Source organism: Micromonospora sp. HK10, assembly GCF_000982955.1.
In the GTDB taxonomy this organism is placed as follows: Bacteria; Actinomycetota; Actinomycetes; order Mycobacteriales; family Micromonosporaceae; genus Micromonospora.
The window spans coordinates 1-43,390 of sequence record NZ_KQ058696.1 but is presented as its reverse complement, the minus strand read 5'-3'; the positions used below and the strand labels follow the sequence as shown (position 1 = coordinate 43,390).

Here is a 43,390-nt window from a genome sequence, read left to right as displayed (position 1 = left end):
GGGCGGCCCGCGCTCAGTCGGCGGGTGGCGGAGCCGGCGGCATCGCGAGGGCCAGGGTGAGGGCGAGCACCGTCGCCGGTTCGTGCAGCCGGTCGCCGTACAGCTCGCGGAGCTTGCCCATCCGGTAGCGGACGGTCTGCGGGTGCACGAACAGCTCCGCGGCCACGTCCTCTCGGCGGCCCTGGTGCAGCAGCCAGGACCGCAGCGTCTCGGCCAGCCGGTGCGCGGTGGCCGGGGGGAGCGCGGCCAGCGGGCGCAGCGCCTGGGCCCGCAGGTCGGCCAGCGCCTCCGGGTCCATGCTGAGCAGCAGCTCGGCGAGGTGTTCCTCGGTGTCGACCGGCGCGTCGTCGGGCTCGCCCAGGCCGAGGGCCAGCGCCCGGATGGCCCGCTGGTAGGAGGCGGTGACCCGGTGCCAGGGCCGGGCCGGTCCGAGCACCGCCCGGTGCCCGTGCAGCAGCCGGGCGAGCTGCCGGCGCCGGCCGCCGTGCATGTCCGGCACCAGCAGTACGGCCAGTTCCTCGGCCGGGTCCATGCCGGGCAGGTCCTCGCCGCTCTCCAGGGTGTGCGGGCTGAGCAGGGCGAGCACGGCGCGCAGGTTCCGCCGGGGCAGCAGCACGACGGTGAGCGTCTGCGGCGGCGGCCAGTCGGCCCGCTCGGCGCCCCGGCGCAGGAGTTCCTCCGGCTCGCCGGCCAGCAGTTGCTGGGTGAGCCGCTCCAGGTAGCGGCGCCGCACCCGCCCGGCGCTGGCCAGCTCGTCGGCGTGCCCGGCCACGCTGGCCGCGGAGAGCTCGTCGATGTAGGCGAACATCAGCTCGGCGAACTCGGCCACCGTCGCGGCGGACAGGCCACTGCGTACCGTGGTGGTGGAGACCTCCCGCCAGGCCACCCGCGCCCCGACCCGGTACGCGGCCAGCAGCGCGTCCATGCTCCGGCCGGAGCGCGCCTCCCCGCTGCCCAGCGCGTACGCGGCCTCCAGCGCGGGGGTGAGCGGGGTGCTCGGGTCGGTGGGCTGGGCGCCCTCGATGAGCTGGAGGAACGTGCCGAGGGCGATGCGGACGGCGTTCTCGATCTTCTCCCGCATGGTGCCGGTGAGCGCGCCGGAGTAGTCGGGCACCTCGGCGGTGATCGCGCTGACCGTGCGCTCGGCCACCAGCGGCAGCCGGTCCCGCAGCAGGCCGGCCACCTGCTCGTCCAGGTCGAGGCGGGCGGCGCGGTGGGGCATCCCGGGCTCGTCCGACATCTTGTTCTCCCCGAACAAAAACCTACGACTGTTTCACCTTTGCCGGTCAAGATGTTATGCGATCACGCGGTCACCCTGGTCATATGACCACAACTGTCCCGCGCCGCCCCCAGAAGGCCTCCTTCCGGACCCGGCTGCTGCGGCTGGCCGAGACGGTCACCACCCCGTTGCTGCCGGAGGACTACCTCGACCTCGTCGCGCCGCTGCGTTCCGGCGCGGCGCTGCGCGGCCGGATCGTGGCCGTCCGCCCGGAGACCCGGGACGCGGCCACCGTGGTGATCCAGCCCGGCCGGGGCTGGCGGGGCCACCGGCCCGGACAGTACGTCCGGCTGGGGGTGGACGTCGACGGGGTGCGGCAGTGGCGGGCGTACTCGCTGACCTCGGTGCCGGCCAGCCGCGACGGCCGGATCGCCATCACCGTCAAGGCCATCCCGGACGGCAAGGTCAGCAACCACCTGGTCCGCCGGGTACGCCCCGGCACGATCGTCCAGCTCGACCAGGCGCAGGGCGATTTCACGCTGCCCGCCGCGGCTCCCGAGCGGGTGCTCTTCCTGACCGCGGGCAGCGGGATCACCCCGGTCATGGCGATGCTCCGGGCCGGCCTGCCGGACCGCGCCGACGTGGTGCTGGTGCACTCCGCGCCGACCCGCGCCGACGTCATCTTCGGCGCCGAGTTGCGGGCCATGGCCGAGGCGGGCGCGCTGCGGCTGGTCGAGCGGCACACCGAGGCCGACGGCCTGCTCGGGGTATCCGAGCTGGACACCTTGGTGCCGGACCACCTCGACCGGGAGGCCTGGGCCTGCGGGCCGGTCGGCATGCTCGACGCGGTTGAGGGGTACTGGACGGTGAACGGGCTCGTCGACCGGCTGCACACCGAGCGGTTCCGACCCACCGTGATCTCGCCGGGGGAGGGCGGCACCGTGACGTTCACCGGCAGCGGCGTGACCGTCGAGGCGGACGGCGCCACCCCGATCCTGGACGCCGGCGAGAACGCCGGGGTGCTGATGCCGTCCGGTTGCCGGATGGGGATCTGCTTCGGCTGCGTGGTCCCGCTGCGCCAGGGCGCGGTGCGCGACCTGCGCAACGGCGACCTGACCACCGCCGTCCCCGGCGACGGCGTACGCATCCAGACCTGCGTGTCGGCGGCCGCCGGTACCTGCGACATCGAACTCTGACAGGAGGCCACCCCACGTGACCGTGATCCAGAAGAAGGCCGACAACCCGATCGCCCACCTGAGCGCCGAGGACATCGAGATCATCGGCAAGGAGCTGGACGCGATCCGGGACCGGGTGATCGCCGACCGGGGTGAGCGGGACGCCCGCTACATCCGCAAGGTGATCAAGACGCAGCGGACCCTGGAGATCAGCAGCCGGGCGGTGCTGCTCTTCTCGCTCTTCCCGCCGGCCTGGGTCGTCGGCACGGCCGGGCTCACCGTGGCCAAGATCCTGGACAACATGGAGATCGGGCACAACGTCCTGCACGGGCAGTGGGACTGGATGCGCGACCCGAAGATCCACTCCACCAGCTGGGAGTGGGACCACGTCTCCCCGGCCGACCAGTGGAAGCGCTCGCACAACGAGCTGCACCACCGGTTCACCAACGTGGTCGGCAAGGACAACGACCTCGGCTACGGCATCATGCGGGTCGACGAGGACCAGCCGTGGAAGCCGGCGTACCTGGGCCAGCCGCTGTACAACCTGATCAACGCCTGCTTCTTCGAGTACGGCATCGCCGCGTACGACCTGGAGCTGGGAGAGAGCCTGCGCGACGGCCGGCACAAGAGCCCCGAGTTCCGGGCCCGGCTCCGGGCGGTCGGCCGCAAGATCCGCCGCCAGGTGCTCAAGGACTACGTGGTGCACCCGCTGCTGTCCGGCCCGTCGTTCCTCTCCACGCTGGCCGCCACCTTCACCGCCAACCTGCTCCGCAACCTGTGGAGCCACTCGGTGATCATGTGCGGTCACTTCCCGAACGGGGTGGAGACCTTCGAGAAGACCTCCATCGAGGGCGAGACCAAGGGCGAGTGGTACCTGCGCCAGATGCTCGGCTCGGCCAACATCAGCGGCAGCCGGCTGCTGCACATCATGACCGGCAACCTGTCGTACCAGATCGAGCACCACCTCTTCCCCGACCTGCCGAGCAACCGCTACCAGGAGATCGCCCCGCAGGTCCGGGCGCTGTTCGACCGGTACGGGCTGAAGTACACCACCGGCCCGCTGCCCAAGCAGGTCGCGTCCGCCTGGTGGAAGGTGCTCCGGCTGTCGCTGCCGAACCGGCGCGGCAAGCAGGCCCAGTCGCTGGCTCCGGCGCCGCTGGTCTCCGCCGGCGCCTGACCCCGCCGCCACGACGTTCCTGGGCAGTCCCGCTCACCGCGGCTGCCCAGGAACGCGCGGGGAAAGCGGTGGGCGTTGCCGCCCCGCCGCGCTAGCCTCGACCCATGCACATCAGGCGTCCCAGCACCGCCGCGGCCGCGCGAGCTTCCCGCTCGCCGGTTGCCGCCGCCTGACCTGCTCTTTTCCCGCCGGCGACCGGAAACGGTCCGCCGGCGTCGTGCTGTCCAGGCCACCGCCGGCCCGGCGGACCCTTCCGGCCGCACCGAACCCGGAAGGCCCACGCCATGACACCCGACGAGATCATCCGCACCTTCCTCGACCACTACCGCCGCCTCGACCATCGGGACGCGCCGGAGAGTTCACTGATCCCGCCGCCCGGTGATCCGGTGCTCTTCACCACCTCCGGCATGCACCCGCTCACCCCGTACCTGCTGGGCCGCCCCCACCCCGGTGGCCGGCGCCTGGTCAACGTGCAGCGCTGCCTGCGCACCACCGACCTGGACGAGGTGGGCGACCGTACCCATCTGACCGTCTTCGACATGCTCGGCTCCTGGTCGCTGGGGGACTACGACATCGCGACCAGCCTCCGCTGGGGTCACCAGCTGCTCACCGAGGGCTTCGGCATCGACCCGGGCCGGCTGCACGCCACCGTCTTCGGCGGCGACGAGCAGCTCGGCCCGGACGAGACCGCGTGGCGGACCTGGACCGCACTGGGCGTACCGGTCGAGGCGAACGACGCGGAAAACTGGTGGTCGAACGGGCCGACCGGCCCGTGCGGCCCCGACTCGGAAATCTTCGTGTGGACCGGCGACGGGCCGCCGGCCGGCACCCCCGGCACCGACGGACGGTGGATGGAGGTCTGGAACCACGTCCAGCTGCGCCACCACCGGCACGCGGACGGCCGGCTCACCCCGCTGCCGCTGTGCAGCATCGACACCGGCATGGGCCTGGAACGCCTCGAGCTGGTGCTCACCGGCGGCCGGGACGTCTACCAGGGCGAACGGCTGCGCCCGTGGGTGGCGGCGGTCCGCGACCGCTGGTCGCTGGGCGAGCCGGAGCTGCGCGTCGTCGCCGACCACCTGCGCTCCGCGGTGGTCGTCCTCGCCGACGGGGTACGCCCCGGCAACACCGGCCGCGGCTACGTGCTGCGCCGGCTGCTCCGCCGGGCGCTCACCACGCTGTGGCGCGACGACCCGTCGCGCAGCCTCGCCGAGCTGCCCGACGACCCGTTCCGGGACACCGGGCGGTGGTTCCGGCAGCAGCCCGACGTCGGGCGGCTGCGCGCAGTCGTCGCGGACGAGGAGCGCCGGTTCCGCGGGCTGCTGGAGCGGGGCCGGCCGCTGGTCGACCGGGTCCGGGCGCGCGGACCGCTCACGGAGCGGGACTACCACTGGCTGCACGACACCCACGGCCTGCCCCGGGACCTGGTCGACGGCCTGCTGAGCGTGGCCGTCATCGAGCCGTAGCGGCCAGCCGCCCCGGCCCGCGCCACCCCCACCGGTCGGCGGGCGCTGTCCCGATCGCGGGTCGTCGTGCTGTCCCCTGGACGGGTGGCCCCGGTTTGCCGCTGGTCGTGCTGTCGGCGGTGCCCGTGGCCCTGACTTGCGGCAGGTCGTGGTGTCCTCCGGTGGCTGGCCTCGACATGCGGCAGGTGGTGGTGTGGGCGGTGCCCGTGGCCCTGACTTGCGGCAGGTCGTGGTGTCCTCCGGTGGCTGGCCTCGACATGCGGCAGGTGGTGGTGTGGGCGGTGCCCGTGGCCCCGACTTGCGGCAGGTCGTGCTGTCCGCTGGGTGGGTGGCCCCGATTTGGGGCAGGTGGTGGTGTCGGCGGTGTCGGTGGCCCCGACATGCGGCAGGTCGTGGCGTCGGCGGTGCCGGTGGCCCCGAGTTGCGGCAGGTCGTGGTGTCCGAAGGCGGCGGCACGGCCGGCCCCCGTCCAGGGCGTCAGGGGCGCGGCGACGGGCGCGGCGCGCGCTACGGACGGCGGGTCAGGCGCCACCACAGGGACGGTCCCTCGGTGGTGGCGTCGGCGCGCAGGTCGACGCTCCGGCCCGCCGCCTCGACCGCGCCGACGCCCTGGCCGGCGGTGACCTCGGCACCCGGAGCGGCGGTCGAGACCCGTACCGGCACCGCCAGTCCCGGCCAGCCGATCACCTTCAGCGCCTCCGCCGGGCCCACCGGCGCGGTGGCGCCCCACGCGGTCCGCACCTCACCGGCCGGACCCGCGGCGAGCAGGGTGTACTCCTTGACCGTGCGGCGCACCGCCACGAGCAGCCGGCGCACCACCGTGTTGACCGCGGCGAGTTGCTCGGGGGTGTCGGTGCCGGGCTGGTTGAACACCGCGCCGACCACGATCAGCGTACGGGCGCCGACCTTCAGCCGGGCGGCGAAGACGAGGTTGCCGCCCGCCTCGTCCGTCGAGCCGGTCTTGATGCCGAAGACGCCTTCGACGCCGAGCAGGTCGTTGTAGTTGCGGATCCGTCCGGCGACCGGGATGGTGGCCTCGGGCAGCTCGACGATGGCGGCGAAGACCGGCATCGCGAGCGCGGCCCGGGCGAGGACGACCTGGTCGGCCGCCGTGCTGACGGTGCTCGGCAGGAAGCCGCTCGGGTCCGTGTAACGGGTGTCGGTGAGGCCCAGTTCCTCGGCGGCGGCGTTCATCTTGTCGACGAAGGCCGCCTCGCTGCCGGCGTCCCAGACCGCCAACTGGTGGGCGATGTTGTTCGCTGACGGGAGCATCAGGGCTTCCAGCGCGTCCCGCTCGGTGAGCCGTTCGCCGGCGACGACCGGCACCAGCGACTGCCCGCTGGGAATCCGCGCCTGGTAGTCGGCCACGTCCGCGGCCGTCACCGTCAGGGTCGGACCCTGCTCATCCCCGCTGAGCGGATGCTCCTTGAGGATGACGTAGGCGGTCATCACCTTGGCCACGCTGCCGATCGGCTGGGCCGGGCCGCCCCCCGAGCCGCCGAGCCGGCCCAGGCCCTCGATCATCAACTCCGCGGAGCCGCTCTTCGGCCAGGGCAGGGCCGGCGCTCGCCCCGGCACGCGCAGGGTGGCGGCGATCGACGTGGTGACGGTGGCGGTGGGAAGGTCCCGGGTCAGTTGTACGGCGACACCCGAGCCGAGCAGCGCGGCCAGCACGAGGATCAGGACGAGGGGAAGTACCCGGCGACGCCGCTCGCCGGGGTGGGCAGCCGGGTCGGACGCACCGGCGGCGGGCGGTGGCCCGCCGGAGGCGGTGCCGTCGAGGGGCGGAACACCGGCCCGGCCGGTGCCGGGGCGACCTGGCCCGGCAGCTACGACCGGCGCTGCCCGACCTGCCCCGGCACCCACCAGCGGGGTTGCCCGACCTGCCGGGCGCGGCTGCGGGTGCGGTGTCGCGGGTGGTGGCGGCCCGACCGGACGGCCGTACACCTGGCCGCCGGGGCTGGCCGGGCCGCCCGGGTTCGGCTCCGGCGGGCCGTCCACCCGTCGGCCGTAGACGGCGCCGGACGGTCGCGGGGCCGCGGCGGCTTCCCGCCGGTCGATGCCGTCGGTCGTCGGCCGGTCCGGCTCCTCGCCGTCGGCCGGCCATCTCGCCTGCGGCATACCCGCGCCCTTCTCCCCGTCCCTACCGAAAATGCCAGGTAGAACCTAGCAACCGGGCGCCGGCCGTGGCCGCCGGCCGCATCCCCGTCCAGCCGGGGGAGTGAGCGGCGGGCCCGGCCGGGGGCGCGCTGCGGTGGCAGCCGGGGTGGGCCGGTGTCAGACTCGGCAGCGGGGACCGCCGCACCGAGGGACGTGGACGCATGGGCTACGAGGTCAGGCCGGACCAGGAGACGATCACGTTGGTCGGCGCCCGGGTCACCGTCGTGGATGCCGCCGTGCTGCTCAGCGCCGCCGAGGCCGGCCCGGTCGAGCTGCTCGGCGGCACCGACTTTCCCGCCCCGGTCCGTGAGGTGCGCAGCACCGTGCGGGCCGCCGACGGGCTGCACCGCTTCGAGGCGTACCTGCGGGTCGACGGGCCGGGCTCGACGGTCGGGCTGCTCGCGCTGGGACTGGCCGGGCCGGTGGGTCTGCTGCTCGCCCAGCGGCTGGCCGCGCGTACCGGGGACGGGCTGGCCGCCGGCGTCGGCCGGGTGGCCGCGGAGGCTGGCCGGCGGTTGGGGCTGCGCCCGGCCGACACCGCGCTCGCCGAGCCGCCCCGCGACCGGGCCGGGCAGGACGTGCTGCGCACCGCCGAGAAGCTGGGCCTGCGTCCGAAGGTCAGCCAGGACGGTGGCGCGCTGACCGTGCGCGCCGCCGTGCCCAGCGCCGAGGTGACCCCCGCCCACCTGCACGCCATGCTCGGGGTGGTGCTGCAGACCGTACGCGAGTTGGCTGGTGACGGTCCGGAGCCGGCGGTGCTGCGCGGCCGGTCGTACACGGTGGGCGGGAGCGTGGCCACCGCGGCGCCGGCCGGCAGCGCGGCGGTCACCCTCGACCAGGTCGGCGGCCTGGCCGACGTGGTGGCCCGGTTCCGCGAGGTCGCGGTGTCGTTCCGGCACCCGCAGGTGATGGCCCGCTGGGGCGCCCGCCGCCCGCAGGGCATCCTGCTGTACGGGCCGCCGGGCACCGGCAAGACCATGCTGGCCCGGGCCCTCGCGAACGAGGTCGGCGCGGACTTCGTGGAGATCCGCACCCCGGAGATCCTGGACAAGTACCTCGGCGGCTCGGAGCGCAACATCAAGCGGATCTTCCGGGAGGCGCGCCGCTACCGGCGGCCCACCGTGATGCTCTTCGACGAGTTCGACAGCATCATCAGCTACGCGGGGGCCGGTGGGGACGCCGCCAGCCAGGCGGTCAATGCGGTCGCCGGCATCTTCAAACAGGAGATGAACACCCTGTTCGAGGAGAACCCGAACGTGATCGTGGTGGCCACCACCAACTTCCCGCAGCGGGTGGACGCCTCGCTGATCCGTTCCGGGCGCTTCGACCTCAAGATCGCCATCCCGGCGCCGGACGAGGCCGGCCGCGCAGAGATCATCACCAAGATGATCCGCGAACTGATCGACCGGCACGAGCGCCCCGGGTTCCGGATGTTCGCCGCCGACGTCGACCCCGTGGCGCTGGCCGCGGAGACCGCCGGGCTCACCGGCGCCGATCTGCGCGAGGTGCTGCGCCGGGTGCAACTCGCCAAGGCGATGCGGGAGGCGACGGTGGGTGCGCCGGCCGCGCCGATCAGCCAGGATGAGCTGCGGGAGGCCGTCGCGGGGCTGCGCCGCGGCTGACGACGGCCCACGGAAGGAGCACCGTGTCGTCGTCCACCCTGCTGTCCCGTCGTGATCTGGCGTTCCTGCTCTACGACTGGCTCGACGTGACCCGGCTGACCGAGCGGCCCCGCTACGCCGAGCACTCGCGGGAGACCTTCGACGCGGTGCTGGACCTCTCCGCCCAGATCGCCGCCGAGCACTTCGCCACCCACAACAAGGCCGCCGATGCCACCGAACCCACCGTCGACGGTGGCCGGGTACGGATCATCCCGCAGGTCAAGGCGGCCCTGGACGTGTTCGCCGAGGCCGGGCTGCTGTCGGCCACCATGGACGAGACGGTCGGCGGGATGCAGTTGCCGCACGCCGTGGCGGAAGGCTGCTTCGCCTGGTTCCACGCCGCCAACGTCGGCACCGCCGCGTACCCGTTCCTCACCCGGGGCAACGCCAACCTGCTGCTCACCCACGGCAGCGCCGAGCAGATCGACACCTGGGTCCGGCCGATGATCGAGGGCCGGTTCTTCGGCACCATGTGCCTGTCCGAGCCGCAGGCCGGCAGCTCGCTGGCGGACATCACCACCCGGGCCACCCCGCAGGACGACGGCACCTACCGGCTCGTCGGCACCAAGATGTGGATCTCCGGCGGGGACCACGAGCTGGCCCAGAACATCGTGCACCTGGTGCTGGCCCGGATCCCCGGCGGGCCGCCCGGGGTGAAAGGCATCTCGCTGTTCATCGTGCCGAAGGTGCTGCTCGACGAGGACGGCGCGCTCGGACCGCGCAACGACGTGGTGCTGGTCGGCCTCAACCACAAGCTGGGCTACCGGGGCACCACCAACACCCTGCTCAACTTCGGCGAGGGCGTGCACCGGCCGTACGGGCGGGCCGGGGCGGTCGGCTACCTGGTCGGCGAGCCGCACCAGGGGCTCGCGCAGATGTTCCACATGATGAACGAGGCGCGCATCGGAGTGGGGGCCGGCGCCACCGCCCTCGGCTACACCGGCTATCTGAAGTCCCTCGACTACGCCCGGCAGCGCCCGCAGGGCCGGCCCGTCGCCGACAAGGACCCCACGGCGCCGCAGGTGCCGATCATCGCCCACCCCGACGTACGCCGGATGTTGCTGGCCCAGAAGAGCTACGTGGAGGGCGCGCTCGCGTTGATCCTCTACTGCGGGCGGCTGCTCGACGAGGAGAAGACCGCCCCCGCCGAGGCCGACCGGGCCCGCGCCCGCCTGCTGCTGGACCTGCTCACCCCGATCGCCAAGAGCTGGCCGTCGCAGTGGTGCCTGGCCGCCAACGACCTGGCCATCCAGGTGCACGGCGGCGCCGGCTACACCCGCGACTACGACGTCGAGCAGCACTGGCGGGACAACCGGCTCAACCCCATCCACGAGGGGACGCACGGCATCCAGGCCCTCGACCTGCTCGGCCGCAAGGTCACCATGCGCGGCGGGGCCGGGCTGGAGCTGCTGCTGGAGACGATCCGCGCCACGGTGACCCGGGCCTGGAAGGCCGAGGGTTTGGCCGCCGAACTGGCCGCGCCGCTCGGTACGGCCGTGGACCGGATCGCCCTGGTGACCCGCCGGCTGCACGGCACCGGCGACCCCGAGCTGGCCCTGGCCAACGCCAGCCTCTACCTGGAGGCCGTCGGGCATGTGGTGATCGCCTGGATGTGGCTGGAGCAGGTGCTCGCGGTCGAGGCGCTGGGCCCGCGCGACGGCGCGGAGGGTGACTTCCTCGCCGGCAAGCGGCAGGCCGCCCGGTACTTCTTCCGCTACGAACTGCCCCGGACCGGGCCGCAGTTCGACCTGCTCGAGAGCCTGGACCGGACCACGCTGGACGCCCGGGAGAACTGGTTCTGACCTTGCCCTACCGGCGCTCGTCCGGCACGACGGCGTCGACCTCGAACTCCACCAACCACTCCGGATCGATGAACCGCGACACCTCCACAAAGGTGCACGCGGGTCGCACCTCGGCGAAGCGTTCGCCGTGCGCCCGCGCCGCCTCCCGCCAGCGGTCGATGTCCACGAGCATGACCCGGGTCCTGATCACGTCGGCCAGCGTCGCGCCGGCCTCGCGCAGCGCGTGTTCGGCGATGTCCAGGCAGCGTACGGACTGGGCGTAGACGTCGCCGGGAGCGGTGGTGGTGCCGTCGTCGGCGATCGGCGCGGTGCCGGCCACGGAGACGTACGGTCCGACCCGCACGGCGCGGGAGAAGCCGATCTCCGGTTCCAGGGGTGATCCCGATGTCACCCGGCGGCGGAAACTCGTCACGGGAGAGAGCATCCCAGAAATGCGACCGCGGCACGGTACCCGGCGTCGCGCTCCCCGGTCAGGTGGTGATGACCAGCCAGGTCCGGCCGTCGATGAGTTCCCGGACCGCGTCCAGGTGACCGGCGTGGCACGCGGTCTCGGTGATCACGTGCAGGATGACCTCCCGCGCGCTGGCCAGCCGCCAGTCGCCGAGCTGGTCCGGCGGCCACCAGGCGGGCGGGGCGTCCAGCGGTGTGCCGGCGAGGACCGCGTTGGCCCGGTCGATCTCCTGCCGGTAGCGGTCCAGCACCACGGCGGCCGGGACGTCCGGGTCGACCTGCCAGGCTTCCGTGCCCTGGCTCAGCGCGACGATGGCCGTCGGCTCGCCGCCCATGACGCAGCGGAACCAGAAGCGCTCGACGTCCTCGGTGAGGTGGCGTACCAGGCCGAGGCAGCTCCAGCCCGACGGCAGCACCGGCCGGCGCAGCGCGTCCTCGTCAAGCCCGTCCAGGATGCCCAGCACGTGCTGGCGCTGGCCGTTCAGGTGCGCGAGGAGCAGGTCGGTCTCGATCGGCATGGCTGGTAGTGGCACGGCGTCCTCCGTAGGTCAGATGACGCGGCGGCAACTGGCGTCGCGTCGACTCGACATACCTGACGAACGGCACCGCCGATTCCGGACAGCCGGCCCGACATCGGCGGCAGGACACCCGCCGGCCCGACCGGCCGGTTCAGGCGAAGTCGACCCCGGCGAGGGAGACGCCACGGTACGCGGCGAGCCGCTCGGCTTCGTCGGTCACCGCCTCGCGGGTGGCCCCGGGCAGCTTCTGCCAGGGCTGGACGGTGACCGTCAGAGCCTTGCCGGACTTGCGGGGACGCCAGGTGCCGACCAGGTCGCCGTCGACCAGGACCGCGCCCGGGCGGCCCAGCACCGGCCACAGCTCCTTGGCCCGCGCCCGGTCCGGCACCAGGGTGTCCCGGTCCTTGCCCTGGAGGAAGAGGTCGTACGGGCCGAGCAGGCGGGTCACCGGGGCGCCGGCCGAGGTGAGCGCCGGCTCGTCGGCGGCGAGCAGCCACCGGGCCTCGCCGTCGACCGGCACCTCGACCACGTCCCGCGGCCAGTGCGCCTTCACCTCCTTGACCGGGGCGTCGAGGTAGCCGGCGACGTGCTGCGGGGTGGCCGGACCGAGCAGCCGCAGGTAGGCGCGGATCAGGTCGAACCGGTCACCCGGGGTGGCCGCCTTCCGGAACCCGCCGATCCGTTGCAGGACCGGCGGCGACGTGTCGAGCCGCAGCTCCAGCCCGGCCCGCAGCGCGGCCAGCCGGAACGGCATCTCGTACACGTGGGTGGCGTTACAGGGCCGGCAGGACCGCAGGTAGGGCTCGGGCAGCAGCTCGCCCAGCCGGCCGGAGACGTCGCCTTTGACGGTCGGTTCGGTGACGATGGCGCGCATCCGGTCGGCTACCTCGTCGAGGGCGGCCAGGATGCCGATGCCGGCCGCCTTCAACGGCTTGGCGGCGTCGTAGATGCGCTTGCCGGCGTCGGCGTCGGAGAACGGCGCGACCGCGGCGGCCACCGCCGGCAGCTCGGCGCGGCGGTAGAGGTGGGGCGCGCCGCGCACGGTCCAGAGCAGGACCAGCTCCTCGTCGTCGAGCGCGGTCACGTCGACACCGCGAACGGCGAGCGCCCACCGGGCGCCGTCCGGGCCGGTGTCCTGCACCCCGATGTCGAGCACGGCGGTGTCCGCGAGCGAGCCCCCGGCCCGGTCGAGCTGCTGGGCCCGGACCCGGAAGGTCAGCACCTGACGACGATCGACCACCCGCACACCATAGGCAGCACCGCCGACAGCCCGCACGCGGCGGCTCAGTCGTCGGCGAGCAACCGGTCGCGGACCTCGCGGCGGAGGATCTTGCCGATCTGGGAGCGCGGCAGCTCGTCGGCCACCACGACCCGGCGGGGCACCTTGTAGCCGGCGAGGTGCTGCCGGCAGGCCGACCGGACCGACTCCGGGTCCGTCCCGGCCCCCGGGTCGAGGATCACCACGGCGACCACGTCCTCGCCGCCGGCGGCGACGGGCACGCCGACGGCGCAGGCCTCCCGGACCCCGGCCACCCGGCGCAGCGCCTCCTCTACCTCGGACGGGTAGACGTTGAACCCGCCCGTGATGATCAGCTCCTTGATCCGGTCGACCACCGTCACGAAGCCGTCGGCGTCCATGGTGACGATGTCCCCGGTGCGCAGCCAGCCGCCGGGGAGCAGCACCTTCGCCGTCTCCTCCGGGCGGTTCCAGTAGCCGGCGAATACCTGTGGACCACGGATCAGCAGCTCACCGGGCTGGCCGGGCGGCCGGTCCCGGGTCGGGTCCGCCGGATCGACGATGCGGACGTCGGTGGAGGGGAAGGGCACGCCGACGGTACCGGGACGGCGGGTGGGTGCGACCGGGTTGCCGAGGGTGATCGGGGAGGTCTCGGTCATCCCGTACCCCTCGACGAGCAGGCCGCCGGTCACCGACTCCCACAGATCCACCGTCGCCGGCGGGAGCGTCATCGCGCCGGAGATGGCGTACCGGATCGAGGTGAGATCCACGCCGCGTTCCCGGGCCGCCAGGGCGAGCCGCGCGTAGATCGGCGGGACGGCCGGCAGGAACGTCGGCGGGCGACGACGGACCGCGTCGAGCACCTGGTCGAGGTCGAACCGGGGAAAGAGCACCAGGGTGGCGCCGATGCTCACCGCGAAGGTCAGGCACAGCGTCAGCCCGTACGCGTGGAACAGCGGCAGCACGGCGTAGACGGTCTCGGCGCCGTCCCGCAGGCCGGGCACCCACGCCCGGCCCTGCGCGGCGTTGGCCCGCAGGTTGCGGTGGGTCAGGACGGCGCCCTTCGGGACGCCCGTGGTGCCGCCGGTGTACTGCAGCAGCGCGACGTCGCCCACGGCGGGCGCGGGATGGTCGGTGGCCAGCGGCGGCGCGCCCGCGACCAGCGCCGACCAGGCGTGCGTGCCGGGCGCCGGGGCGGTCATCGCGGCGCGGGCGGCGCGCACCTTGGGCAGCGGCAACCGCAGCGCCCAGCGCTTGAGCCGCGGCAGCGCCGCGGTCAGGTCGACGGCGACCACGGTGCGGACCGCGCCGCGGCCGGCGACCAGCGGGGCGACCTTGTCCCAGACCACCGCCACCTCGGCGCCGTGGTCGGTGAGCTGTTGCGCCAGCTCCTGCGCCGTGTAGAGCGGGTTGTGCTCGACCACCACGGCGCCGAGGCGCAGCACCGCGTAGAAGGCGACCACGTGCTGTGGGCAGTTGGGCAGCACCAGGGCGACCCGGTCACCGCGGGCCACGCCCAGCCGGCGCAGTGCCTCCGCCGCGCGGGCCACCTGGTCGGCCAGGTCGGTGTACGTGGTGGTGGCGCCGAAGAAGTCCAGCGCGACACGGTCGCCGTACCGGCGGGCGGCGCCGGCCAGCAGGTCGACCAGCGAGCCGTCGGGTGCGGCCACGGTGGCCGGCACGCCCGGGGCGTAGCTGCGGATCCAGGGGCGCTCGGCGGTCGCGTCCATCGCCGTCTCTCCTCGTGGCCGGGGGTGGCCGAGCGGACACGATCGGCCACCACCCCGCCAACTTACCAGCTGGTAACCTACGCCGACGTCGCTGCCTCCGGGGTGAACGGCGGCACGCCGGACCCGGCCGGCCCACGGGTCAGCGGCGCTACCGCTGCATCGTCCGCCGGCCCCGGACGAAGGCGAGAATGATCAGCACGATCGCCGCGATGACGCCGATGATGATCAGCCAGCGGAGCGCCTCCAGGAACAGCCCGAGCAGGATGAGGATCGCGGCGACGACGCCGATCACCCAGAGCAGTGCGCGCATGTTCGACCTCCCGTGCGGACGGCAGGCCACCCGCCTTCCCGTTCCGGGCCGGACCATGCCCGGCGACCGGTCAGAAGCGGGCCACGTAGACGGTGTTCGCGGCCTCGCGGCCCTGCAACGGGTTGGGGAAGCGGACCACGTGCGCCACCGAGGTCGGGAAGACCGCGGTCAGCACCCGCTGGAACGCCTGGTCGGGCGGATCGTTCGACCAGAGCGCGAACACCCCGTCCGGGTGCAGCAGCGCGGCCAGCCGGCGCAGCCCGTCGACCGTGTAGAAGTCGGCGTGGCTGGGATGCAGCACCTGCCGGGGGGAGTGGTCCACGTCGAGCAGCACGGCGTGGAACCGCCGGCCGGGCGAGTCCGGATCGAAGCCCGTTCCGGCGGCGACCGCCGCGAAGAAGTCCGCCCGGACGAACCGGGTCCGCGGGTCGGCGGCCAGCCCGGCGGTGAACGGCAGCAGGTCGCGGCGGTGCCAGTCGATCACGTCCTCGATCGCCTCGACCACCAGCAGGTCGCGTACCCGGGGGTCCTCGAGCGCGGTGCGCGCCGTGTAGCCGAGGCCGAGCCCACCCACCACCACGTCCAGCGGCTGGTCGCCGAGCGGGGCCAGCCCGAGCCGGGCCAGTTCGATCTCCGCGACCGGGAAGAGGCTGGACATCAGGAACTCGTCGTCGAGCTTGACCTCGTACACGTCGACGTCCAGCGACGGGTCGCGGCGCCGGCGCAGGCTGATCTCGCCGATCGGGGTCTCCCGCCAGGCCAGTTCCTCGAATCGTGCGCCCACCCGGTGGTCCTCTCCGCCGTGCCGTCACCGGATGGTATCGACCCGCCCGGTCGGCGCGCGGTTTTCCGCAGCGTCCGGCCGGTTTCCGGCGTCCGTGAGCCGGGTCGCCGGGGGATGCGTCAGTCGGCCGACCGGGTGGCGACGACGACCGTGTCGAGGGCGTCGACGCTGCCGCCGTCGCCGGTGGGCACCGGCCGGCGCGCCGTCTCGGCGCGCTGGATGCGCAGACCGGCGAGCCCGTCGACGACCGTCTCCGGGGTGAGCAGCACCGCCGGATCCTGCGGCCCGCCGATGCCGCCGCGCAGGTTGGCCAGGTCGTGGCCGACGAGGACGAGGGTGCCGCCGGGCCGCAGCGCCTGCCGGGCCGAGTCGAGCACGCCGGCCAGGGCCGGGGCGGGCAGGTGCAGGTAGCTGATCAGCACCAGGTCGTAGCTGCCCGGCACCGGCCGGTACGCGGTGACGTCCGCGACCCGCCACTCGACCGGCACGTCCCGCGCGGCGGCCAGCTCACGGCCCCGCTCGACGGCCACCGGCGAGAAGTCCACGGCGGTGACCCGCCAGCCCTGCTCGGCCAGCCAGACCGCGTTGCGTCCCTCGCCGGCGGCCAGGTCGAGCGCGGCGCCGGGGGTCAACCCGGTGACCGACTCCACCACGAAGCGGTTCGGTTCAGCGCTCCACACCAGCCCCGACGTGTTCGCGTACCGGGCGTCCCAGGCGCTGCTGTCCACTGTGCTCCCTCCTTCGGCGGCGCACCCCCGCCACCGTGACCGTACCGGCTACGGCAAGCGCTCCCACGACAACGAGGCCGAGTGCCGGACGTGGCGGCAGTTGCTGGGCGAGGACGAAGACGCCCATCACCACGACGAACCAGCCGAACGCCTGGCGCAGCAGCGCCGCGGGGATCTTCCCGGCGAGCCGCCCGCCGAGGAAGCTACCGGCGACGGCGGCCGCGGTCACCGCGAGCGCGAGACCCCAGTTGATGCTCACGCTGGACAGGTGGCCGGCGAGTCCGGCGAAGGACTTCATGGCGATGACCACCAGGGAGGTGCCGACGGCGACCGGCATCGGCAGGCCGCCGAGCAGGGCCAGGGCGGGCACCACCAGGAAGCCGCCGCCCGCGCCGACCAGGCCGGTGACCAGCCCGACCACGATCCCGTCCAGGATCACCCGGGCCGCCGGCAACTCGTGCGGCGCTGGGCGGCCCTCGGTGGCGCGCCGGCCGCGGATCATCGCGACCGCGGTGGCCAGCATCATCAGGGCGAAGCCGGTGAGCAGGAGCCCGGCCGGGACGAACGCCGCCAGCCGGCCGCCGGCGTAGGCGCCGGTCATGCCCGCCAGGCCGAAGATCAGACCGGTACGCCAGCGGACCCGCCCGGCCCGGGCGTGTGGCAGCACGCCGACCGCGCTGGTGGCGCCGACGACGAGCAGGGAGGTGGCGATCGCCTCCTTGGCCGGCAGGCCGGCCACGTAGACCAGCAGCGGTACGGCGAGGATCGACCCGCCGCCGCCGAGCAGGCCGAGGCTGACCCCGATCAGGACGGCCAGCCCGACGGTCAGCAGCAGTGTGCCGGTCACGGTCGCCCCGCGGTTCGGTCGCGCAACTGGCCGACCACGCTGTCCAGGTCGCAGCTGGCCCCCCGGTTGTACGGCAGCTTGCTCAGCAGCATGCCCATCGCGCAGGTGTTGGTGAGCGCGGCGAAGGTGAGGCCGGCGCCGATGAAGCCGGCGACCCACTTGAGGCCGGGTACGGCGATCGAACCGAGGACGCTGAGCAGGACGATCGAGCCGGCGACCAGGCGGACCTGCCGCTCCAGGTCCCACCGCGGCGCGCCCTGGGTGACCGGCGCGTTCGTCGCCTGCCAGGCCAGCATCCCGCCGTCGAGGATCTTCACGTTCGGCAGGCCGACCCCGGCGAGCGTCTGGCCGGCCTGGGTGGCCCGGGCACCCGAGCGGCAGATCAGCACCACGTCCTCGTCGAGGTGGGCGCGCAGTTCCGCGCGGTGCTCCTTGAGCAGGTCCAGCGGGACGTTGTAGGCGCCGGGGATGTGCACGGTCTCGAACTCGGCGGGAGTGCGTACGTCGAGCAGGCGGGGGGCGCGCCCGGCGTCGATCAGCTCCCGCAGGCCGGCGGCGTCCAGGGTGGCCGGGCGGGTGGTCTCGGAGGTGCTCATATCGCCTCTTTCTGGGATGAATGACTCGGATTACCGGCAGGGCGGGGTGCCGGCCGGCGCGCGGTGCGCCGGCCGGAGCCCCGGGCTCGGGTCAGGCGTTGTCGGTGATGGCGACGCCGGCCGCGGCGGCCGTGCCGAACGCGTCGTCGATCACGACCACGTCGCGGCCGGCGTTGCTCAGCAGCGACGCGGCGGCGGTGGCGCGGTAGCCGGAGCCGCAGTGCACCCAGACCGCGCCGGCCGGCACGTCGGCGAGCCGCCGGGGCAGGTCGGGCAGCGGGATGTGCACCGCGCCCTCGACGTGGCCGGCCCGCCACTCGTTGGTCATCCGGACGTCGAGCACGACGTCGGGCGCGGGCAGCCCGGCCGGGACGGCGCCGGTGCGCGCCGCCGCCAGGGCCGGGAAGTCGGCCATCCGCAGCTCGCGGAGCTGGTCGGCCCCGTCGGCCCACCGCTCGGCCGGGCCGGTGGCCTGCGCGGCCGGCCGGTCGATGCCGATCCGGACCAGCTCCCGCTGGGCGTCGGCGACCTGCTCCGGGGTCTCCGCCAGCAGGGTGATCGGGGTGCCCCAGTCGATCAGCCAGCCCAGCCAGGTCGACATCGGGCCGTCGAGGCCCAGGCTGACCGTGCCGGCCAGGTGCGCGGCCGCGTACGCCTTGCGGTGTCGCAGGTCCACCACCCACTCGCCGGCGGCCATCCGGTCCCGGAGTTCGGCGGCGTCGGCGCGGGTGACCGGGGTGAGGTCGACCGGCGCGGGCCCGGCGCCGTTCGCCACGCCCATGTGGGCGTAGTAGGCCGGGTACGCGTCCAGGCCGGCGAGGGTCTCGGTGACGAACTCGTCCGCGGCCAGCCGCAACACCGGGTTGGCCTGCTTCTCCCGCCCGATCGTGGAGTCGGGGGCGTCGGCCTGGCTGGCCGAGCAGAAGCTGCCGAAGCCGTGGGTGGGCCACACCTGGGCCCCGTCGGGCAGCAGGTGGGCCAGCCGCCGGGCCGAGGCGTGCTGGTGCTGGGCCAGTTCGTGGGCGTGCTGCTGGCCGAGCAGGTCGGTGCGTCCGGTGGTGCCGAACAGCAGGGAGCCGCCGGTGAAGACGCCGGTGGGTTGCCAGCCACCGCCGGCGGCCTCGTCGAGGACGTACGACAGGTGGTGGAAGGTGTGGCCCGGCGTGCCGATCACCCGCAGGCGCAGCGCGTCGGAGACGGCCACGACGTCACCGTCGGTGACCGGTGTCCGGTCGAAGCCGACCTGGTCGGCGGCGGCGACCAGATAGCGGGCCCCGGTGATCCGGGCGAGTTCCAGGCCGCCGGAGACGTAGTCGTTGTGGATGTGCGTCTCCACCACGTGGGTGACCCGGACCCCCTTGGCCCCGGCCAGGTACAGGATCCGGTCGATGTCGCGCTGGGGGTCGACCACGATCGCCACCCGGCCGTCGGTGGCCAGGTAGCTGCGGTCGCCCAGCGAGGACGTCGCGATCACGGACACGTCGACTGCCATGTGCGGTGTTCCTTCCTATATACCCCGGGGGGTATGTGGTGGACAGAATTCGACCCAGGTTCATGGGTACGGATTACCCGCCCCCGCCGCGATCACGCGGTAGGGCGCGGGGGTTCCTCGGTCAGGCCAGGGCGAGGAAGAGCTTCTCCAGCTCCTCCTCGGTCATCTCGGGCTCCTCGCCCCGGTCGCGGGCCGCGCCGCAGTGCCGCATCCCGGACGCGATGATCTTGAAGCCGGCCCGGTCGATCGCCTTCGACACCGCAGCGAGCTGGGTCAACGCGGCCCGGCAGTCCTCGCCGTTCTCCATCATCTCGATCACGGCATTGAGCTGGCCCCGGGCCCGCTTGAGCCGGGTCAGCGCCTCGCTGGTCATCTCGGGCTGAAGCTTCACGGCACTACCTCCTGCGCCCAGCATACCCCTGGGGGTACCTGGTCCGCCACCGGACCCGTCCCGGGCCGGACACGGAGGGTCCGCCACGGATCGACGGAGCGCTATCCTGTCCGCCGACGAACCAGCCGGAAGGGGCCCGATGCCGTCGCGGCAGGACCAGCTCCACTCGTACCAGTTCACCGTGCAGCGGGCGGTCGCGGCGCTGGTGCTGCGGGAGACCGATCCCGCGCAGTCGCCGTTCCGGCGGCTGGCCGGGGCGGGCCTGGCCAGCGTGCTGGTCGCGGTGATCGCCCTCGGCGGGGTCGCCCTGTACGGCCTCTTCGCCGGCGGCGGCAGCGGCTGGCGCGACCCCGGCGCGGTGATCGTCGAGAAGGAGTCCGGCGCGCGGTTCGTCTATCGGCAGGACAAGCTGCACCCGGTGCTCAACTACGCCTCCGCGCTGCTGATCATCGGGACGGAACGGCCGAGGACCGTGCTGGTCTCCCGGCGCTCGATCGAGGGCGTGCCGCGTGGCCTGCCGCTCGGCATCGCCGACGCGCCGGACTCGCTGCCCGCCGCCGGCCGACTCGCCACCGGCGCCTGGACGGTGTGCTCCCTCGCCCTGGCCGAGCCGGGACGTGCCGAGGCCCGCTCCGCGCTGCTGATCGGGCGGGAGGCCGCCGGCGGCCGGCCGCTCGACGACCAGGGGCTGCTGCTGCGGCACCCGGACGGCGGCCTGCACCTGCTCTGGCACGACCACCGCTACCGGCTGCGCGACCCCGACCGGGTGCTCGCCGCGCTCGCCGCGACCCGCGCCCGGGCCGTGCCGGTGGCCGCCGCGCTGCTCAACACCGTGCCGGCCGGCGCCGACCTGGCCCCGCCGGCGCTGCCCGGAATGGGCAAGCCGTCCGACCGGGTCGGCGGCGCCACCATCGGCGACGTCTACCTGGTGCGCAACTCCGGAGGCGGCCGCCAGTACGCGGTCGCCGAGCGGGACGGCCTGGCCGGCATCACCGAGTTCCAGGCCGCCCTGCTGCTCGCCCGCACCGGGCAGGACGACCCGGAGCCGATCACGCTGGGCCGCTTCGCCGCCCTGCCGAAGGTCCCCGATCGGGCACCGGGCGGCCCGTCCGCGCCACCGGCCGCACCGCCCCGGCTGGCCACCGGCGACGGCGGCGCGCTCTGCGCCCGGACCGCCGACGACACCGGGGTACGCGAGGTCCGCGTCGGCGTCACCCCGCCGGACCTCTCCGCCGCCGTCCCGACCGCGGCCGACCAGGGTGGCCGCGTCGACCGGGTGCTGGTCGCGCCCGGCCGGGGCGCCGTGGTCGAGTCGGTCGCCGCGCCGGGCGCCGGCGGCGGCGCGGTCAGCGTGGTCACCGACCTGGGCCGGCGGTACGTGCTCACCGGCGGCGACGTGCTCGGCATGCTCGGCTACGCCGGCGTCCGGCCGCTGCGGCTGCCGGCGAGCCTGGTCAGCCTCGTCCCCGCCGGCAGCCCGCTGGACCCGGCCGCCGCCCGCGCCGTCGCCGCCCCGGCCTGACCGGCCCGCCGTCGCGGCCCCGCCCTGACGGGCCCGCCGTCGCGGCCCCGGCCTGACCGGCGCGTCGGGGGCGGGCGTCCGGGGTACGGGCCGCTCCGGTGTCGCCGGCTCAGGCCGGCTTGCGCAGGACCGTCACCGCCCAGTCGGCGTCGTCGTGCCAGGGGCGCAGATCCCAGGTGGCGAAGCGGTGCTCCAGCCGGAGACCGGCGGCCGCCGCGTGGGCGTCGAGGTCGGCGAGCGGATAACCGCGCCCGGTGTCGAAGCCGACCACCACCAGGCCGTCCGGGCGGACGTGCGCGGCGACCCGGGCCAGCACGTCCGGCTCGGTGCCGGGTGCGACGAAGACCATCACGTTGCCGGCGATCAGCGCGGCGTCGAACGGCTCGGGTTCGCCCTGGGCGGGCAGGTCCAGCTCAGCCAGGTCGGCGACGAGGAAACGCGGGCCGGGGTGGTCGACCCGGGCGGCCTCGATCAGCGCCGGGTCGGCGTCCACCCCGACCACGGTGTGCCCCCGGGCGGCCAGGGCGGCGGCGACGCGGCCGGTGCCGGTGCCGGCGTCCAGGATCCGCGCGCCCGGCGCCACCAGGGCGTCCAGCAGCCGGGCCTCACCGGCCAGGTCCGCCCCCTCGGCCGCCAGCTGGCGGAACCGGTCGATGTACCACTGCGAGTGTCCTGGCTTGGTCTCCGTCACCCAACGCGTCGGCTTGCCCATCCGGCCACCGTAGCTGATCTTGCTGGTTGGCCGCGCGTCGACGGCAAGGTCGATCACCCCTTCTCGGCGCCGCTGGTCAACCCCTCGGTGAGCAGCCGTTCGCTGGCGAAGAAGAGGATCACGATGGGCAGGGTGAGGATCACCGACCCGGCCATCAGCACCGTCTTGGGCACCTCCACCCCGTCGGAGAGCAGCGACAGCCCCAGCGACACGGTCCACCGGTTCGGCCGGTCCACGAGGAAGAGCAGCGCGAAGAGGAACTCGTTCCAGGCGATCATGAAGTCGTAGAGCGCGACCGCCATCACCGACGGGGCGGCGAGCGGGAGGCTGACCCGGCGGATGATGCCGAGCCGGCCGGCCCCGTCGATCGCGGCCGACTCCTCCAGGCTGACCGGGATGGTCTCGAAGTAGTTCTTCAGCATGTAGACCGAGACCGGCAACGTCTGCGAGATGTAGACCAGCACCAGCCCGACCAGCGACCCGCGCAGCCCGGCCCGGGTGAAGACCACGAAGAGCGGGATCGCGATGACGATCGAGGGGAACAGGTAGACCGCCAGAAACAACGCGCTGACCTGACGCCGGCCGAAGAACCGCAGGCGGGACACCGCGTACGCGCCGGGGATGGCGACCAGCAGCGTGAGCACGGTGGCGGAGAGCGCCACGATGCCGCTGTTGCGGATGAAGGTGAGGAAACCCTGCCCGCCGTCCTCGACCGACCGGAGCACCTCGGTGTACGTGTCGACGGTCAGCTCGCCGAACGGCACCAGCAGCGACCCGGGGTCGAGCAGCAGCCGCTCGATCGGGCGTACCGAGAGCACCAGCATGTACCAGAACGGCAGCAGGGTGACGAGCAGGAAGACGGCGATCACCATTCGGCGCAGCCAGCGCAGGCTCACCGTCTCGATCCGGTCCCGGTCCATCACGCGTCCTCCCGTCGCCCGGTGAAGAAGCGCAGGTAGATCACCACGAACACGATCAGCACCAGGGCCAGTACGACCGCCTGCGCCGCCGCCGCGCCGATGTCGGTGCGCGCGGTGAGGAACTGGTAGACCCGGACGCTGACCACCTCGGTGCCGGCCGCCCCGCCGGTGAGCAGGTAGACGTCGTCGAACTTGTTGAAGGTCATGATGAACCGGAGCACCCCGAGCAGCGCGATCACCGGCATGAGCTGGGGCAGCAGGATGTGCCGGAAACGCTGGGTCGGGGTGGCCCCGTCCACCCGGGCCGCCTCCTCCAGCTCGGCCGGCACCGCCTGGAGCCGGGCCAGCAGGAACAGGAACGCGAACGGGAAGTACCGCCACGCCTCGAACGCGATGACCGTCCAGAGCGCGGTGGACTCCTGCGACAGGAAGGGGATCGGTTCGTCCCAGCCGAGGAACCGCTGCCCCCAGTCGTTGACGATGCCGAGCTGCGGGTCGAGCATCACCTGCCAGACGAACGCCATCGCCACCACCGGGGCCACGTACGGCAGCAGCATCGACGCGCGTACGACGGTGCGGCCCCGGAACGGCCGGCGGACGACCAGCGCGGCGACCAGGCCGACGAGGATCGAGCCGAAGGTGCCGCCGAGGCTGTAGAGGACGGTCGTCCAGAGCGTGTCGGCGAAACCGGGGGTGTGCAGCACCCGGTCGATGTTGTCCAGGGTGAACTCGCCGAACAGGCCGGTCCGGCGCAGGGTGGCCAGGCGTACCCGCTGGAAGGCCAGCACCACGGTCCAGACGATGGGTATGCCGATCACCGCCAGCACGACGAGCAGGGTGGGGGTGACCAGCGCGAGCCCGGCGCGGGACTCGCGGCGGCGCAGGGTGAGCGGGCGTCTGCCGGGGCGGGGCCGCTCCCGGGTGGGGGAGCGGCCGGCCTCTGGCGCGGTGGTGGTCAATTGACGCCCTTGGCGATCGCCTCGACGTCCTTCTTGGCCCGGCCCGCGGCCGCGGCGGCGTCGGACTTCCCGGCGATGACGTCCGCGAGCGCCTTCGGCACGGGCAGCTCGCCGAGGATCGCGCCGACCAGCTTGCCCTGCCCCTGCGGCAGCCCCCACCGCTGGAAGGTGTCCGGACTCTTGCGCAGGGTGTCGAGGACGTCCTCGCCGTAGACCGCGGCGAGCGGTTGCTTGCGGTCCACCCCGGCCTGGCTCGTGTTCCAGGCGGTGAGGAACTTCTGCTTGTCCTCGGCGGTGCCGGTACGCGCCGGGAAGCGGCCCTCCGGCGACATGCCGAACCAGCGCGGGTAGCCGTCGGAGAGCATGTACTCCACGAAGGACCTCGCCGGGTCGGCCGCGCCGTCGAGCACCGCCCAGGAGCTGATCTCACCGTACTGCGCCGGCTCGGTGCCGTTGGGACCCTTGATCGCGGTGACGAAGCCGCTGTTCCTGGCCAGCCACGCCGGGTCGGACTGGCACTGCGGGCAGGTCGGCTTGGCGTCGTTGCGCAGCCCGGCCAGCTCGTCGAGGATGAACGGCGACCAGATCAGCATGGCCGCCTTGCCGGCGAAGTAGGTGGCCCGGGTGGTGTCCACGTCCTGCGCGCCCTTGATTGAGTGGTCGCGCATCAGGTCGCCGTAGAAGCGGAACGCCTCGACGCACTCGGGCGAGTCCAGCTTCACCGCGCCGGAGTCGTCGGTGAGCTGGCAGTTGTTGGCCAGCGCCAGATGCTCGAAGGTCTGCTGGGTGAAGACGTCGCCGGGGGCGGTCGCCGCGGTGATGCCGGCGATGCCGCCGGTGTTCAGCTTCGCCGCCGCGGCGGCGATCTTCTCGTACGTGTCGGGGGCGGGCAGGCCGGCGGCGGCGAACAGGTCCTTGCGGTAGACCAGCAGCTGGCCCCACCCGTCGCTGGGCACCGCGAGCTGCTTGCCGTCCTCACTGGTCAGCTCGAGTGCCCGGGGTGAGAAGGTGGCCCGGCCGAGCTTGTCGACGATCTGCTTGTTGGCGTCCGGCTCCAGCAGTTCGTTGCCGGCGAGGGTGCGGACCCCGGCGAGCGGGACCGAGCCGACCACGTCGGGCAGGTCCCCGGCGGCGGCGCTGGAGGCGATGAGCGCGGGGAACTGGTCCTCGTTCACGGTGACCAGATTGACCTTGACGCCGGTCTTGGCGGTGTAGTCGGCGATGATGGCCTTGGTGGCGTTGACCCGATCCGCGACGTCTTCCAGGCTCCAGACGGTTATCTGGGAATTGTCGGATTTCGGATCATCGTCACCGCAGGCCAGCAGGGTTGTCCCGGCAACTGCCAGGATCAGGGTGGAGGCGAGGATCCGCATCGAGGGCGATGGCATCGGTGGCACTCCTCTCGAAGGGTACATAGGGATTCAACCCCCTCGATTGATCATTTACAAGACAATTATCAATAATTTGGTTTAGACTCGGGGTCGGCACTTCCCTCGGAGCGACGCCATGGCCAACTGGGTTGTCTCTCTGGCCGGGCCCCGGCGCGTGAGCCTGGAGCCCTGCCCCCCGGACCCGCTCGGCCCGGGCCAGGTCCGCGTCCGCACCTGCTACTCCGGCATCTCCGCCGGCACCGAGCTGACCCTCTACCGGGGCAGCAATCCCCGGCTCAGCAAGGACTGGGACGACACCGCCCGGATGTTCGTGCCCCGGCAGGCCGCGCCCCCGTACCCGGTGGTCGGCTTCGGCTACGAGGAGGTCGGCGAGGTCGTCGAGGTGGCCCCCGACGTTCCCGACCGCCATGCCGGGCAGCTGGTCTGGGGCATCTGGGGTCACCGCGCCGAGGCCGTCGTGGCCGCCGCCGCGGTCACCCCGCTCGCCTCCGGGCTCGACCCCCTGGCCGCCGTCTTCGCCCGTCCCGGCGCCATCGCGTTGACCGCGGTGCTCGCCGGCGACCTGCACCTCGGCGACTGGGTCGGGGTCTTCGGGCAGGGCGTGATCGGGCTGCTCGGCACCCGACTCGCCGTCCTGTCCGGCGCGCGGGTCGTCGCCGTCGACCGGATGCCGACCCGGCTGGAGCACGCCGCCCGGCTCGGCGCCCGGCTGGTCGTCGACGCCGCCACCGACTCGGCCGCCGCGGCGCTGCGCGCGGCCACCGCCGGGCGCGGCGCCGACGTCTGCCTGGAGCTGTCCGGGTCCTACCCGGCCCTGCACGAGGCCATCCGCGCCACCACCCACGCCGGCCGGGTCGTCGCCGCCGGCTTCTATCAGGGGTACGCCCACGGGCTGGGACTCGGCGAGGAGTTCCACCACAACCGGATCCAGCTGGTGGCGGCCCAGGTCTCCGGGCCCACCCCGGCACCCGGCACGGCCGGCCGGTGGACCGGGCCCCGGATCGCCCACACCTTCATGGACCTGGTGGCCGAGGGCAGCGTTGACCCGCTGCCGCTGGTGAGCCACGTCGTCGACGCGGGCGCGGTGGCCGACGCGCTGGCGCTGCTCGACCGCGGTGACGGTGACGTCCTCCAAGTGGTGCTGAGGTTCTGACATGACCATCCCCCTCGCCTGCCAGGAGCAGCTGCTCCCCGGCACCGGGCTGACCGACAAGTACGCCCTCGCCGTCTCCCTCGGCTACCAGGGCATCGAACTGCGCGGCCGGGGCGACCTGGCCCTCGCCCGGCGGCTGCCGGAGCTGCGCCGGGCCCGCGCCGAGGGCGTGGTCATGCCGACCGTCTGCGTCGAGATGGACCACTTCATCGGCGACTTCGACCCGGCGCGCTCCCGCGACGCGGTACGCAACCTGCGCTCCCAGCTCTCGGTCATCGCCGAGCTGGGCGGGATCGGCGCGATGACCCCCGCCGCCTGGGGCATGTTCTCCCGCCGCCTGCCGCCGTTCGAGCCGCCCCGCCCGCCCGAGGGCGACCGGCAGGTGCTCGTCGACGCCCTCGGCGAACTCGGCGAGCACGCCCGCGCCGAGGGGGTGGCCCTCTTCCTGGAACCCCTCAACCGGTACGAGGACCACATGGTCAACCGGCTCGACGAGGCGGTCGCCCTGTGCCGGGCCGTCGGCCTGCCCTCGGTCCGCGTCGTCGCCGACACCTTCCACATGAACATCGAGGAGGACGACGTCCACGCGGCGCTGCGCGCCGCCGCGCCGTGGCTGGGGCACGTGCAGGTCAGCGACTCCAACCGGTACCAGCCCGGAGCCGGTCACCTGGACTGGCCGGCGCTGCTGGGCACCCTCGACGACCTCGGCTACGCCGGCTGGCTGGCGCTGGAGTGCCGGCTGCGCGGCGAACCGGTCGCCGCGCTGCGGCAGGCCGCCGCGGTGCTCGGCCCGGCCCCGCACCGGCGGGCGGCGGCATGAGGGCCGGCACCTCCGGCGGTGCGCCGGGCAGCCGGCACGGCGCCGGTCGGGCCGGCGCCGAACGGCACGCCGCCCTGCGCCGGCTGGCCGTGTCCACCCTCGACGCCAACTGGGAGCACGACCACACCGTGCCCTCGCGGACCCTCTACCCGCACCAGTGGAGCTGGGACTCCGCCTTCATCGCCGTCGGGCTGGCGCACGTCCGCCCCGACCGGGCCTGGCGGGAACTGGACACGCTCTTCGCCGCCCAGTGGGCCGACGGACGGGTGCCGCACATCGTGTTCAACCCGGCGCTGCGCGCCGGCGCGTACTTTCCCGGGCCGGAATTCTGGGACGCCGCCCGCGCCGACGGTGCCCCGGCCGCAGCCACCTCCGGCATCGTCCAGCCACCGGTGCACGCCCCGGCCGCCTGGCTGGTGCACCGCCGGGCCCCCTCGGCGGCGTCGGTGGCGGCGCTGCGCCGGCTCTACCCACGGCTGGTCGCTCAGCAGCGCTACCTGAGCGGGCGGCGGGACGTGGGCGGCGGCGGCCTCGCCGCCATCGTGCACCCGTGGGAGTCCGGGCTGGACAACAGCCCCGCCTGGGACGCCCCGATGGCCGCCGTACCGGCCGACGAGGCGGTGATGCGGGCGTACCGCCGGCACGACACCGCGCACGCCGACGCGGCGCACCGCCCCACCGACCTCGACTACGCCCGCTACGTGGCCCTGGTGCGGTCCTACCGGACCGGCCGGTACCGGGACGACGGCCTCGCCGGGCGGCACCCGTTCCTGGTGGAGTGCCCGCTGGTCAACGCCGCGCTGGGCGCCGCCGAACATGCTTTGGCCCGGATCGCCACGGTGATCGGCGCCGACCCCGGGCCGCACCGGGCCCGGGCCGCCCGCACCACCCAGGCCCTCATCGACCGTCTCTGGGATCCGGCCACCGGCACGTTCCACCCGCGCGACCTGCGCACCGACCGGCTCGTCCCGGCCCGCACCGTGCTCGGGCTGATCCCGTTGATCCTGCCCGACCTGCCCGACCGCCAGGTCCGGGCGCTGCTCGCCGAGGCCTGTTCACCCCGGTTCGGCCTGGCCGCCCGGATGGACCGCCCGCTGCCCAGCTACGACCGCACCGCGCCGGACTTCGAGCCGCTGCGCTACTGGCGCGGCCCGAGCTGGCTCAACACCGGCTGGCTGGTGTGGCGGGGGCTGCTCGGCCACGGCCGCCCCGACCTGGCCGCTGGGCTGCGCGAGTCGATGCTCGCCCTGGTGGCCGGGGCCGGCTGCCACGAGTACTTCCACCCCGACACCGGGGCGGGGCTCGGCTCCCCGGCGTTCAGCTGGACGGCCGCGCTGCTGCTGGACGCCCTCGCCGAGGGCTGAGCCGCGGTCGCGCTGCTCCCCGACCGGGGGTGGCGCGGCCAAGGCCGGCCTGCCCACCCCGGTCGTGGCCGTCAGGCGACGCCGGCCGGCGTCGCGCCGGGCCGCAGCGTTGCCATCGGCGAATCGTCGATCGCGTGGCCGAGCGCGTCGACCACCTCGACCACGCCGCCCACCTGGCGGGTCAGCCGCAGCGCGAGGTGCCGGGTCGACCAGCGGTCGACCTGCCCGGTCAGGGTCACCACGCCGCGGTGGACGGCCACGTCGACCACGCCGGACGGCACGCCGAGCGTACGGCGTAGCACGTCGACCACGTCCCACCGGATCCCGGCGTCCCGACGCAGATGCACCTTGAGCAGGTCGCCCCGGGTCACGATGCCGACCAGGCGGCCCAGGTCGTCGACCACGGGCAGCCGTTTGACCTGCCGCTCGTCCATGATCCGGGCGGCCTCCGGCAGCGGGGCGTCCGGGGCCACGGTGACCGCGGGCGAGGTCATCAGGTCGGCGGCCAGGGTGGCGGACGCCTTCGCGTGGGCCTCGCGTCGGTGCCGGCTGGCGAAGACCCGCCGCTGCCGCGGCCGGCCCAGCAGCTCCACCTTGTACAGCAGGTCCGCCTCCGAGACCACCCCGAGCACCTGCCGCGTCCCGTCCACCACCGGCACCGCCGTGACCTGCCCGCCGGCCAGCACCTCGACGACCTCCCGGTACGCCGTGCCCTCCCGCACCGACAGCACGTCGGTGGTCATCACGTCCCGCACCTGCCACGTACGCATCGCGACCTCCTCGTTCCCGCCTCCGACGCTACGGACCGACGGTGGTCGGGAGCAGGGGCGCTGGAACCGCCCGGCCGGGCCGGAAGTCCCGGCCCGGGCGGCCGGCCGGATCAGCCGGCCGGCACCGACTCCACCGGCTGTGCGACGGGCCGGGCCGGGACGTCCGCCGGGCCGCGGGGCGCCGGCTCGGCGTCCCGGGGCGGCTCGACGGTCAGCAGCTCCGCCGGCACCGGCTCGACCTCGACCCGGCAGTCGTGGAAGGTCGGCGCGCCACCCAGGTCGGTGTCGCGGACCGCGGTGACCGCGTTGACGGTGGCCCGTCCCGGGCTCAGCCGCGCCCAGTACGCCTTGTAGGTGAAGGCCAGCCCGGGCCGGGTGGCGTCGTCCACGGCGACCGCCGCCAGGAAGGCGCCCCGGTCGTTGCGTACCCGCACCGCGTCGCCGTCGGCGAGACCGCGCGCCGCCGCGTCGTCCGGGTGTAGGTGGACCCGGGGCGGCCCGGTCCGCCGGGCGTGCCAGGGCAGCGAGGCGAAGGTCGAGTTCATCAGGAACCGGCCGGCCGGGGCGACCAGCACCAGCGGGAACCGGCGGGCCAGCTCCCGGTCGGTCGCCTCCACCGGCGGGGTGTGCCCGGGCAGCGGGTCCACCCCGAGTCGGGCCAGCGACGGGTCGTGCAGCCGGGCCCGACCGCCGGGGGTGCGGAACCCGCCGTGGGCGTACGGGGCGCTGCCGACCGCCACCCCGGTGATCCGGACGTACGTGCGTTCGCGCAGTTCCTCGAAGCTGACCGGGGTGCCGCGCAGCAGTTGCCGGGCCAGCTCCTCGTCGCTGTCGCGCAGCCGGGGATGGTCGATGCCCAGCGCGGCCGCGAGCCGGCGGAAGATCTCGGTGTTCGGCAGCGCCTCGCCGGGCGCCTCGGTGACCGGCAGGTTCAGCGTCGTGTAGTGGTGGCCGTAGGAGGAGTGCAGGTCGAGGTGCTCCGGCTGCATGGTGGCCGGCAGCACCACGTCGGCGTAGTCGCAGGTGTCGGTCCAGCGCTGCTCCAGCACCACGGTGTGCAGGTCGTCGCGGCGCAGGCCGGCGAGCAGCCGGTTCTGGTCCGGCGCGGTGGCCGCCGGGTTCGCGTTGAACACCACCAGCGAGGTCACCGGCGGGTCGGCCTCCCCGGTGAGCACGGCGGCGAGCCGGCTCATGTTCACCGACCGGGCCGGTGGGGCCGGCAGGTCCGGCGGGCGGACCACCCGCTCCTCGTCGATCGGGTGGTGCCCGCTGGTCGACACCAGGGCGCCCCCGCCCGGGTACCGGAAGTCGCCGGTGACCAGCGGCAGCGCGCAGATCGCCCGGATCGCCTGACCGGCGCCGTGGTGGCGTTGCAGCCCCAGCCCGACCCGCACGGCGGTGGGCCGGGTGGTGGCGATCCGGGTGCCCAGGTCGCGGACCACCCCGACCGGCAGGCCGCACGCGGCGGCGGCCCGCTCCACCGGCCACTCGCCGAGCCGGGCGGCCAGCTCCGGCCAGCCGACGGTGTGTGCGGCCAGCCACTCCTCGTCGGCCGCGCCCGCGTCCAGCACGTGCCGCATCAGGCCGAGCGCCAGCGCGGCGTCGGTGCCGGGCAGCGGGGCCACGTGCTGGTCGCTGCGGGCCGCGCTGTCGGTGCGCAGCGGGTCGATGGTGACCAGGTACGCGCCGCGCTCCCGGGCCTGCTGGATGAACGGCCAGAGGTGCAGGTTGGTGGCGAGCGGGTTGGCGCCCCAGAGGACGATCAGCCGGGCGTCCACGATCGACTCGGGCTCGAAACCGATCGAGCCGCCGTAGATCGAGCGCAGCGCGGCCTGCGCCGCCCCGGTGCAGATGGTGGTGTCCAGCCGCGACGCGCCCAGGTGCGCGAAGAGCCGCGGACCCATGGTCCAGCCCTGCACGTGGCCCATGGTGCCGGCGAAGTAGTACGGGAGGACCGACTCGGGCCCGTGCCGGTCGATGCTGGCGCGCAGCCCGGTGGCCGCCCGGGCGATGGCCTCGGCCCAGCTCGCCGGCCGGTAGGAGACCCGCCCGACGCCCTTCGGTCCGGTCCGGACGTAGGGGGTGGTGAGCCGGTCGGGGCCGTTGACCGCGTCGAGGTAGCGGTTGACCTTGCCGCAGAGCGCCCCGCGGGTGAACGGATGATCACGGTCGCCGCGCAGCGCGACGGCGCGGCCGTCCGCCACCGTGAGCTGCCAGACGCAGGTGTCGGGGCAGTCGAGCGGGCAGGCGCCGGGGTGGGTGCTGCGAGCCATGCGGCGAGCCTACCGAGCGGCGGCGCCGCCACGGCGCCCCGCGACACCGCGCTCGCCCTGCCTGCGGGACCGCGGGCTGCTCCGGTGACCGCCGTTTGCCGCCGCCGACCCCGGGTAACCGGCGGTCGTTCACAGGACCGGCGGCGGCCGGTGGCCCCAGGAGGCTGGTGTGCGGTTTCCCCGATTCGTGGAGGCGGTCTCCCGCCGCTCCGAACTGCCCACCGACCTGGCCGCCACGCTCTCCCGCGCGGTGCTGCAGACCCTCGCCGACCGGGTCACCGGCGGTGAGGCCGGCGACCTGGCCGCCCAACTGCCCGACGAGCTGAGCGGCTACCTGACCGCCCCGGCCGCGGAGCCGGCGACCGGCGGCGCGGTCGACTTCGTGCACCGGGTCGCCGACCGGGCCGCGGTGGACCCGGCGGTGGCCGAGCTGGGCACCCGCGCGGTGCTGGCCACGCTGCGCGCGGCGGTGACCGTGGACGAGTTCCACGACCTGGTGGCCCAGCTGCCGAAGGGCTTCGACGCCATGGTCGACCCGATCCCGCGCCCGCCGTACGGGGCGCCGTGAGCCCGGCTCACCACTGCTCGGGCGGGTCGGCCAGCTCGGCCTCGGGCAGCTCCTGCGGCTGCGCCACCCAGGCCGAGTAGACCGGCACGCCGTGCCAGGGCCCGCCCGCGCCGTCGGTGGCCACCGCGACCACCGCGTACGGGTGCCCGAAGCGCAGCTCCGCGTGGCGGGCCATGCCCCCCGGTGGCAGCGCGGCCCGCATCGCGAACGCGGTCACCGCGGCGGCCTCGAAGCCGTACCGGCCGTAGCGGGCGACCGCCGACTGCACCGCCTCGTACGGCAGGTCCGGGTTGCCGAGCAGCGTGCCGAGCGCCCGCGCGGCGGCGTCGAAGCCGAAACCGGCCGGTGTGAGGTCGTGCCGGCTCTCCGCCGACCAGCAGGGCAGCACGGCGCTGGCCAGCTCCTCCCGGCCGTCCGGGGCGAAGGTGCGGATCGGCTCCTCGCGCACCGTCCAGGCGGGACCGTCACCGAGCGGCAGGTCGAACAGCGACCGCCGGCCGGGCCGCTGGCCCGCCGGGCCGGTGGCGGCGGCCACGGCCAGCTCCTGGGCCGCGGCGAGCACGTCCACCGCCGGCACGTCCGGGGCGGCGGCGACCGAGCAGACCAGCAGGCCCGCCTCGCCGTCGGCGCCCGGCGCCGGCCGGGCCGGCGCGGCGTGCACCGCGACGTCCCCGGCCCGCGCGGTGGCCGCGATCCAGCAGGAGTGCCCGTGCCCCGGGGTACGCAGCACCCGCGCCAGCCGGCCCGCCCACGCGCTGCCCGCCCCGAGCTGGTCGGCCGGCACCACCTGGAACGGGTCGGCCCAGGACACCCGGGTGGCCAGCGCGCTGGCCAGGACCAGCAGGGTGTCCGCCTCGACGGCCACCGGGAACCGTTCGATCAGCCCGCCGGTACGCTCCCTGGCCCACCCGTCGAGGGCGGCCTGGTCGGGCAGCGGGCCGCGTTCGGTGCGCTCCGGCAGGCCCGCGCGCCACCGGGCCAGCCCGTCGAAGGGCTGCCGTTCCCAGAGCGCGGTGGCCGCCGCGACCAGCGGGTGCGGCGCGGCCAGCAGCGCGTGGGCCGCCGCCGAGGCGGTGTCCGCGTCGGTGCCGAGGGCGTCCTCCAGGGCGGCCCGGGCGTCGCCGGTGGCGGCGGGGGCGGTGAGGGCGAGCAGCAGCCAGGCGCCGAGCGGGGAGGCGATGTGGTGGGCCTCGCCGGCGGCGCCGTGCAGCCGCTCGGCGTACCGGGCGAGCGGTGGGTGCAGAGGGGTCACCGCTCCACTGTGCCGGTTGGCGGCGCGTACGTCACGACCACAGCTCGAACGGCTCGTCGATCTCGGTGCCGGCCAGGAACACCGGCAGCAGCTCCGGCAGCCGCCCCGGGTAGCAGCGCGGCCGGTCGGCGACCAGCTCGGGCACCGGCCACCAGCGGAAGCCGAAGTAGTCCTCCACCTCGTAGTCGAGCCGGTGCGTCTCGTCGATGTCGGGCCCCGGACCGGGCAGCCGTACCGGGACGACCACCTCGTCCTGGAGGTGGCGCAGCCGGCGGTGCACGAAGCTGGCCCGCCGCCGCCACGTCGGCGCGCCCACCTGGCCCGGCGCGACGACGATCCCGGTCTCCTCGCGTAGCTCCCGCACCGCCGCGTCGAGGTAGGTCTCCCCGGGGTCGAGGCCGCCGCCGGGCAGCTCCCACCAGACGCCGAGCCGGGGGTGCTCCGGATCGCGGGTGTGGAACAGCAGCACCCGCGCGGCGGCGTCGAGCACCACCAGGCGGACCGCGCGGCGCTCGATCACCGGCAGGTCCCGGGGCAGTTCGGGCTGCACGGCTCCTCCGGAGGGACGGTGGCGACGGCGTCACCCTGGGATGATGGTGATCATGTCGCAGCTCTTCGGCGAGGTCGCCGACGATTACCACGAGGCCCGTCCAGGCTATCCAGTGGAGCTCGTGGCGGCGATCCGCGGGTACCACGGTGACCCGCCGGCCACGCTCGTCGAGGTCGGCGCCGGGACGGGCCTGGCCACCCGGACGCTGCTCGACCTGGGCGCGCGGACGACCTGCGTGGAACCGGACCGGCGGATGGCGGCCGTGCTCGCCAGCCGCTTCCCGGAGGTCGAGGTGGTCGTCGCCGCGTTCGAGGAGTGGACCCCGCCGCCGGGCGGGGTGGCCGCGCTGGCCTGCGCGATGGCCTGGCACTGGCTCGACCCGGCCACCCGCAACCGGCGGGCGTACGACGCGCTCACGCCCGGCGGTACCCTGGCCGTGTTCGGCCACCGCTACGACTACGTGGACCCGGCCCACGCCGCCGGACTGCGGGCGGCGTTCGAGTCCGTCGACCCGCGGCCGACGGTGGACCGCCCGGACGGCTGGGTCCACGACGACGTGCTCGGCAGCGGACTCTTCACCGACGTGCGGTCGCGGCTGTTCCGCCGGGCCGTGCCGCTGGACACCGCGGCGTACCTGCGCCTGGTGGCCACCTTCTCGCCGCAGCTCAAGCGCCCGCCCGAGCTGCGCGAACGGGTGCGCGACGCGCTGCGCGCGACGATCGACGGGTTCGGCGGCGGCGTGGTGCTCGACCTGCGTACCACCCTGGTGCTGGCCCGCCACCCGGCCTGAGCGGGCCGCCGACGCCGCACCCACGCCCCGGTCGGCGGCGCCTCAGCCGGGGTGCGGGTGGCCGGTCAGCTCGGCGTGCCGGAGCCGGACCGGGGTGCCCCGGCGCAGCGAGTTGGGGATCTCCGCGATCGCGTCGACCCGGTCCACCAACTCCCGCAGGCGCGCCGCGTCGGCGTCGCCGACGAGGCGTACGTCGTAGCCGATCTCGGTGGAGACGGCGGGGTCACCGGTGAAGTCGCCGTGCACGGAGATCTCGACCCGGTGCAGGGTGATGCCCAGCGCCCGAGCCTCCCGGAACAGGTCGTTGGAGACGCAGCCGGCGACGGCCAGATAGAGCAGCTGCCCACCGTTGAAGCCGAGCCCGTCCCCGCCACCGTCGGCCGGCCGGTCCACCACCAGCGTGAACGGCCCGGCGGACCCGATCGCCGCGGGCCGGTCCGGCAGGCTGCGGGTACGCACCTCGAAGGGCATGCGATCACCTCCGTACCCGACTCAACCACCTGGGCCGGTCGGCCACCTCGGCGCTTCGGCCCGAACCGGCGTCGACCGCCCGGCCGACCTCGGCCGGTGGTCGGGGCCGGCCGGGCCGCCCGGCGGCGCCGGGCGATAGGCTGCCGGCCGTGGCAGGTCTGTTGAGGAGCGTGGCGTCCCGGTTCGGCCGGATCACCGGGGGCGCCGCGGCGCCGACCGGCACCCCGCGGGTGATTCCCGCCCAGGTCGCGCGGCGGCGTCAGGTCGCCGCCCTGCAGCGGCGGGAGCTGGCGTACGCCCCGGAGCTGGACGGCCAGGCCGACCCGGGCGAGATCGTCTGGACCTGGGTCCCCTACGAGGACGACCCCCGGCAGGGCAAGGACCGGCCGGTGCTGGTGGTGGGCCGGCAGAGCCGGACGCTGTACGGGCTGATGCTGTCCAGCCAGAGCGAGCGCGACGGGCAGCGGCACTGGCTGGCCCTCGGGCCGGGGGAGTGGGACCGCGACAAGCGCCCGAGCTGGGTACGCCTGGACCGGGTGCTCACCATGCGGGAGGACAGCATCCGCCGGGAGGGCGCCGTGCTGGACCGGCCCCGGTTCGACCGGGTGGGCCAGGCGTTGCGCGCCGGCTACGGCTGGCGCTGACCGGCGGGTGGACGAGCGGCTCGCCGCCCGGCTCGCGGCCGAGTTCGGGCTGCGCCTGGTCAGCTCCGCCCCGGTGGACCTGGGCGCGGATCCGGCCGCCCGGACGTGGCGGGCGACCACCGCCGACGGTCACGCGTACGCGGTGAAGCTCACCGGCGGGGGCACCCCGGCCGGCGCGGCGGTGGCCGCGCTGCTGGCCCGGCGGGGCGTACCCGGCGTGCCCGCGCCGCTGACCACCCGGGACGGGCGGCTCGACGCCGTCCACGACGGACGCCGCCTCACCGTGGTGCCGTGGGTCTCCGACGAGCCGGCCCCCGGCGGCGACCTGCGCGCCGCGCACTGGCGCGGCTACGGCGCGCTGCTCGCCGCCGTCCACGCGGTCCCGGTTGGCGGCGAGCTGGCGGGGCTGCCCCGCGAGGACCACACCCACGCCGCGGTCGGGGCGGCCGTCCGCGACACGGACCGCCGGCTGCGCGCGGTCGACGAGGCCACGGCCGACCGCTGGACCCGGGAGGTGGCCGCCCACTGGCTGGCCGCCGGCGCCGACCTCGACCGGCTGCTCGTCGCGGTGGACCGGCTCGGCGCGGAGTTGCGGGCCCGCCCGGCCGAGCTGGTGGTCTGCCACGGCGACCCGCACCTGGGCAACCTGCTGCTCGGCCCGGACGGGCAGGTCTGGTTGATCGACTGGGACGACGCGGTGCTCGCACCGCGGGAACGCGACCTGATGTTCGTTCTCGGTGGCGGGCCCGCGTTCGCGCCGCGGGGGCGGGTGGACGAGGCGTCCTTCCGGGCCGGCTACGGGCCGGTGGCGCCGGACCCGCTGCGGCTGGCGTACCACCTCGGGGTGCGGGCGCTGGACGACATGTGGAGCTGGTCGGTGGAGGCGGCCGATCCCGGGCGGCGCGAGGCGGACCGGGTGCGCGCGCTGCGGATCCTGGCCGGGCTGCGGTCGCCGGCGGGGCTGCTCACCCTGGCCGGGAGTGCGCTGCGGGCGGCGGGCCGCTGAGCCGGCCGGCCGTTCAGCACTCGGCCATCAGCTCCCGAGCGGCGCGGGCGGCGCTGACGCTCTTCGCCTGGTACATCGCCGCGTCCGCCCGGCAGAGCGCGTCGGTGAGCTGGGTGGGTCCGTGTACCGGTGCGAGCCCGACGGAGGCGGTGACCTGCACCGTCCGGGCGCCGACCGGGATGGGCGCGGCGAGCGCCTCGCAGAGCCGGCGGGTGGCGTGCTCGATCCACCTACGGTCCACGGTGGGGCTGGCCAGCAGGCCGGCGAACTCGTCGCCGCCGAGCCGAGCCACCAGGTTGTCCCCGGCGAACGCGGCCAGCCGTTGCGCGACGCTGATCAGCACCTGATCGCCGGCGGCGTGCCCGTAGCGGTCATTGACCTGCTTGAAGCCGTCGAGGTCGAGCACCACGGCGACCAGCGGCCGGCCGGCCGGGTTGGTCAGCAACGCCGCCGCCAGCCGGAAGAAGGCCCGCCGGTTCGGCAGGCCGGTGAGTGGGTCGTGGCTGGCCGCGTGCCGTTCCGCCTCCAGTTCGGCCTGGAGCAGTTCGACCTCCGCCTCGGCGCGCAGCGCCCGGCGGCGCAGTTGCCAGACGGAGACCAGGGCACCGACGGCAGAGACTCCGGAGGCGACGGTCATCGGATCCGGCACGCGCACTCCTCCCCGTAACGCACGTGTTTCGGCCCCCGCCCGCGCTCGTCTCGACCGGCAGCCTCGTTACCCAAAGTGAACGGTTGGGCACACCGTACGTGCGTTATCATGCTCGCTGTCCAATGCAGATGCAATAGCAGATGCACGTGCATCCCGAACCCGAACAGACCACACCCCTCCGCCGCCAGCACCGCCCCCTCCCCGCGGCACCGGCTGGCTCGGCACAGAAAGACCGCCCAATGCAGCAGCCTGAGAACGGCGTACCCACCAACCAACTGCCGCCGCTGCGGTGGCAGAAGAGCCGCCGGAGCAACCCCAGCGGAAACTGTGTCGAGCTGGCCGAGCTGCCCGGAGGTGCCGGGATCGCGGTACGCAACTCCCGGCACCCGGAGGGTCCGGCGCTGATCTACAGCGTGGACGAGATCACCGCCTTTGTGCTCGGCGCCCGCGACGGCGACTTCGACCACCTGATCGCCGACCGCCCGTCCCCCTGACCGACTCGGCCGTCCGGGGGAGTTCACCTCACCGAGGGTTCATGGCATGCTTACTCGTCGGTTGGGCTGGGGGCCCGGCCGACAGCTGCCGGCATGCGAAGGACGCGCACGTGACGATGGTGCCCGCCGAGGGCGGCCCGGCCAGTGGGCCGACGGTGCTGCGCATGCTGCTCGGGGGGCAGTTGCGCCGCCTGCGGGAAGGCGCCGGGGTCACCCGGGAGGCGGCCGGCTGGGAGATCCGCTCCTCCGAGTCCAAGATCAGCCGGATGGAGCTGGGCCGGGTCGGCTTCAAGGAGCGCGACGTCTCCGACCTGCTCACCCTCTACGGCGTCACCGCCGAGGAGGAACGGGCGGCGCTGCTCACCCTGGCCCGCGACGCCAACAGCCCCGGGTGGTGGCACCGCTACGGCGACGTCCTGCCCAGCTGGTTCCAGTCCTACCTCGGCCTGGAGGCCGCCGCCGCGCTGATCCGCACCTACGAGGTGCAGTTCGTGCCCGGCCTGCTCCAGACCGCCGACTACGCCCGCGCGGTGATCCTGCTCGGTCACCAGGGCGCCCCGCCCGACGAGCTCGAACGCCGGGTCGGCCTGCGGATGAAGCGTCAGGAGCTGCTGCGCCGCCCCGACCCGCCGCAGCTCTGGGCGGTGCTCGACGAGGCCGCGCTGCGCCGGCCGATCGGTGGGCACGCCGTGATGCGTGCCCAGCTGGACGCCCTGATCGAGGCCACCGCCGCCCCGCACATCCGGTTGCAGGTCGTGCCCTTCGACGCCGGCGGGCACGCCGCGGCCAGCGGCGCCTTCAGCATCCTGCGCTTCGGCGACGAGGACCTGCCCGACATCGTCTACATCGAGCAGCTCACCAGCGCGATCTACCTCGACAAGCGCGACGACCTCGACTACTACGCGCTGGCCATGGAACGGCTCTGCGTCGAGGCCGCCCCGCCGGAGAGCACCCCCGAGCTGCTCACCAAGATCCGCGACGAGCTCTACCCGGGCTGACCCGGCCGGACCCTGCCCGACTGCCAGCCCCGCACGTCCGCACCCCCGGTGGCGTGGTGCCACCCTTTCGTGGGCGCGCCCTGCCACGACCAGGTGACCAGCTCGCGTCGGGAATCGCCCGACCGGGGCGGAACCGGGCACCGGGTTGGCCGAGCCGGCCCGACGGCAGGCAGACTGGACCACCATGTCGCCGTTGACGCCCTCGCTGCGCCTGCACGATCGGTACGTCCTGCGCGAGCGGATCGGGCTCGGCGGGATGTCCGAGGTGTGGCGCGCCGACGACGAGGTGCTGCACCGACCCGTCGCGGTCAAGGCCCTCGCCACGCAGCTCGCCGCCGACCCGCACCTGCGCGCCACCATCCAGCGCGAGGCGCGCGCCGCGGCCCGGCTCACCCACCCGCACGTGACCCAGGTGTACGACTACGGCGAGGCCACCCTGCCCGGCGGCGCGGTCCTGCCGTACCTGGTGATGGAGCTGGTGGAGGGGCGCACCCTGGCCGACCGGTTGTCCGGCGGTCCGCTCGCCTGGCCCGAGGCGGTCCGGTTGGCCGGCCAGGTAGCCGGCGCGCTGGCCGCCGCGCACAAACTCGGCGTGGTGCACCGCGACATCAAGCCCGGCAACGTCATGCTCACCGAGACCGGCGCGAAGGTCCTCGACTTCGGCATCGCCACGCTCGCCAACCCCCGGCACCCGCTGGCCGGCCAGACCGGCGAGCTGATGATGGGTACGCCCGCCTACTTCGCCCCGGAGCGGATGACCCCCGGCCCGGCGAACCCGGCCAGCGACGTGTACGCCCTCGGCGCGCTGCTCTACCGCACCCTCACCGGCCGGGCCCCGCTGCCCGTGCAGACCTGGGACGACGTGCTCGACCTGCGGACCCGGCGCCCCAAGGTGCCGCCGTTGCGCATTCCCGGGCTCCCCGCCGACGTCGCCGAGCTCACCCTGGCCTGCCTCGCCGCGGACCCGGCCGGGCGACCCACCGCCGCCCACCTCGCGGCCCGCCTCGGCGCCGGCCGGCCCGCCGACCCGCCGACCGCGGTCCTGCCCACGGTGGCCCAACCCGAACCGGCCCCGACGCTGATCGACCGGTCCGCCGTGCCGGCCCGCCCGAGCGCGCCACCGCGCGCCACGGCCCGCCCGGTCCCGCCACCACGAACCGTGGCCGGCCCGCCGGCCCGGTCCAACCGGCTCCTCGGCGTGCTCCTCGCGACCGGCCTGGTGCTACTGCTCGGCCTCGTCGGCACGCTGCTGCTCGACGACGACCCGCACTCACCCGCGGTCACCGCGCCGGGCACCACCGCCCCGGCCGGCGAACCGGCTCCCGAGTCGTCCAGCGCGCCCGCGCCGGCCAGCGCCCGCCCGGCGCCGGTCACCCTGCGCCAGCTCGCGGCGCAGTTCGCCGACCTGCTCGGCCAGGCGGTAGCGGACGGCCGGATCGACGGAAAGATCGCCAACGACCTGCGGAAGAAGGCGGGCGAGCTGGACCGGGGCAAGCCCAAGGACCGCGCCAAGCGGATCGAGGACCTCCGCGAGCGCATCGACGACGCCGCCGACGACGGCAAGCTCGACGACCGGACCGCCGCCGCCCTCCAGCGGCTGCTCGCCGCGTACGCGCTGCTGCACGGCCGCGGCCAGGGCTGAGCCGCCACCGCCCGCCGCGCCGTCAGGTGCGCCGACTCAACCGTGCCCGTGTCGTCGTGGTCGGGCGCGGGTCAGCCCAGCCGCACCGGGTCGCCGACGCGGACCCGCCCTGGGCGCACCACCTGCGCGTATCCGCCGACGCAAGGCTGCGCCGCCAGGCCGGGCAGCGGCACCACCCGGTTCAGCCGCGCGGGCGCGCGCAACGCGTCGGGGTCGCGGGGGAGCGGGCCGTGCGCCAGCGTCGGTACCGCGCAGCGGGGTGTCGGCGCCAGCATCCGCAGCACTACCTCGCCGCCGAGCCGCAGCTCCCGCCCCACCCAGTCGTTCTCGGCGAAGCCCGCGCCGTCGGTGTCGAGCAGCAGGTTCGGCCGGTACCGGGCCGGGTCGACCACGCCGGCCGGTACGGCCGCGCCGAGCCGGCGCAGGGTCGCGGTGGTCACCAGGTGCAGTGGCGCGAAGTCGACGAAACTGCCCGGCGGGGCGGCCGCCCCGAGCCGCCCCTCGTCCATCGGCACCGGCACCGTCACGCCGGCCGCGAGCACCGCCTCCGGCCGGGACCGTTCGAGAACGGCGTCCGGCGGTGGGGTGTCGACCAGCGTCACCGGCTCGCCCAGCACCTCGGAGAGCACTTCGTCCACCCGGTCGTCGTCCGCGTCGACGGCACGGCCGTCGGGCAGCACGATCCGCACCGGCCTGGCGCCGGAGGCCCGCAGCGTGAGCAGGGCACGCCAGCGGTACGGATTCTTCGCGCTGGCCACCCGGCCGGACGCCCGGTCCAGCAGCGCGAGCCGCCGGTCGCCGACCAACCCACCGGCCCGCACCTCCGCTGCGTCCAACTCCTCACCGAGCAGCGACTTCACCGGGTAGCGCCGGATCCCGGCGACCTGCCCGATCATCACCTGACACCCCTCACCCGGGCGACCCCGCCCGTCATCCGGTGCCCGCCCCGGGACCGCCGCCCGGAGTGGCCGCCCGCCGGCGGAGCTAAGTGCAGCGTCGCCCGTACCAACTCGCCGGTGCCCGTGCCGGCCCGCCCCACCGGCGACCCGTCCGGCATCCAGATCCCCGAACCGCCCGCCGCCCGCGGATAGCCGCCACCGGTGCCACCGGCGAAGCTCGCCACCGCCACCCACACCTGGTGCGTGGTGGCGATCCGTCGGGCCCGCTCCGCCGGCACCGCCGCGTCGTCGGCCGTCTCCAGCACCCCGGCGAGGTACGCGTCCGCACCCAGGGCCGCCGTCCCGGCGGCGTGCTCAGCGATCCCGGTGTCCCGGCACACCGCCAGGCCGAGCCGCCAACCGTCCACCTCGAGCACCGCCGGTCGGGTGCCGGGCGCGAACCGGTCCGGCTCCGCGCCACCCAGCCACATCTTCCGGTACGCCACCCGGGCGCCGGCCCCGTCCACCGCGAGGACCGCCAGGTAGGGCCGGCCCGGCCCCGGTGCCGGGGCACCCGCCAACGCCACCGCCCCGGTCTCGGCGCACGCCGCCACGAGCGGCGCGAGCCGGCTGTCCCCGGCCCGCACCGGCTCGGCGTCCAGCTCGTACCCGGTCAGCGACAGCTCGGGAAAGACCACCACCCGGGCCCCGGCCGCGCGTACGGTCGCGGCGTGCACGGCCGCGTTGCCGGCGACGTCGTACGAGCGGCAACGCGGCTGGGCGACCGCCAGGCGCAGCGGCGTACGCATCGACCTCACCCCTCTTCCTCCACCGTGTGTGCCCGCAGCCTAGGCGGCCCCGGCCAACCCATCTTCCGCTATCCGGGCCCGTGTCCTGATCAACCCCGATCGCGGCATGGTGTGGTGTCCGTAGCCCTGGAAAGGCCGCTTTGCGGCATCCGGAGTTGATCATCCCTGACGGGGACCCACGCCTCATGTCCCGTGGCGGCGGCCGACGACGACTGGCCGGAGGCGGCCGACTGCGGCCTTCGCCCGGTTCGGCCACTCCGCCGACCCATAGGCCCGGATTGCGCCGTCCCGTGGTCACTGCGCGGGCGGTTGGCGCGGATTGCGTGGTCCGGTGGTCACTGCGCGGGGGGTTGGCGCGGATTGCGTGGTCAGGTGGTCACTGCGCGGGGGGTTGGCGCGGATTGCGCGGTCCGGTGGTCACTGCGCGGGCGGTTGGCGCGGATTGCGCGGTTTCGTGGTCACTGCGCGGGCGGTTGGCGCCGCGGCGAGGTGAGGCCTTCCGCGTCCGCGATGTCCCCCAGCGGTCTCCGCGGCGCCGCCGCCGGCCCGTGCTGCACGAGGCGGGCCGGTGCTGCGGACGCCGGCCGGTGCTGGGGACGCCGGGTGGTGCGGCAAACCCGGTCGGTGCTGCGGATGTCGGCCGGTGCTGCGGGACGCCATGCTGCCGACGCTGTGCGGTGGTGCGGGCGCCGGGCGGTGCTGTGGTTGCCGATGGGTGGTGTGTCCGGTTTCGGGGGTGTGACCGGCGGCATCGCCGGGCCGGAATGGCCGGCGGCCGGGGGTCGTTGTATCCGGGTGAACGGCCGAGGAGGAGCACCCGACACCGGGTGCCGGGCCCCGGGAATGATGGTGGGCCGCCGGTCGTTACACCTGGTCCCGGCGCCGCCAAGAGGCCCCCCGGGGAATGATGGTGGGCCGCCGGTCGTTACACCTGGTCCCGGCGCCGCGAAGAGGCCCCGCCCTCGCGGCCGGAGATGATCCCCCCTCTCGCAAGGCTTTCTGAGCGCCTGAC

General features: G+C 74.8%; 41 protein-coding genes. 16 read left to right on the top strand and 25 right to left on the bottom strand.

Annotation, left to right across the window (positions count from 1 at the left end; genetic code table 11):
- Positions 1 to 13: 13 nt before the first annotated feature.
- Positions 14 to 1,240, bottom strand: coding sequence for a PucR family transcriptional regulator (locus LQ51_RS04695; protein WP_046563416.1), 1,227 nt, complete (start codon positions 1,238 to 1,240; stop codon positions 14 to 16).
- 83 nt (positions 1,241 to 1,323) lie between these two features.
- On the opposite strand from LQ51_RS04695, the gene LQ51_RS04690 reads away from it, so the two are divergent.
- From LQ51_RS04690 to LQ51_RS04680, 3 genes are all read left to right on the top strand, one after another.
- The gene (locus LQ51_RS04690) at positions 1,324 to 2,415 is read left to right on the top strand and encodes a ferredoxin reductase (protein WP_046563408.1); all 1,092 of its coding nucleotides are present in this window, start codon (positions 1,324 to 1,326) and stop codon (positions 2,413 to 2,415) included.
- Between the two features lie 16 nt (positions 2,416 to 2,431).
- The gene (locus tag LQ51_RS04685) at positions 2,432 to 3,571 is read left to right on the top strand and encodes a fatty acid desaturase family protein (protein WP_046563407.1); all 1,140 of its coding nucleotides are present in this window, start codon (positions 2,432 to 2,434) and stop codon (positions 3,569 to 3,571) included.
- A 284-nt stretch (positions 3,572 to 3,855) separates the two neighbouring features.
- Entirely contained in the window at positions 3,856 to 5,037 is a 1,182-nt protein-coding gene (locus tag LQ51_RS04680; RefSeq protein ID WP_046563406.1) for an alanine--tRNA ligase-related protein, read from the top strand.
- Between the two features lie 507 nt (positions 5,038 to 5,544).
- Here LQ51_RS04680 and LQ51_RS04675 read toward each other — a convergent pair.
- A complete protein-coding gene (locus tag LQ51_RS04675) occupies positions 5,545 to 6,711 on the bottom strand; it encodes a D-alanyl-D-alanine carboxypeptidase family protein (protein WP_231605357.1) in 1,167 nt (388 codons plus the stop codon).
- Positions 6,712 to 7,358: 647 nt separating this feature from the next.
- Between LQ51_RS04675 and LQ51_RS04670 the strand changes: the two genes are divergently transcribed.
- Together LQ51_RS04670 and LQ51_RS04665 are read left to right on the top strand one after the other, a co-directional pair.
- Positions 7,359 to 8,819: an ATP-binding protein gene (locus LQ51_RS04670; RefSeq protein WP_046563405.1), complete on the top strand. Its 1,461-nt coding sequence runs from the start codon at positions 7,359 to 7,361 to the stop codon at positions 8,817 to 8,819.
- Positions 8,820 to 8,842: 23 nt separating this feature from the next.
- Positions 8,843 to 10,660: an acyl-CoA dehydrogenase gene (locus tag LQ51_RS04665; RefSeq protein ID WP_046563404.1), complete on the top strand. Its 1,818-nt coding sequence runs from the start codon at positions 8,843 to 8,845 to the stop codon at positions 10,658 to 10,660.
- A gap of 7 nt (positions 10,661 to 10,667) precedes the next feature.
- On the opposite strand, the gene LQ51_RS04660 is transcribed toward LQ51_RS04665, so the two are convergent.
- From LQ51_RS04660 to LQ51_RS04615, 11 genes are all read right to left on the bottom strand, one after another.
- Positions 10,668 to 11,072, bottom strand: coding sequence for a RidA family protein (locus LQ51_RS04660; protein ID WP_197087527.1), 405 nt, complete (start codon positions 11,070 to 11,072; stop codon positions 10,668 to 10,670).
- Positions 11,073 to 11,130: 58 nt separating this feature from the next.
- Positions 11,131 to 11,643, bottom strand: a complete 513-nt coding sequence (locus tag LQ51_RS04655; RefSeq protein ID WP_197087526.1) for a DinB family protein — start codon at positions 11,641 to 11,643, stop codon at positions 11,131 to 11,133.
- A gap of 136 nt (positions 11,644 to 11,779) precedes the next feature.
- Positions 11,780 to 12,868: a winged helix DNA-binding domain-containing protein gene (locus tag LQ51_RS04650; protein ID WP_197087525.1), complete on the bottom strand. Its 1,089-nt coding sequence runs from the start codon at positions 12,866 to 12,868 to the stop codon at positions 11,780 to 11,782.
- Between the two features lie 44 nt (positions 12,869 to 12,912).
- Positions 12,913 to 14,595, bottom strand: a complete 1,683-nt coding sequence (locus tag LQ51_RS04645) for a long-chain-fatty-acid--CoA ligase (RefSeq protein ID WP_046563400.1) — start codon at positions 14,593 to 14,595, stop codon at positions 12,913 to 12,915.
- A 148-nt stretch (positions 14,596 to 14,743) separates the two neighbouring features.
- Positions 14,744 to 14,905, bottom strand: coding sequence for a hypothetical protein (locus tag LQ51_RS33255; RefSeq protein WP_197087524.1), 162 nt, complete (start codon positions 14,903 to 14,905; stop codon positions 14,744 to 14,746).
- Positions 14,906 to 14,975: 70 nt separating this feature from the next.
- Positions 14,976 to 15,689 (bottom strand): polyamine aminopropyltransferase, encoded by a 714-nt coding sequence (locus tag LQ51_RS04640; RefSeq protein WP_046563399.1) that lies wholly within the window; start codon positions 15,687 to 15,689, stop codon positions 14,976 to 14,978.
- 119 nt (positions 15,690 to 15,808) lie between these two features.
- Positions 15,809 to 16,417, bottom strand: coding sequence for a class I SAM-dependent methyltransferase (locus tag LQ51_RS04635; RefSeq protein ID WP_046563398.1), 609 nt, complete (start codon positions 16,415 to 16,417; stop codon positions 15,809 to 15,811).
- Positions 16,356 to 17,264 (bottom strand): sulfite exporter TauE/SafE family protein, encoded by a 909-nt coding sequence (locus tag LQ51_RS04630; RefSeq protein WP_046563397.1) that lies wholly within the window; start codon positions 17,262 to 17,264, stop codon positions 16,356 to 16,358. Before LQ51_RS04630 ends, LQ51_RS04635 begins: the two co-directional genes overlap by 62 nt.
- On the bottom strand, positions 17,261 to 17,860 hold the full coding sequence (locus tag LQ51_RS04625) for a rhodanese-like domain-containing protein (protein WP_046563396.1): 600 nt from the start codon (positions 17,858 to 17,860) through the stop codon (positions 17,261 to 17,263). The genes LQ51_RS04630 and LQ51_RS04625 overlap by 4 nt, the downstream gene beginning before the upstream one ends.
- 91 nt (positions 17,861 to 17,951) lie before the next feature.
- The gene (locus LQ51_RS04620; RefSeq protein ID WP_046563395.1) at positions 17,952 to 19,352 is read right to left on the bottom strand and encodes an MBL fold metallo-hydrolase; all 1,401 of its coding nucleotides are present in this window, start codon (positions 19,350 to 19,352) and stop codon (positions 17,952 to 17,954) included.
- 121 nt (positions 19,353 to 19,473) lie between these two features.
- Positions 19,474 to 19,743 (bottom strand): metal-sensitive transcriptional regulator, encoded by a 270-nt coding sequence (locus LQ51_RS04615; RefSeq protein ID WP_046563394.1) that lies wholly within the window; start codon positions 19,741 to 19,743, stop codon positions 19,474 to 19,476.
- Between the two features lie 139 nt (positions 19,744 to 19,882).
- Between LQ51_RS04615 and eccB the strand changes: the two genes are divergently transcribed.
- Complete coding sequence (gene eccB, locus LQ51_RS04610) at positions 19,883 to 21,265, top strand: type VII secretion protein EccB (RefSeq protein WP_046563393.1); 1,383 nt, start codon at positions 19,883 to 19,885, stop codon at positions 21,263 to 21,265.
- A 109-nt stretch (positions 21,266 to 21,374) separates the two neighbouring features.
- Here eccB and LQ51_RS04605 read toward each other — a convergent pair whose 3' ends face one another.
- The 4 genes from LQ51_RS04605 to LQ51_RS04590 are packed head-to-tail and all read right to left on the bottom strand — an operon-like array spanning position 21,375 to position 25,244.
- Positions 21,375 to 21,977, bottom strand: a complete 603-nt coding sequence (locus LQ51_RS04605) for a class I SAM-dependent methyltransferase (RefSeq protein WP_046563414.1) — start codon at positions 21,975 to 21,977, stop codon at positions 21,375 to 21,377.
- 53 nt (positions 21,978 to 22,030) lie between these two features.
- Positions 22,031 to 22,897 (bottom strand): carbohydrate ABC transporter permease, encoded by an 867-nt coding sequence (locus tag LQ51_RS04600; protein WP_046563392.1) that lies wholly within the window; start codon positions 22,895 to 22,897, stop codon positions 22,031 to 22,033.
- On the bottom strand, positions 22,897 to 23,856 hold the full coding sequence (locus LQ51_RS04595; RefSeq protein WP_046563391.1) for a carbohydrate ABC transporter permease: 960 nt from the start codon (positions 23,854 to 23,856) through the stop codon (positions 22,897 to 22,899). Before LQ51_RS04595 ends, LQ51_RS04600 begins: the two co-directional genes overlap by 1 nt.
- Positions 23,853 to 25,244, bottom strand: a complete 1,392-nt coding sequence (locus LQ51_RS04590) for an ABC transporter substrate-binding protein (RefSeq protein WP_046563390.1) — start codon at positions 25,242 to 25,244, stop codon at positions 23,853 to 23,855. Before LQ51_RS04590 ends, LQ51_RS04595 begins: the two co-directional genes overlap by 4 nt.
- Before the next feature lie 118 nt (positions 25,245 to 25,362).
- Here LQ51_RS04590 and LQ51_RS04585 point away from each other — a divergent pair, with 118 nt between their 5' ends.
- The 3 genes from LQ51_RS04585 to LQ51_RS04575 are packed head-to-tail and all read left to right on the top strand — an operon-like array spanning position 25,363 to position 28,584.
- Positions 25,363 to 26,400: a zinc-dependent alcohol dehydrogenase gene (locus LQ51_RS04585; protein ID WP_046563389.1), complete on the top strand. Its 1,038-nt coding sequence runs from the start codon at positions 25,363 to 25,365 to the stop codon at positions 26,398 to 26,400.
- A gap of 1 nt (position 26,401) precedes the next feature.
- A complete protein-coding gene (locus tag LQ51_RS04580; protein WP_046563388.1) occupies positions 26,402 to 27,220 on the top strand; it encodes a sugar phosphate isomerase/epimerase family protein in 819 nt (272 codons plus the stop codon).
- Positions 27,217 to 28,584 (top strand): MGH1-like glycoside hydrolase domain-containing protein, encoded by a 1,368-nt coding sequence (locus tag LQ51_RS04575; RefSeq protein WP_046563387.1) that lies wholly within the window; start codon positions 27,217 to 27,219, stop codon positions 28,582 to 28,584. The genes LQ51_RS04580 and LQ51_RS04575 overlap by 4 nt, the downstream gene beginning before the upstream one ends.
- Positions 28,585 to 28,655: 71 nt before the next feature.
- On the opposite strand, the gene LQ51_RS04570 is transcribed toward LQ51_RS04575, so the two are convergent.
- Positions 28,656 to 29,354 carry a CBS domain-containing protein gene (locus LQ51_RS04570; RefSeq protein WP_046563386.1) on the bottom strand — a complete coding sequence of 233 codons (699 nt, stop codon included), beginning with the start codon at positions 29,352 to 29,354 and terminating at the stop codon, positions 28,656 to 28,658.
- Positions 29,355 to 29,464: 110 nt separating this feature from the next.
- Positions 29,465 to 31,627, bottom strand: coding sequence for a molybdopterin-containing oxidoreductase family protein (locus LQ51_RS04565; RefSeq protein ID WP_082159265.1), 2,163 nt, complete (start codon positions 31,625 to 31,627; stop codon positions 29,465 to 29,467).
- Positions 31,628 to 31,796: 169 nt separating this feature from the next.
- On the opposite strand from LQ51_RS04565, the gene LQ51_RS04560 reads away from it, so the two are divergent.
- A complete protein-coding gene (locus LQ51_RS04560; protein ID WP_046563385.1) occupies positions 31,797 to 32,195 on the top strand; it encodes a DUF2267 domain-containing protein in 399 nt (132 codons plus the stop codon).
- Between the two features lie 7 nt (positions 32,196 to 32,202).
- On the opposite strand, the gene LQ51_RS04555 is transcribed toward LQ51_RS04560, so the two are convergent.
- Both LQ51_RS04555 and LQ51_RS04550 read right to left on the bottom strand, forming a co-directional pair.
- Positions 32,203 to 33,447 carry a hypothetical protein gene (locus LQ51_RS04555; RefSeq protein WP_046563384.1) on the bottom strand — a complete coding sequence of 415 codons (1,245 nt, stop codon included), beginning with the start codon at positions 33,445 to 33,447 and terminating at the stop codon, positions 32,203 to 32,205.
- Positions 33,448 to 33,478: 31 nt separating this feature from the next.
- Positions 33,479 to 33,997, bottom strand: a complete 519-nt coding sequence (locus LQ51_RS04550; RefSeq protein WP_046563383.1) for an NUDIX hydrolase — start codon at positions 33,995 to 33,997, stop codon at positions 33,479 to 33,481.
- 43 nt (positions 33,998 to 34,040) lie between these two features.
- Here LQ51_RS04550 and LQ51_RS31095 point away from each other — a divergent pair, with 43 nt between their 5' ends.
- Entirely contained in the window at positions 34,041 to 34,787 is a 747-nt protein-coding gene (locus LQ51_RS31095) for a class I SAM-dependent methyltransferase (protein WP_197087523.1), read from the top strand.
- A 42-nt stretch (positions 34,788 to 34,829) separates the two neighbouring features.
- Here LQ51_RS31095 and LQ51_RS04540 read toward each other — a convergent pair whose 3' ends face one another.
- Entirely contained in the window at positions 34,830 to 35,258 is a 429-nt protein-coding gene (locus LQ51_RS04540; RefSeq protein ID WP_046563382.1) for an OsmC family protein, read from the bottom strand.
- Positions 35,259 to 35,407: 149 nt separating this feature from the next.
- Between LQ51_RS04540 and LQ51_RS04535 the strand changes: the two genes are divergently transcribed.
- Together LQ51_RS04535 and LQ51_RS04530 are read left to right on the top strand one after the other, a co-directional pair.
- On the top strand, positions 35,408 to 35,902 hold the full coding sequence (locus LQ51_RS04535; protein ID WP_046563381.1) for a type II toxin-antitoxin system PemK/MazF family toxin: 495 nt from the start codon (positions 35,408 to 35,410) through the stop codon (positions 35,900 to 35,902).
- A gap of 7 nt (positions 35,903 to 35,909) precedes the next feature.
- The gene (locus tag LQ51_RS04530) at positions 35,910 to 36,908 is read left to right on the top strand and encodes a phosphotransferase (RefSeq protein WP_052744748.1); all 999 of its coding nucleotides are present in this window, start codon (positions 35,910 to 35,912) and stop codon (positions 36,906 to 36,908) included.
- Positions 36,909 to 36,921: 13 nt separating this feature from the next.
- Here LQ51_RS04530 and LQ51_RS04525 read toward each other — a convergent pair whose 3' ends face one another.
- Positions 36,922 to 37,557, bottom strand: coding sequence for a GGDEF domain-containing protein (locus LQ51_RS04525; RefSeq protein WP_046563410.1), 636 nt, complete (start codon positions 37,555 to 37,557; stop codon positions 36,922 to 36,924).
- Positions 37,558 to 37,796: 239 nt separating this feature from the next.
- Between LQ51_RS04525 and LQ51_RS04520 the strand changes: the two genes are divergently transcribed.
- From LQ51_RS04520 to LQ51_RS04510, 3 genes are all read left to right on the top strand, one after another.
- Entirely contained in the window at positions 37,797 to 38,051 is a 255-nt protein-coding gene (locus LQ51_RS04520; RefSeq protein ID WP_046563380.1) for a DUF397 domain-containing protein, read from the top strand.
- A gap of 110 nt (positions 38,052 to 38,161) precedes the next feature.
- Positions 38,162 to 39,049 (top strand): helix-turn-helix domain-containing protein, encoded by an 888-nt coding sequence (locus tag LQ51_RS04515; protein ID WP_156312973.1) that lies wholly within the window; start codon positions 38,162 to 38,164, stop codon positions 39,047 to 39,049.
- A gap of 184 nt (positions 39,050 to 39,233) precedes the next feature.
- The gene (locus tag LQ51_RS04510; protein WP_046563378.1) at positions 39,234 to 40,691 is read left to right on the top strand and encodes a serine/threonine-protein kinase; all 1,458 of its coding nucleotides are present in this window, start codon (positions 39,234 to 39,236) and stop codon (positions 40,689 to 40,691) included.
- A gap of 71 nt (positions 40,692 to 40,762) precedes the next feature.
- Here LQ51_RS04510 and LQ51_RS04505 read toward each other — a convergent pair whose 3' ends face one another.
- A complete protein-coding gene (locus LQ51_RS04505; protein WP_046563377.1) occupies positions 40,763 to 41,587 on the bottom strand; it encodes an MOSC domain-containing protein in 825 nt (274 codons plus the stop codon).
- Positions 41,587 to 42,378: a carbon-nitrogen hydrolase family protein gene (locus LQ51_RS04500; protein ID WP_082159264.1), complete on the bottom strand. Its 792-nt coding sequence runs from the start codon at positions 42,376 to 42,378 to the stop codon at positions 41,587 to 41,589. Before LQ51_RS04500 ends, LQ51_RS04505 begins: the two co-directional genes overlap by 1 nt.
- Positions 42,379 to 43,390: the final 1,012 nt, after the last annotated feature.

Excerpts from the sequence above, each read along its gene's own strand:
- LQ51_RS04695 (WP_046563416.1), bottom strand. The coding sequence starts at position 1,240 with ATGTCGGACGAGCCCGGGATGCCCCACCGCGCCGCCCGCCTCGACCTG.
- LQ51_RS04625 (WP_046563396.1), bottom strand. The coding sequence starts at position 17,860 with ATGAGCACCTCCGAGACCACCCGCCCGGCCACCCTGGACGCCGCCGGC.
- LQ51_RS04690 (WP_046563408.1), top strand. The coding sequence starts at position 1,324 with ATGACCACAACTGTCCCGCGCCGCCCCCAGAAGGCCTCCTTCCGGACC.
- LQ51_RS31095 (WP_197087523.1), top strand. The coding sequence starts at position 34,041 with ATGGTGATCATGTCGCAGCTCTTCGGCGAGGTCGCCGACGATTACCAC.
- LQ51_RS04510 (WP_046563378.1), top strand. The coding sequence starts at position 39,234 with ATGTCGCCGTTGACGCCCTCGCTGCGCCTGCACGATCGGTACGTCCTG.
- LQ51_RS04670 (WP_046563405.1), top strand. The coding sequence starts at position 7,359 with ATGGGCTACGAGGTCAGGCCGGACCAGGAGACGATCACGTTGGTCGGC.
- LQ51_RS04620 (WP_046563395.1), bottom strand. The coding sequence starts at position 19,352 with ATGGCAGTCGACGTGTCCGTGATCGCGACGTCCTCGCTGGGCGACCGC.
- LQ51_RS04605 (WP_046563414.1), bottom strand. The coding sequence starts at position 21,977 with ATGGGCAAGCCGACGCGTTGGGTGACGGAGACCAAGCCAGGACACTCG.
- LQ51_RS04570 (WP_046563386.1), bottom strand. The coding sequence starts at position 29,354 with ATGCGTACGTGGCAGGTGCGGGACGTGATGACCACCGACGTGCTGTCG.
- LQ51_RS04600 (WP_046563392.1), bottom strand. The coding sequence starts at position 22,897 with ATGGACCGGGACCGGATCGAGACGGTGAGCCTGCGCTGGCTGCGCCGA.
- LQ51_RS04645 (WP_046563400.1), bottom strand. The coding sequence starts at position 14,595 with ATGGACGCGACCGCCGAGCGCCCCTGGATCCGCAGCTACGCCCCGGGC.
- LQ51_RS04590 (WP_046563390.1), bottom strand. The coding sequence starts at position 25,244 with ATGCCATCGCCCTCGATGCGGATCCTCGCCTCCACCCTGATCCTGGCA.
- LQ51_RS33255 (WP_197087524.1), bottom strand. The coding sequence starts at position 14,905 with ATGCGCGCACTGCTCTGGGTGATCGGCGTCGTCGCCGCGATCCTCATC.
- LQ51_RS04540 (WP_046563382.1), bottom strand. The coding sequence starts at position 35,258 with ATGCCCTTCGAGGTGCGTACCCGCAGCCTGCCGGACCGGCCCGCGGCG.
- LQ51_RS04580 (WP_046563388.1), top strand. The coding sequence starts at position 26,402 with ATGACCATCCCCCTCGCCTGCCAGGAGCAGCTGCTCCCCGGCACCGGG.
- LQ51_RS04585 (WP_046563389.1), top strand. The coding sequence starts at position 25,363 with ATGGCCAACTGGGTTGTCTCTCTGGCCGGGCCCCGGCGCGTGAGCCTG.
- LQ51_RS04520 (WP_046563380.1), top strand. The coding sequence starts at position 37,797 with ATGCAGCAGCCTGAGAACGGCGTACCCACCAACCAACTGCCGCCGCTG.
- LQ51_RS04565 (WP_082159265.1), bottom strand. The coding sequence starts at position 31,627 with ATGGCTCGCAGCACCCACCCCGGCGCCTGCCCGCTCGACTGCCCCGAC.
- LQ51_RS04500 (WP_082159264.1), bottom strand. The coding sequence starts at position 42,378 with ATGCGTACGCCGCTGCGCCTGGCGGTCGCCCAGCCGCGTTGCCGCTCG.
- LQ51_RS04680 (WP_046563406.1), top strand. The coding sequence starts at position 3,856 with ATGACACCCGACGAGATCATCCGCACCTTCCTCGACCACTACCGCCGC.
- eccB (WP_046563393.1), top strand. The coding sequence starts at position 19,883 with ATGCCGTCGCGGCAGGACCAGCTCCACTCGTACCAGTTCACCGTGCAG.
- LQ51_RS04505 (WP_046563377.1), bottom strand. The coding sequence starts at position 41,587 with ATGATCGGGCAGGTCGCCGGGATCCGGCGCTACCCGGTGAAGTCGCTG.
- LQ51_RS04575 (WP_046563387.1), top strand. The coding sequence starts at position 27,217 with ATGAGGGCCGGCACCTCCGGCGGTGCGCCGGGCAGCCGGCACGGCGCC.